General features: G+C 68.6%; 60 protein-coding genes and 1 tRNA gene (2 of these 61 cut by a window edge). 36 read left to right on the top strand and 25 right to left on the bottom strand.

Annotated elements, in window-relative coordinates:
• The 3 genes in view from BrevBR_RS03330 to BrevBR_RS03320 are tightly spaced (at most 37 nt apart) and all read right to left on the bottom strand, a layout consistent with a single transcriptional unit that may run on beyond the window.
• A protein-coding gene (locus tag BrevBR_RS03330) for a helix-turn-helix domain-containing protein (protein WP_332638511.1) crosses the window boundary here: on the bottom strand, positions 1-80 show its beginning. Its footprint begins 169 nt before the window's first position; 80 of the gene's 249 nt are visible here — the first part of the coding sequence; the start codon lies at positions 78-80; its stop codon lies off the left edge, out of view.
• Between the two features lie 37 nt (positions 81-117).
• Positions 118-969: an aldo/keto reductase gene (locus BrevBR_RS03325; RefSeq protein WP_339999922.1), complete on the bottom strand. Its 852-nt coding sequence runs from the start codon at positions 967-969 to the stop codon at positions 118-120.
• A 37-nt stretch (positions 970-1,006) separates the two neighbouring features.
• The gene (locus BrevBR_RS03320; RefSeq protein WP_339999921.1) at positions 1,007-1,885 is read right to left on the bottom strand and encodes an alpha/beta hydrolase family protein; all 879 of its coding nucleotides are present in this window, start codon (positions 1,883-1,885) and stop codon (positions 1,007-1,009) included.
• A gap of 126 nt (positions 1,886-2,011) precedes the next feature.
• On the opposite strand from BrevBR_RS03320, the gene BrevBR_RS03315 reads away from it, so the two are divergent.
• From BrevBR_RS03315 to BrevBR_RS03295, 5 genes are all read left to right on the top strand, one after another.
• Positions 2,012-2,254, top strand: coding sequence for a DUF3297 family protein (locus BrevBR_RS03315; RefSeq protein ID WP_055828666.1), 243 nt, complete (start codon positions 2,012-2,014; stop codon positions 2,252-2,254).
• A 144-nt stretch (positions 2,255-2,398) separates the two neighbouring features.
• A complete protein-coding gene (locus tag BrevBR_RS03310; RefSeq protein ID WP_339999920.1) occupies positions 2,399-3,823 on the top strand; it encodes a M20/M25/M40 family metallo-hydrolase in 1,425 nt (474 codons plus the stop codon).
• A gap of 72 nt (positions 3,824-3,895) precedes the next feature.
• Entirely contained in the window at positions 3,896-4,198 is a 303-nt protein-coding gene (locus BrevBR_RS03305) for a hypothetical protein (protein WP_332638515.1), read from the top strand.
• Between the two features lie 51 nt (positions 4,199-4,249).
• Positions 4,250-4,334, top strand: a tRNA-Leu gene (locus BrevBR_RS03300).
• A gap of 74 nt (positions 4,335-4,408) precedes the next feature.
• Entirely contained in the window at positions 4,409-4,759 is a 351-nt protein-coding gene (locus tag BrevBR_RS03295; protein ID WP_332638516.1) for a DUF1428 domain-containing protein, read from the top strand.
• Between the two features lie 4 nt (positions 4,760-4,763).
• On the opposite strand, the gene BrevBR_RS03290 is transcribed toward BrevBR_RS03295, so the two are convergent.
• Positions 4,764-4,946: a DUF3606 domain-containing protein gene (locus tag BrevBR_RS03290; RefSeq protein ID WP_332638517.1), complete on the bottom strand. Its 183-nt coding sequence runs from the start codon at positions 4,944-4,946 to the stop codon at positions 4,764-4,766.
• 152 nt (positions 4,947-5,098) lie between these two features.
• On the opposite strand from BrevBR_RS03290, the gene pyk reads away from it, so the two are divergent.
• From pyk to BrevBR_RS03275, 3 genes are read left to right on the top strand one after another with little or no spacing between them, the layout of a single operon-like run.
• A complete protein-coding gene (gene pyk / locus BrevBR_RS03285; protein WP_339999919.1) occupies positions 5,099-6,538 on the top strand; it encodes a pyruvate kinase in 1,440 nt (479 codons plus the stop codon).
• 15 nt (positions 6,539-6,553) lie between these two features.
• Entirely contained in the window at positions 6,554-7,594 is a 1,041-nt protein-coding gene (locus BrevBR_RS03280) for a DNA adenine methylase (RefSeq protein WP_339999918.1), read from the top strand.
• Between the two features lie 46 nt (positions 7,595-7,640).
• Positions 7,641-7,910: a hypothetical protein gene (locus BrevBR_RS03275; protein WP_332638521.1), complete on the top strand. Its 270-nt coding sequence runs from the start codon at positions 7,641-7,643 to the stop codon at positions 7,908-7,910.
• Here the strand turns inward: BrevBR_RS03275 and BrevBR_RS03270 are convergent.
• The 4 genes from BrevBR_RS03270 to BrevBR_RS03255 are packed head-to-tail and all read right to left on the bottom strand — an operon-like array spanning position 7,907 to position 10,928.
• Positions 7,907-8,518 carry a ribonuclease HII gene (locus BrevBR_RS03270; RefSeq protein WP_339999917.1) on the bottom strand — a complete coding sequence of 204 codons (612 nt, stop codon included), beginning with the start codon at positions 8,516-8,518 and terminating at the stop codon, positions 7,907-7,909. The genes BrevBR_RS03275 and BrevBR_RS03270 overlap by 4 nt on opposite strands.
• Before the next feature lie 59 nt (positions 8,519-8,577).
• Positions 8,578-9,165 carry a DNA-3-methyladenine glycosylase I gene (locus BrevBR_RS03265; RefSeq protein ID WP_339999916.1) on the bottom strand — a complete coding sequence of 196 codons (588 nt, stop codon included), beginning with the start codon at positions 9,163-9,165 and terminating at the stop codon, positions 8,578-8,580.
• A 27-nt stretch (positions 9,166-9,192) separates the two neighbouring features.
• The gene (locus BrevBR_RS03260; protein ID WP_332638525.1) at positions 9,193-9,843 is read right to left on the bottom strand and encodes a cyclase family protein; all 651 of its coding nucleotides are present in this window, start codon (positions 9,841-9,843) and stop codon (positions 9,193-9,195) included.
• Between the two features lie 59 nt (positions 9,844-9,902).
• Complete coding sequence (locus tag BrevBR_RS03255) at positions 9,903-10,928, bottom strand: DJ-1/PfpI family protein (RefSeq protein WP_339999915.1); 1,026 nt, start codon at positions 10,926-10,928, stop codon at positions 9,903-9,905.
• Between the two features lie 84 nt (positions 10,929-11,012).
• Between BrevBR_RS03255 and BrevBR_RS03250 the strand changes: the two genes are divergently transcribed.
• Positions 11,013-11,972, top strand: a complete 960-nt coding sequence (locus BrevBR_RS03250; protein WP_339999914.1) for a GlxA family transcriptional regulator — start codon at positions 11,013-11,015, stop codon at positions 11,970-11,972.
• Here BrevBR_RS03250 and ygfZ read toward each other — a convergent pair.
• Positions 11,969-12,757, bottom strand: a complete 789-nt coding sequence (gene ygfZ, locus BrevBR_RS03245; protein ID WP_339999913.1) for a CAF17-like 4Fe-4S cluster assembly/insertion protein YgfZ — start codon at positions 12,755-12,757, stop codon at positions 11,969-11,971. The two genes, BrevBR_RS03250 and ygfZ, sit on opposite strands and share 4 nt — an antisense overlap.
• Positions 12,758-12,841: 84 nt before the next feature.
• Between ygfZ and BrevBR_RS03240 the strand changes: the two genes are divergently transcribed.
• Together BrevBR_RS03240 and BrevBR_RS03235 are read left to right on the top strand one after the other, a co-directional pair.
• The gene (locus BrevBR_RS03240; protein WP_339999912.1) at positions 12,842-13,804 is read left to right on the top strand and encodes a glycosyltransferase family 9 protein; all 963 of its coding nucleotides are present in this window, start codon (positions 12,842-12,844) and stop codon (positions 13,802-13,804) included.
• Positions 13,805-13,832: 28 nt separating this feature from the next.
• On the top strand, positions 13,833-15,164 hold the full coding sequence (locus BrevBR_RS03235) for a dihydroorotase (RefSeq protein ID WP_332638530.1): 1,332 nt from the start codon (positions 13,833-13,835) through the stop codon (positions 15,162-15,164).
• On the opposite strand, the gene erpA is transcribed toward BrevBR_RS03235, so the two are convergent.
• The gene (gene erpA / locus BrevBR_RS03230) at positions 15,161-15,538 is read right to left on the bottom strand and encodes an iron-sulfur cluster insertion protein ErpA (protein ID WP_339999911.1); all 378 of its coding nucleotides are present in this window, start codon (positions 15,536-15,538) and stop codon (positions 15,161-15,163) included. The genes BrevBR_RS03235 and erpA overlap by 4 nt on opposite strands.
• Before the next feature lie 21 nt (positions 15,539-15,559).
• Between erpA and BrevBR_RS03225 the strand changes: the two genes are divergently transcribed.
• From BrevBR_RS03225 to lpxC, 14 genes are all read left to right on the top strand, one after another.
• Positions 15,560-16,777, top strand: coding sequence for a deoxyguanosinetriphosphate triphosphohydrolase (locus BrevBR_RS03225; protein WP_339999910.1), 1,218 nt, complete (start codon positions 15,560-15,562; stop codon positions 16,775-16,777).
• A 242-nt stretch (positions 16,778-17,019) separates the two neighbouring features.
• Positions 17,020-17,802 carry an SPOR domain-containing protein gene (locus BrevBR_RS03220; RefSeq protein ID WP_339999909.1) on the top strand — a complete coding sequence of 261 codons (783 nt, stop codon included), beginning with the start codon at positions 17,020-17,022 and terminating at the stop codon, positions 17,800-17,802.
• Positions 17,803-17,809: 7 nt separating this feature from the next.
• Positions 17,810-18,859 carry a beta-N-acetylhexosaminidase gene (nagZ, locus tag BrevBR_RS03215; protein ID WP_332638534.1) on the top strand — a complete coding sequence of 350 codons (1,050 nt, stop codon included), beginning with the start codon at positions 17,810-17,812 and terminating at the stop codon, positions 18,857-18,859.
• Positions 18,860-18,863: 4 nt separating this feature from the next.
• Positions 18,864-19,682, top strand: a complete 819-nt coding sequence (locus BrevBR_RS03210; RefSeq protein WP_332638535.1) for a segregation and condensation protein A — start codon at positions 18,864-18,866, stop codon at positions 19,680-19,682.
• Positions 19,679-20,338: an SMC-Scp complex subunit ScpB gene (gene scpB, locus BrevBR_RS03205; RefSeq protein WP_332638536.1), complete on the top strand. Its 660-nt coding sequence runs from the start codon at positions 19,679-19,681 to the stop codon at positions 20,336-20,338. Before BrevBR_RS03210 ends, scpB begins: the two co-directional genes overlap by 4 nt.
• A 48-nt stretch (positions 20,339-20,386) precedes the next feature.
• Positions 20,387-21,817, top strand: a complete 1,431-nt coding sequence (gene murC, locus BrevBR_RS03200) for a UDP-N-acetylmuramate--L-alanine ligase (RefSeq protein ID WP_339999908.1) — start codon at positions 20,387-20,389, stop codon at positions 21,815-21,817.
• Positions 21,817-22,302 (top strand): hypothetical protein, encoded by a 486-nt coding sequence (locus tag BrevBR_RS03195; protein WP_339999907.1) that lies wholly within the window; start codon positions 21,817-21,819, stop codon positions 22,300-22,302. Before murC ends, BrevBR_RS03195 begins: the two co-directional genes overlap by 1 nt.
• Entirely contained in the window at positions 22,299-23,204 is a 906-nt protein-coding gene (murB, locus tag BrevBR_RS03190) for a UDP-N-acetylmuramate dehydrogenase (protein ID WP_339999906.1), read from the top strand. Before BrevBR_RS03195 ends, murB begins: the two co-directional genes overlap by 4 nt.
• A gap of 12 nt (positions 23,205-23,216) precedes the next feature.
• Positions 23,217-24,152 (top strand): D-alanine--D-alanine ligase, encoded by a 936-nt coding sequence (locus tag BrevBR_RS03185; protein ID WP_339999905.1) that lies wholly within the window; start codon positions 23,217-23,219, stop codon positions 24,150-24,152.
• Positions 24,140-25,027: a cell division protein FtsQ/DivIB gene (locus BrevBR_RS03180; RefSeq protein WP_339999904.1), complete on the top strand. Its 888-nt coding sequence runs from the start codon at positions 24,140-24,142 to the stop codon at positions 25,025-25,027. The genes BrevBR_RS03185 and BrevBR_RS03180 overlap by 13 nt, the downstream gene beginning before the upstream one ends.
• A gap of 14 nt (positions 25,028-25,041) precedes the next feature.
• On the top strand, positions 25,042-26,370 hold the full coding sequence (gene ftsA, locus BrevBR_RS03175) for a cell division protein FtsA (protein WP_332638541.1): 1,329 nt from the start codon (positions 25,042-25,044) through the stop codon (positions 26,368-26,370).
• A 215-nt stretch (positions 26,371-26,585) separates the two neighbouring features.
• Positions 26,586-29,936, top strand: coding sequence for a TonB-dependent receptor domain-containing protein (locus BrevBR_RS03170; RefSeq protein ID WP_339999903.1), 3,351 nt, complete (start codon positions 26,586-26,588; stop codon positions 29,934-29,936).
• A 239-nt stretch (positions 29,937-30,175) separates the two neighbouring features.
• Positions 30,176-31,783 carry a cell division protein FtsZ gene (gene ftsZ / locus BrevBR_RS03165; RefSeq protein WP_332638543.1) on the top strand — a complete coding sequence of 536 codons (1,608 nt, stop codon included), beginning with the start codon at positions 30,176-30,178 and terminating at the stop codon, positions 31,781-31,783.
• A gap of 188 nt (positions 31,784-31,971) precedes the next feature.
• Positions 31,972-32,871: a UDP-3-O-acyl-N-acetylglucosamine deacetylase gene (lpxC, locus tag BrevBR_RS03160; protein ID WP_339999902.1), complete on the top strand. Its 900-nt coding sequence runs from the start codon at positions 31,972-31,974 to the stop codon at positions 32,869-32,871.
• 93 nt (positions 32,872-32,964) lie between these two features.
• Here lpxC and pgeF read toward each other — a convergent pair whose 3' ends face one another.
• From pgeF to lgt, 3 genes are read right to left on the bottom strand one after another with little or no spacing between them, the layout of a single operon-like run.
• Complete coding sequence (gene pgeF, locus BrevBR_RS03155; protein ID WP_339999901.1) at positions 32,965-33,735, bottom strand: peptidoglycan editing factor PgeF; 771 nt, start codon at positions 33,733-33,735, stop codon at positions 32,965-32,967.
• Positions 33,736-33,737: 2 nt separating this feature from the next.
• On the bottom strand, positions 33,738-34,811 hold the full coding sequence (locus tag BrevBR_RS03150; protein WP_339999900.1) for a class I SAM-dependent methyltransferase: 1,074 nt from the start codon (positions 34,809-34,811) through the stop codon (positions 33,738-33,740).
• The gene (gene lgt / locus BrevBR_RS03145; protein ID WP_339999899.1) at positions 34,811-35,680 is read right to left on the bottom strand and encodes a prolipoprotein diacylglyceryl transferase; all 870 of its coding nucleotides are present in this window, start codon (positions 35,678-35,680) and stop codon (positions 34,811-34,813) included. Before lgt ends, BrevBR_RS03150 begins: the two co-directional genes overlap by 1 nt.
• Before the next feature lie 191 nt (positions 35,681-35,871).
• On the opposite strand from lgt, the gene BrevBR_RS03140 reads away from it, so the two are divergent.
• From BrevBR_RS03140 to proC, 3 genes are all read left to right on the top strand, one after another.
• Positions 35,872-36,159: an accessory factor UbiK family protein gene (locus tag BrevBR_RS03140; RefSeq protein ID WP_339999898.1), complete on the top strand. Its 288-nt coding sequence runs from the start codon at positions 35,872-35,874 to the stop codon at positions 36,157-36,159.
• Between the two features lie 64 nt (positions 36,160-36,223).
• Positions 36,224-36,727: a YbjN domain-containing protein gene (locus BrevBR_RS03135; protein WP_332638549.1), complete on the top strand. Its 504-nt coding sequence runs from the start codon at positions 36,224-36,226 to the stop codon at positions 36,725-36,727.
• A gap of 5 nt (positions 36,728-36,732) precedes the next feature.
• Entirely contained in the window at positions 36,733-37,533 is an 801-nt protein-coding gene (gene proC, locus BrevBR_RS03130) for a pyrroline-5-carboxylate reductase (RefSeq protein ID WP_339999897.1), read from the top strand.
• On the opposite strand, the gene BrevBR_RS03125 is transcribed toward proC, so the two are convergent.
• From BrevBR_RS03125 to BrevBR_RS03115, 3 genes are all read right to left on the bottom strand, one after another.
• On the bottom strand, positions 37,530-38,024 hold the full coding sequence (locus BrevBR_RS03125; protein WP_332638551.1) for a hypothetical protein: 495 nt from the start codon (positions 38,022-38,024) through the stop codon (positions 37,530-37,532). The genes proC and BrevBR_RS03125 overlap by 4 nt on opposite strands.
• A gap of 79 nt (positions 38,025-38,103) precedes the next feature.
• The gene (locus BrevBR_RS03120) at positions 38,104-39,447 is read right to left on the bottom strand and encodes a sensor histidine kinase (RefSeq protein WP_339999896.1); all 1,344 of its coding nucleotides are present in this window, start codon (positions 39,445-39,447) and stop codon (positions 38,104-38,106) included.
• 7 nt (positions 39,448-39,454) lie between these two features.
• Positions 39,455-40,186, bottom strand: a complete 732-nt coding sequence (locus BrevBR_RS03115; RefSeq protein WP_332639089.1) for a response regulator transcription factor — start codon at positions 40,184-40,186, stop codon at positions 39,455-39,457.
• Positions 40,187-40,271: 85 nt separating this feature from the next.
• On the opposite strand from BrevBR_RS03115, the gene BrevBR_RS03110 reads away from it, so the two are divergent.
• The gene (locus BrevBR_RS03110; RefSeq protein ID WP_332639088.1) at positions 40,272-41,150 is read left to right on the top strand and encodes a branched-chain amino acid aminotransferase; all 879 of its coding nucleotides are present in this window, start codon (positions 40,272-40,274) and stop codon (positions 41,148-41,150) included.
• On the opposite strand, the gene BrevBR_RS03105 is transcribed toward BrevBR_RS03110, so the two are convergent.
• Positions 41,147-42,172 carry a DUF4349 domain-containing protein gene (locus BrevBR_RS03105; protein WP_339999895.1) on the bottom strand — a complete coding sequence of 342 codons (1,026 nt, stop codon included), beginning with the start codon at positions 42,170-42,172 and terminating at the stop codon, positions 41,147-41,149. The two genes, BrevBR_RS03110 and BrevBR_RS03105, sit on opposite strands and share 4 nt — an antisense overlap.
• A 219-nt stretch (positions 42,173-42,391) precedes the next feature.
• Here BrevBR_RS03105 and BrevBR_RS03100 point away from each other — a divergent pair, with 219 nt between their 5' ends.
• Positions 42,392-43,663, top strand: a complete 1,272-nt coding sequence (locus BrevBR_RS03100) for a NupC/NupG family nucleoside CNT transporter (RefSeq protein WP_332639086.1) — start codon at positions 42,392-42,394, stop codon at positions 43,661-43,663.
• Between the two features lie 28 nt (positions 43,664-43,691).
• On the top strand, positions 43,692-44,312 hold the full coding sequence (locus tag BrevBR_RS03095; RefSeq protein ID WP_339999894.1) for a glutathione S-transferase family protein: 621 nt from the start codon (positions 43,692-43,694) through the stop codon (positions 44,310-44,312).
• An 84-nt stretch (positions 44,313-44,396) separates the two neighbouring features.
• On the opposite strand, the gene BrevBR_RS03090 is transcribed toward BrevBR_RS03095, so the two are convergent.
• Positions 44,397-45,074: an NUDIX hydrolase gene (locus tag BrevBR_RS03090; protein WP_332639083.1), complete on the bottom strand. Its 678-nt coding sequence runs from the start codon at positions 45,072-45,074 to the stop codon at positions 44,397-44,399.
• A gap of 88 nt (positions 45,075-45,162) precedes the next feature.
• On the opposite strand from BrevBR_RS03090, the gene BrevBR_RS03085 reads away from it, so the two are divergent.
• The gene (locus BrevBR_RS03085; protein WP_339999893.1) at positions 45,163-45,534 is read left to right on the top strand and encodes a VOC family protein; all 372 of its coding nucleotides are present in this window, start codon (positions 45,163-45,165) and stop codon (positions 45,532-45,534) included.
• 140 nt (positions 45,535-45,674) lie between these two features.
• Here the strand turns inward: BrevBR_RS03085 and rnr are convergent, their stop codons facing one another.
• The gene (rnr, locus tag BrevBR_RS03080; RefSeq protein WP_339999892.1) at positions 45,675-47,990 is read right to left on the bottom strand and encodes a ribonuclease R; all 2,316 of its coding nucleotides are present in this window, start codon (positions 47,988-47,990) and stop codon (positions 45,675-45,677) included.
• A 109-nt stretch (positions 47,991-48,099) separates the two neighbouring features.
• Between rnr and BrevBR_RS03075 the strand changes: the two genes are divergently transcribed.
• From BrevBR_RS03075 to BrevBR_RS03060, 4 genes are read left to right on the top strand one after another with little or no spacing between them, the layout of a single operon-like run.
• Positions 48,100-49,503: a pyridoxal-phosphate dependent enzyme gene (locus BrevBR_RS03075; RefSeq protein WP_332639079.1), complete on the top strand. Its 1,404-nt coding sequence runs from the start codon at positions 48,100-48,102 to the stop codon at positions 49,501-49,503.
• Positions 49,500-50,303, top strand: coding sequence for a dienelactone hydrolase family protein (locus BrevBR_RS03070; RefSeq protein ID WP_339999891.1), 804 nt, complete (start codon positions 49,500-49,502; stop codon positions 50,301-50,303). The genes BrevBR_RS03075 and BrevBR_RS03070 overlap by 4 nt, the downstream gene beginning before the upstream one ends.
• Entirely contained in the window at positions 50,290-51,033 is a 744-nt protein-coding gene (locus BrevBR_RS03065) for an alpha/beta hydrolase family protein (protein ID WP_339999890.1), read from the top strand. Before BrevBR_RS03070 ends, BrevBR_RS03065 begins: the two co-directional genes overlap by 14 nt.
• Entirely contained in the window at positions 51,033-52,199 is a 1,167-nt protein-coding gene (locus BrevBR_RS03060) for a cystathionine gamma-synthase (protein ID WP_332639076.1), read from the top strand. Before BrevBR_RS03065 ends, BrevBR_RS03060 begins: the two co-directional genes overlap by 1 nt.
• Positions 52,200-52,397: 198 nt before the next feature.
• Here the strand turns inward: BrevBR_RS03060 and BrevBR_RS03055 are convergent, their stop codons facing one another.
• From BrevBR_RS03055 to BrevBR_RS03030, 6 genes are all read right to left on the bottom strand, one after another.
• Entirely contained in the window at positions 52,398-52,670 is a 273-nt protein-coding gene (locus BrevBR_RS03055; protein ID WP_339999889.1) for a hypothetical protein, read from the bottom strand.
• A gap of 96 nt (positions 52,671-52,766) precedes the next feature.
• The gene (locus tag BrevBR_RS03050) at positions 52,767-52,979 is read right to left on the bottom strand and encodes a cold-shock protein (RefSeq protein ID WP_332639074.1); all 213 of its coding nucleotides are present in this window, start codon (positions 52,977-52,979) and stop codon (positions 52,767-52,769) included.
• A 252-nt stretch (positions 52,980-53,231) separates the two neighbouring features.
• Positions 53,232-53,444, bottom strand: a complete 213-nt coding sequence (locus BrevBR_RS03045; RefSeq protein ID WP_055828888.1) for a cold-shock protein — start codon at positions 53,442-53,444, stop codon at positions 53,232-53,234.
• Positions 53,445-53,606: 162 nt separating this feature from the next.
• Positions 53,607-53,819 carry a hypothetical protein gene (locus tag BrevBR_RS03040; protein WP_332639071.1) on the bottom strand — a complete coding sequence of 71 codons (213 nt, stop codon included), beginning with the start codon at positions 53,817-53,819 and terminating at the stop codon, positions 53,607-53,609.
• Positions 53,820-53,857: 38 nt separating this feature from the next.
• A complete protein-coding gene (locus BrevBR_RS03035) occupies positions 53,858-54,565 on the bottom strand; it encodes a TorF family putative porin (RefSeq protein ID WP_339999888.1) in 708 nt (235 codons plus the stop codon).
• A 31-nt stretch (positions 54,566-54,596) separates the two neighbouring features.
• A protein-coding gene (locus BrevBR_RS03030) for an NAD(P)H-dependent flavin oxidoreductase (RefSeq protein WP_339999887.1) crosses the window boundary here: on the bottom strand, positions 54,597-54,607 show its 3' end. The gene runs 916 nt beyond the window's last position; the window shows 11 of its 927 coding nt (coding positions 917-927); its start codon lies off the right edge, out of view; the stop codon is at positions 54,597-54,599.

Genomic DNA, 54,607 nt, shown 5'->3' with positions numbered 1-54,607 from the left:
ATCTCGCGCCACCGCTTCAGCCTCGCGCCGACCGCTGCGTCGAGCGGATCGACGCCGGGAAAACCCAGCACCGAGCCCATCCGTTCGCTCCCTTGCGCGCCGACTACGCGCGGCGCTTCAGGCCCATTCTTCATCCCATTTGAACCGGGGATCAATCCAGTCGCCCAGACGGCCGTCGGGCCGGGCCAGGGCGTATATGCGGTCCATCTCTTCGGACGAGAGCTGGAAGTCGAAGATGTCGAAGTTTTCCGCGGCGCGGCTCTCGCGGGCGGTCCGCGGGATGGCGATGACGTTCTGCTGGATCAGCCAGCGCAGCGTGACCTGACCAGGCGACTTGCCGTGGGCCTTGCCGATCTCGACGAGGGTGGCGTCATCGGCGATCTGGCCCTGCGCCAGAGGCGACCAGGCGGTGATCGAGGAGCCGAGCTCCTTCGCCGCCGCCTTGAGCTTCGAGAGCTTGAGGTAGGGGTGGTATTCGACCTGGTTGGTGACGAGTTTCGCCTTCGACAGCGTCTGGGCCTCGCGGAACTCGCCCGAGGGGAAGTTGGACAGGCCGATGGTCCGGGTCAGACCCTGCGCCTTCGCCTCGTTCAGAGCGCCCAGGGTTTCGGCGAAGGCGGGCTCGTTCTTCGGCCAGTGCAGCAGCAGCAGGTCGGGAGTGAAGCCCAGGCTGGCGGCGGATTCCCCCGCCTGTTTCAGCAGGGCGTCGTGTTCGAAGTGGGCGACCCAGATCTTGGTGGTCAGCCAGATGTCCTCGCGGGCGACATGTCCGGCCTCGATGGCGTCGCGGATGCCGTCTCCGACCGCCGCCTCATTGTGATAGATCCAGGCCGTGTCGATGTGGCGATAGCCGATGCGCAGGGCCTCGGCGACCATGCGCCGGGCGTCCTCTGGCGTCAGGTTCCAGGTGCCGAAGCCGAGCAGAGGAATGGCGTGGCCGTCGACGGTGATCACGGGCTGGTCGGTCATGGGGGGCTCCAGGCCCGGAAGCGGGCGGCGACGCCGTCTAACTAGGGCGTGCGGCGTCGGGTTCAACCAGCCAGTCGAACATCTCGTCCCACAGAATCTCCATCCCCTTCCGGAACGCGCCCTCATGGCCGATGCGCCGGGCGCCGTAGTCGGCCGGCCGGCGGACGACGACCTCCTTCGGCGCATTCGGATAGACGGCCAGAAGGGCGGGGGAGGTGACCGGGGTCGCGATCGGGTCGTCGGTGAAGATCCATGAGCGGAGCGGGGCGGTCACGGCCTCGAAATGGTGCGGTTGCAGCCGATCCTTCAACTCGTCGCGGAAATACGGCGCCTTCAGGCACCAGCGCCGCCAGGTCGTGTAGACGCCGCGCGGCAGATCCGTTCCGGCCCACAGGCCGCCGCCCTTGATATATCCATGGCGCATCAGGCTCCACGGGCCGTAGAGCAGCCAGAAGGTCAGCTCCAGCGGGTTGTACGACCGGTGATGGCTGCCCCAGAAGCCGCTGCCGACCGAGACGAAGGCGTGCCGGGCGATACGGTGCTGATTGGGCATGAAGCCGAGAAAATGCCCGCCGACGCTGTGGCCCACATGGACGATGGGCAGGCCGGGCGCGGCGTCCGCCAGCGCCTCCAGGGCGGCGGGCATGTCGAGACGGCCCCAGTCCGGATAGTCCATGTCCATGGCGGCCAGATCGTCGGGCCGCGAGCCCGCTATGCCGCGGAAGTCATAGGTCAGGACCGCCGCGCCCCGGGCGGCCAGATGGCGCGCGAACCGGTCGTAGAAGCCCTTGGGAAAGCCCGTGCCCGAACTGACCATGACGGCGACCCTGGGCTCCGGCGCGGAGACCAGACGCATCGACAGGGGATAGCCGTCGGCGGCGGGGGCGATGAAATCGCGGATGACGAGGTCGCTCATTCTTGGTCCGTAGTTATTCGCAACGAACCTAGGCGGTTGACGCGGCGTCAGGTCAAGGGGACTTGGACAGCGCCCGCGCCGTCGGCTAAAGGCCGTCGCCACTGTTGCGCCTTTCGAGCGATCCCCATGACCGACGCCGCCCTTCCCGACCGCCTGTCCGTCGATCCCGACAGCCCCTTTCACGACGGCGAACTGCTGCAGAAGGGGATCGGCGTCCGCTTCAAGGGCGAGGACAAGACCAATGTCGAGGAATACTGCGTCTCGGAAGGATGGGTCCGTCTGGCCGTCGGCAACCGCGTCGATCGCCGCGGCAAGGCTCTGACCGTCAAGCTGCAGGGTCCGGTCGAGCCGTACATCAAGGGCGAGTAGCGGCTTCTTGCGCCCTTGTTGCAATGGTGTTGCCGGTTCCGGCTCCGCCTTATGGCAGCAGCGTGAAAACTCCGGACAGTCCATCTTGTCCGTTCCCTTCGCACGGTCCAGGTTCCGGCTCCCCGTCTGAGTCCCGGAGCCGTCATGCGTCTGTCCGTCCGCCTCCTCGCCGCCAGCGCCCTCGCGCTCAACCTCGCCGCGCCCGCCTTCGCGCAGGACGCCGCCACCATCCAGCGGGCGGCCGCGATCCGCGATGCGGCGATCAACCAGAACATCGCGCTCGACTATGTGACCCAGCTGACGACGCGCTTCGGCGCACGTCCGGCCGGATCGAAGGCCGAGCAGGACGCCGCCGCCTGGGCCGCCGACTACATGCGGGCGCAGGGCTTCCAGAACGTGCGCATCGAGCAGTTCCCGCTGGTTGGCTGGGAGCGCGGCGAGGAGAGCGCCTCGATCGTCGGCGACCACCCGCAGAACCTGGTCGTCGCCGCTCTTGGCCATTCGCCCGGCACCAACGGCGTGATCGAGGCCGAGGTCGTGCGTTTCGACAGCCTCGAGGCGCTGAACGCCGCCCCGGCCGGGTCGCTGGCGGGCAAGATCGCCTATGTCGACGCCGGCCAGATGGTGCGGATGCAGGACGGCGCGGGCTACGGCCCCCTGACGCGCATCCGCGGCGCCGGACCGGCCGCCGCCGCCGCCAAGGGCGCGGTCGCCTTCATCATGCGGTCGGTGGGTTCGGACGAACACCGGATGCCGCACACGGGCACGACCCGTTACGTCGAGGGCCGGGCGCCCCTGCCGGGCTTCGCGCTCAGCGCCCCGGACGCCAGCCAGGTGTCGCGCCTGATCGCCATGGGCCAGACGGTGCGTCTGCGCCTGTCCTCGACGGCCCATACCTATGAAACGGTGTCCCAGAACGTCATCGGCGACATTCCCGGGCGTTCGCGTCCGGACGAGGTCATCGTACTGGGTTCGCACATGGACAGCTGGGACCTGGGCACGGGCGCCATCGATGACGGCGCCGGCGGAGCCATCACCCTGGCGGCGGCCAAGGCTATCGCGGAGAGCGGACGCCGGCCCGCGCGGACGGTCCGCGTGGTCCTGTACGGCTCGGAGGAAGTGGCCCAGCCGACCGACACCGGCAACGGCGGCGGCGCCTATCTGCGCGGCATCGGCGCGGCGGTCGAGAAACACATTATCGCCGGCGAGAGCGACTTCGGCGCCGACCGGGTCTACGCCCTTGGCCTCCCGCCCGGCGCGCAGAATTCCGACTTCGCCCGGGCCGCGGCGCAGGTCCTGTATCCGATCGGCGTCCTGCCGTCGCCGCAGCCCGAGTTGCATGGGGGGGCCGACATCGGTCCTCTGGCCGGGGCGGGCGTGCCGGTGTTCGGCCTGAACCAGGACGGAACCCGCTATTTCGACCTGCACCACACCGCCGACGACACCCTCGACAAGATCGATCCGAAGCAGATGAGCCAGAACGTCGCCGCCTGGGCCGCGCTGGTGTGGCTGATCGCGGATTCTGACGTCGACTTCCGGGCGATGCGGCCGGCCGCCGCCGCCCACTGACGGTTTCCGGCTTGACCGTCGCGGGCCGCATGCGACGTTAGGTCGAATCCGGCTGGAACCGATGGGGGAACCATGAGCGACAACTATCAGGGCGGGCAGTATCCGCTGCAGCCGCAGGGCAACGGGCTGGGCGTCGCCTCGCTGGTGTTGGGCATACTGTCGATCGTGTTCGGGCTGATCCCGGTCATCGGCCTGATCTCGTGGATCCTGGCCCCCGTCGGCCTGGTTCTCGGCCTGGTCGCGCTCGGCAAACCGACGGGCCGGAACATGACGATCGGCGGCCTGGTGACCTCGGGCATTGGCCTGATGATCTGCATCCTGTGGGTGGTCGGCCTCGGCGCCCTGATGACCACCTCGGCCACCGTCGGCTACTGATCCGGCCGCATGGCCGAAGCCGCCGGGCGCTGCTAGATCACGCCGCAGCCCGCGAGCGTGGCGAAACTGGTAGACGCAAGGGACTTAAAATCCCTCGACTTCGGTCATGCGGGTTCGACCCCCGCCGCTCGCACCACGGCCTGACCGGCTGAGCCGTTTGACACCCAGGGGACATCGGGGCGTTCTGTCTCCCGACAGAGGAGACCCGTCATGAGCTACATCGATGGATACGTCGTCCCGGTCCCCGCCGGGAAGAAGGCCGCCTACAAGGCGATGGCCGAGAAGACCCTTGCCCTGTTCAAGGAGTATGGCGCGACCCGCGTGGTCGAATGCTGGGGCGACGATGTTCCGGACGGCAAGGTCACGGACTTCAAGGGCGCGGTGAAGGCGACCGGCGACGAGGTCGTGGTCTTCTCGTGGATCGAATGGCCCGACAAGGCGACCCGGGACGCCGGACAGAAGAAGATGATGGAAGACGAGCGCATGTCGAACATGACCGATGTGCCCTTCGACGGTAAGCGCATGATCTTCGGCGGGTTCGCGGTCATGCTGGACGGCTGAGGCCCTACCGCTTCTTGCCCAGTTCGGCGGCGATGTCCCTGACGTTGCGGCCGGCCTTGCGGTGGGCGGCGGTCAGCTGTTCGCGGGTCACGCCCCAGCGCTTCATCCAGTGTTCGACGGCCTGACGCTCGGACAGGTCCAGCCGGTCCTTGTCGATGAAGCCGCGCTTGTCCTTCAGGCCCGCCATGGTCCGCTCCGTTGCTGCCCCGAGGTAGCGCGAAACGGGGCTGAGCGCGACCGCCCGCCATAACTTCGTGTTTCTCGCAAGGATCGGCCCTTAACCCGGCGCGCTTTCATGGGCACAAGGACGAATCGCCCCTCAGGCCCTATGGATATTCGATGAAAAGAGCCCGGCGCGCCCGCATCGTCGCGACCCTGGGACCCGCCAGCCGGGCGCCCGGCATGGTCAAGGCCCTGGCCCAGGCCGGGGTGGATGTCTTCCGTCTGAACTTCAGCCACGGCTCGCACGAGGATCACGCGGCGGCGTTGAAGGCCGTGCGGGGGGCGGAACTGGCGCTGAAGCGGCCGCTGGGCGTGCTGGCCGACCTGCAGGGGCCCAAGCTGCGGCTGGGCCGGTTCAAGGACGTCGAGATCGACGTCAAGCCGGGCCACAGGATGCGCTTCGACCTGGATGCGACGCCCGGCGACGCGACGCGGGTGCAGATGCCGCATCCGGAAATCTTCAAGGCCCTGCGCACCGGCATGCTGCTGCTGCTCGACGACGGCCGGGTGCGGCTGCGGGTCGGCGAACGCACCGACGAATGGGCCGATGTGACGGTCGAGAGCGGCTCCAAACTGTCCGACCGCAAGGGCGTGGCCGTGCCCGAGGCGGTGGTGCCGGTCTCGGCCCTGACGCCCAAGGACCGTGAGGATCTGGCCTTCGCCCTGCGCATCGGCGTCGACTGGGTGGCGCTGAGCTTCGTCCAGAAGGCCGAGGACATGGCCGAGCTGAAGCAGCTGGTGAAGGGACGCGCCGCCTGCCTGGCCAAGATCGAGAAGCCGCAGGCGCTAAGCCAGCTGGAGAGCATCCTCGACTACTGCGACGGCGTGATGGTCGCCCGCGGCGATCTGGGCGTCGAGCTGGAGCCGGAAGAAGTGCCGGTCGCCCAGAAGCAGATCATCCGGGCCGCCCGCCAGCGCGGCGTGCCGGTGATCGTGGCGACCCAGATGCTGGAGTCGATGACCTCGTCGCCGGCCCCGACCCGGGCCGAGGCCTCGGACGTGGCCAACGCCGCCTATGAGGGGGCCGACGCCCTGATGCTGTCGGCCGAAACGGCCTCGGGCGACTATCCGCTGGAATCGGTCGGGGTGATGAGCCGGATCATCGAACGGGTCGAGCGCGATCCGATGTGGCCCAGCCTGATGGACGCCGAACACGCCGGCATGGACGACATCGACGCCGACGCCCTGGTGGCCGCGGCGCGCAAGGCGGCCGAGGCGCAGTCGACGGCCTGTATCGTGGTTTTCACCACCTTGGGCGGGACGGCGCGCCGGATGGCGCGCGAGCGGCCGCTGCAGCCCGTGCTGGCCCTGACGCCCAATCCCGACACGGCCCGGCGTCTGGCCCTGGTCTGGGGGCTGGAGACGCGGCTGGGCAAGGAGCCGGCCTCGCTGGAGGATGTGACCGAGGACGCCGTGAACAGCGCTGTCGAGTATGAACTGGCCCAGCCGGGCCAGCGCATCCTGATCCTGGCCGGAACGCCGTTCGGCGCGCCGGGGGCTGCGAATCTTCTGCGACTGGCCCATGCTCCGGCCAAGGGCGGCAAGTCGCGCGCCTGATCCCTCAGGGTCGGCATGATCAAATACATCGGCTCCAAACGGGCGTTGCTCACGCAGATCGCGACCGCGGTCCGCGCCGGCCTGCCCGACGGGGGGACGGTGTGCGACCTGTTTTCCGGCAGCGCCCGGGTCGGCCACGCCCTGAAGCGCGAGGGGTTTCAGGTCTGGTCGAACGACCACAACGCCTACGCCCACACCCTCGCCACGGCCTATGTGCAGGCGGATCGGGAGCGCTGGCTGGAAAGGGCCGAGGCGGTGCTGGCCGAGCTGAGGACCGTAACCCCCGAGGCGGGCTGGTTCACCAAGGCCTTCTGCGAGGACGCCCGCTTCTTCACGCCGCAGAACGGCGCGGTCATCGACGCCATGCGCGAGCGGATCGCGGCCATGGCGCTGGAGCCCGAGCTGGAGGCCATCGCCCTGGTCAGCCTGATGGAGGCCGCAGACCGGGTGGATTCCACGGCCGGCCTGCAGATGGCGTATATGAAGTCGTGGGCGGCGCGGGCGCTGAAGCCGCTGGAGCTGCGGATGCCCGACATCCTGCCCGGCGTGGCGGGCGGACCGTGCAAGGCGACCCGGCGGGACGCGGTCGAACTGGCCCCCGAGATCGAGGCGGACCTCGTCTATCTGGACCCGCCCTACAACCAGCATTCCTATCTCGGGAACTACCACTGCTGGGAGAGTCTGATCCTGTGGGACCGGCCCGAGACCTACGGGATCGCCAACAAGCGGATCGACGTCCGCACCCGCAAGAGCGCCTTCAACAGCAAGCCCGGCATCGCGCCCGCGCTGCAGGCGGTGATCGAGGGACTGAAGGCGCCGAACCTGATCGTTTCCTTCAACGACGAGGGCTACCTGGATCGGGACCAACTGGTCGGCATGCTGTCCGGCCGGGGCGAGGTGCAGGTGATCGAGATCGCCCGCCCGCGTTACGTCGGGGCCCGGATCGGCATCCACAATCCCAAGGGCGAGAAGGTCGGGGCGGTCGGGAGGCTGAGAAACGTCGAATATCTGTTCGTGGTCAGCGAACGGCCGGTCAGTCTGGCCGACGCGGCCTGAACGGGAGCGTACGGAACATCAGGGACTCCTGATCCGTTAGGGCGGCATGGAACAGCTGTCGATGACCCCCGCCCGCCGTCAGTATGCGCACCACGCCTATGGCCGATCCGCCGACGCCTTCGAGACCGTGGCCTGGCGTCCACCCGTGGCGCAGCGGTTCGATCCGCGCCCGGCCAATGACGGCTGCCGCCCGACTCCGGTCCAGCCGACCCTGAGGGAAGAGTTCGCCGGCCTTCCGGCCTGGCTTCATATCGTGGGCGGCGGCATGATCGCGGCCTTGCTGGGCGCCCTGCTGGGCGGCGCGCTTCAGGTCTAGGTTTCCAGCAGCGCCCGGATCGGGGCCCAGCCGCGCCTGTGAGCCGGGCAGGGCCCCAGCGTCTTCAGGGCCTCCTGATGCACCGGCGCATTGTAGCCCTTGTGGCCGGCGAAGCCGTAGCCCGGGTATTCCGCATCCAGTTCGATCATCAGCCGGTCCCGCGCCGTCTTGGCGAGGATCGAGGCCGCGGCGATCGACAGCGAAAGACCGTCGCCGCCGACCACCGTCTGGACGTCGCAGGGCAGTTTGAACCGGTAGTTGCCGTCCACCAGCGCCGCGACCGGTTCGATCGCCAGCGCCTCGATCGCCCGGCACATGGCCAGGCCGGTGGCGTGCAGGATGTTCAGTTCGGCGATCTCCTCGACCGAGGCGAAGCCGACGCCCCAGGCGACGGCGCGGGCCTTGATCTCGATCTCCAGCGCCTCGCGCCGGACGTGGGTCAGAGCCTTGGAGTCGTCGATGCCCTCGGGCAGGTCTTCGGGGTTCAGGATCACCGCGCCCGCCGACACCGGCCCGGCCCACGGTCCGCGTCCGGCCTCGTCGACGCCGCAGACCGGCCCGCCGCTGGACTGGATCAGCAGCAGTTCCAGACCCAGCGTCGGGAACACGCGCGCGACCCTGGGCTCGGTCTTGGGCCTTGCCTTTGCAGGGGTTTTCGACGGCGTCTTCACGTCTCCGCCATCGCACGAACCTGGCTGTGACGGAAGCATTCGACGCCGTGATCGTTGACCATGCCCACAGCCTGCATGAAGGCGTACACAATCACGGGCCCGCAGAAGGTGAAGCCGCCCTTCTTCAGCGCCTTGGCCATGGCCTCGGATTCCGGCGTGGCGACCGGCCGGGCGCCGCTGTCGGGCCAGTGGTTCTGGATCGGCGCGCCGTCGACGAACGACCACAGCCACTCGCTGAAGTCCTCGCCGTTCTCCTGCATTTCCAGCCAGATCCGCGCGCCCTTGATGGCGCTGTTGATCTTGGCCCGCGAGCGGATGATGCGGGCGTCGCCCAGCAGCCGTTCGATGTCGGCTTCGCCGTAGGCGGCGATCTTCTCGGGATCGAAGCCGTCGAAGGCGTCGCGCATCCCCTCGCGCTTCCTCAGAATGGTGATCCACGCCAGCCCGGCCTGGAAGCCGTCCAGCATCAGCTTCTCCCACAAGGCGCGGGGGTCGTATTCGGGCACGCCCCACTCCTCGTCGTGATAGGCGACGTACAGCGGATCGGTCCCGCACCATGCGCAGCGGTGGAGTGAGTCGGACATGGGGAGAGGGTAGCGGATCAGGCTTCTTCACCCCACCTCGGCGAACGCCCGCACCGGAAACGTTCCGAACGCCTTCACCTTCGGCGGGGCGGCGGTGAACCGGAAGCCGCCATCCGGCAGCAGCTCCAGCCCGCGCATGTGCTCGCAGATCGGAATGCCGGCTCCCAGCAGCAGGGTATGGGCCGGGCGGGCGCGGGTGCGGGTGTCGTCGATGTTGTGGGAATCGATGCCGACAAGCGCTGCGCCCGCCTGAACCAGCAGGGCGGCGGCGGCTTCGGTCAGGAAGGGATGGTCCTCGAAATAGGCGTCCGTGCGCCAGTGGCGGGCCCAGCCGGTGTGGACCAGCACAGCCTTGCCGCGCACGTCGAGCCCAGCGAACCGGTCGGCGTCGACCGCCCGAATGTCGGGGACGCGGACGACGAGGCCGGGGAGGGCGGCGACGCGGTCGAGGCCGACGTCGCTCAGGTCCTCGCCGTCGGCGTAGCGGTGGAAAGGCGTGTCCAGATAGGTGCCGGTGTTGCCGACCATCTCGATGCGGCCGATCTGGAATTCGGTCCCGGCGTCATAGTTGGCGCGCGACGCCTCGCGGCTCAGATGGTCGCAGATCAGCGGCGCGGGCAGGCCCTTGTAAGTGACCATGCCGTCTTCGATGGTGTGGCTGAGATCGATCAGCGGCATGGGCGGCTCCGGCTGGAAAGGCCGCGATGGTGATCGGTCCGCGGGTCGGGGTCAAAGCCTCACCATGCTGTGACGGCGCCCCACGGGTGTTCGAACTGCAGGGCCACGAACCGCGCCGTACGCTCGCCATAGGCGCTGCGGAGCCCGGCGAAGGTCGAGTCCATCACGTCGGGCGCCGGCAGGGAGGCCGTGCGATCGAACCGCTTCGGCACGGCATGGGCCCGATAGACCACCAGTCCGTGGCGCGAGGTCGTGGCGGGCGCGCCCGTGGCCCAGGCCGTCGAACGGTAGGTGCGGGACCAGGCGTCCAGGGCCGTGCCGAAGGCCAGCTCGTCGAAGCCTGGGGTCAGCGGCAAGGCCACGGTCTCGCGGTTCCAGAAGGCCAGTTTATTGCCGACGACGACGCCCATGCCGCGCAGGGTCAGGCGATAGTCGCCTCCGTCGTGGTGCGGATCCGGCAACGGCAGGCGCAGGCGCCGGGCCGTGTCGCGCATGACGGTCTCGCCGGCCAGCTGGCGCAGCAGATCGAGCGTGGCGGGCTCCGAGGCGCTGATCCCGGCGGTGGTGGTGATTGGACCATCGACGACCCAGCGCCGGTCATAGCGCCAGTTCACGTCCGGATATGTCTTCGCAACCTCGCCCTTGCTGTACCAGTGAACGGTGGCCTGACGGCCGTCGAGCAGTCCGGTCGACGCCAGCGCCTTTGCGCCGTTGCAGATCGACATGATCCGGGCGCCGCTGCGCAGCTGCCCGCGCAACCAGGCGGCGCGGGCCGGATCGTCGTCGTGGCTGAAGGCCGGAATGATCACCACGTCCGGGCCTTGCGGATGCTCCCGCGCCAGTCGGGCCAGGGTCATCTGCGGTCTGACCCACGCCATGCCGGGGGTCAGGCGGACCGGCCGGTCCGTGGCCGACACGACCTTGACCTCGACCGCGCCGCTCTCGGCAAGGATCGCATAGGGGGCCATCAGGTCGGTGGCCACGGTTCCCCGGGCGTCGGCGAGGATGACAACGAGGGGTTTGGCGGCGGCGCTGGTGGTCAGAAACAGCGCCACAGCGAGGCCGGCGACAAGACGGATGATCATGGGAGCCTCCTGATCTGATCTCTTGACGCGGATTTTACGCCGTCTCATTCTGTCCGAAATGACATAAATCGAGCAAATCCTGCCATGGCTCGCGCCGTCGCCATCGTGATCTTTCCGGGGTTCCAGCTGCTGGATGCGGCGGGACCCTCGGCGGCGTTCGAGGTGGCCGAGCGGTTCCGGCCGGGCAGCTACCACCTGACCCTGCTTGCGCCGGGCGGCGGGGAGGTCAGGAGTTCGTCCGGACTGAGCCTCTCGGCCGAACCACTGTGTGAGGGGCCGTTCGATACCATCGTGGTTTCGGGCGGGGACATCGATCGCGCCATGCCGGCGGCGCACGAGATCGTCGCCTGGCTGCGGCGGACGCGAGCGCGGCGCGTCGCCAGCGTCTGTTCGGGCGCCTTTCTGCTGGCCGAGGCCGGCCTGCTGGACGGACGCCGGGCCACGACCCACTGGGACAGCACGGACCGGTTCGCCCGGCGCTATCCGAAGGTGACGATGGACGCGGAGCGGATCTTCATCCGCGACGGCGACGTCTGGACCTCGGCGGGAATTTCCGCGGGCATCGACATGGCCCTGGACCTGATCGAGGACGATCTGGGCCCGGCGGTCGCGCGCCGGACGGCCCAGCAACTGGTCGTCCACCAGCGGCGGCCCGGCGGCCAGTCCCAGTTCTCGGCCCTGGTCGATCTGGGCGGAAAGACGGGGCGGTTCGCGGCCCTGACCGACTGGATGCGCGGGCGCCTCGCCGAACCGCTGACGGTCGAGCGTCTGGCCGACCAGGCGGCCATGAGCCCGCGCAATTTCGCCCGCGCCTTCACCGCCGAGACCGGCGTCACCCCGGCCAAGGCGGTGGAACGTCTGCGGCTGGAGCTGGCCCGCACCCAGGTCGAGACCAGCCGGGCGTCGCTGGATCGGATCGCAGAGACGGTCGGGTTCGGCGATCCGGGAACCATGCGCCGGGCGTTCCTGCGCGCCTTCGGCCTGCCGCCCCAGGCGCTGCGGCGGGCGGCGAACCCAGAGCGTCCGGCGCCGTTCTCGCGCTAGATCGGCAGCCAGTCCGGACGGCGTATCCGGACCGGGCGTCCGTCGACCGTCAGATCGCCGTCGATCCGATCCAGCCGCACCAGGGCCATGGCCGCGCCGTCGCGCCCGCTCAGCACCTCGCCCGCCCGCAGGTCGCCGTTCAGCACCTCGGCGCCGAAGGGCGGCGGCGGGCCGTCGAAGGCGATCGGCAGCATCCGGTTCCTGATCGCGCCCCGTCGCTTCATGCGCGAGGTGGTCTCCTGGCCGACGAAACAGCCCTTCTGGAAGTCGATGCCGTTCAGCAGGTCGAAATCGGCCTCGATCGGGTAGGTCTTGTCCGCCGGGGCGTCGGCTGACGGATCGGGGACGCCCACGGCGAGGCGGTGGGCCTGCCAGTCGTCCTCGGTCGCGCTGGTCTCGACGGCTCCGCCATAGCGCCGGCCGCCGAGCGCGGGGGTGCGCGGGTCGGGCGCGAAGCCCTCGGCCTCGCCGTCCCAGAGCGCGAAGACCGGGGTGTCGTCGGCCTCGACCGTCACCTGCGCCCGCAGCCGGTACATGGCCAGCCGTTGCAGCAGGGCGTCGCGGCGGTCGGCGGCGACATCCAGCAGGACGCCGTCCGGAAGGCCCAGCAGGAAGAGGTCGAACAGCAGCCGTCCCGGGGGCGACAGCAGGGCGCCGAAGCGAAGTTGTCCCGGCGCCAGGGTCTCGACGTCCTGGGTCAGCAGATTGTGCAGGAAGGGCCGGGCGTCGGGGCCGGTGACGCGGATCAGGGCGCGGCTGTCGAGTCGGGCGATGCGAGGGGCCATGACGTCTAGATAGGGGCCCCCGCGTCTGTGGACCACAGCTGTGACACGCCTGATACGGCGAGAGAATCCGTATACGGTCGATCCATGGCGAGCCGGTTTCCCATTCTGTACATCGCCGAGGCCGACGCGAGCGACGCGATCCTGTCATCCGGGGTGCTTGCGTATCTGGTCGAAGCCATGCCGCAGGCGACCTTTACAGTGGTCGGCTCGCCGAAAAGCGCGCCCCTGTTCGCCGATACGCCGCGGCTTGATCGCCTGATCGTGCTGGAGCGCGACAGCCGGCTGGACTGGCTGGGGCTATGGAACAAGGTGCGGGAAACGCGCTGGGGGCTGGTGGTCGACATGCGCGGCACCACCCTGTCAGCCAAGCTGAAGCGGCAGAAACGGGCTGTGCGCGGGGCGTGGGAGGCGGGGGTCCACGCAGTGGAGCAGGCCGCAAGGGTGCTGCAGCTCGAGGAAGTTCCGGCTCCGAAGCTGTTCGTGTCGGAGGCGACGCAGGCGAAGGCCGACGCCCTCATTCCTGGGGAAGGGGTTCCCATCCTCGCCATCGGTCCCGGCGCGGACTGGATGGGCAAGGTCTGGCCGTCGGAACGCTACGCCAAGGTCGCGGTCGCCCTGGTGGGCGACGGCGGCCCGCTGGAGGGCGGGCGGGTCATCGTCGTCGGGGACGACAACGCCCGCGAAGCCGCTCACGTCGTGCGGCTGTCGCTGCCGCGCAACCGGGTCACCGAGCTCCAGGGCCGGTTGAGCCGGCTGGAGACCGTCGCAGCCCTGTCCCGGGCGGCCCTCTATGTCGGGGCTGACACCATCTGGACGGATCTGGCCGTGGCCAGCGGCGCGCCCGTGGTCGCCGCGTTCGGGCCCTCGGACGAGATCGAGCACGGTCCATGGGGCGGCATCGCGGTACGGGGTCCGCGCTCCGTCGAGGAGTACCGCAAGATCGACCCCAATCTGAACCAGGCCATCCTGCACATGAACGACCTCCCGGCCGACAGGGTGCTGAAGGCGGCGACGAAGCTGCTGGCCGAGCGCGCCACGTCTGGATAGGCGCGCCGCGCGGGTTTAAGGGACGCCCATGACCCAGACATATGACCTGATCGTTCGCGGCGGCGAAGTGGCCAACCACGCCGGGCGCGGCATGGCCGACGTCGGCGTGACCGGCGGCCGGATCGTCTTCGTCGGCGATCTGTCGCAGGCCTCGGCGGGCGAAGTCGTCGACGCGACCGGCCTGACCGTCCTGCCGGGCGTCATCGACACCCAGGTCCATTTCCGCGAGCCCGGGCTGGAGTGGAAGGAGGATCTGGAGACCGGCAGCCGCGCCGCGGCTCTCGGCGGCGTCACCGCCGTGTTCGAAATGCCGAACACCGAGCCCAACACCACCGATCCGGATACCCTGGCCGACAAGCTGGCCCGCGCCCGTGACCGGATGTGGACCGACCACGCCTTCTACATCGGCGGCACCCATGAGAACGCCGGATACCTGGCCGAGCTGGAGCGGCTGCCCGGCTGCTGCGGGGTCAAGGTGTTCATGGGAGCCTCGACGGGAACGCTGCTGGTCGCCGACGACGAGGGCGTGCGCAAGGTGCTGCAGAATGTGAAGCGCCGCGCCACCTTCCATTCCGAGGACGAATACCGGCTGGTCGAGCGCCGCCCGCTGGCCCGCACCGGCGACTGGACCAGCCACCCCGAGGTGCGCGACGCCGAAAGCGCCATCATGTCGACCCGCCGTCTGGTCCGGCTGGCGCGCGAGGTGGGCGCGCGCATCCATGTTCTGCACGTCTCGACCGCCGAGGAAGTCCGCTTCCTGGCCGACCACAAGGACGTCGCCACCGCCGAGGTCACGCCCCAGCACCTGACCCTGGACGGCGACGAGGCCTATGCGCGGCTGAAAGGCTACGCCCAGATGAACCCGCCCATCCGCAACGCGCCGCATATCGCGGGCCTGTGGACCGGCATCGAGCAGGGTGTGTTCGACGTCCTGGGCTCGGACCATGCCCCGCACACGATCGAGGAGAAGGCCCGGCCCTATCCGGCCTCGCCCTCGGGCATGCCGGGGGTGCAGACCCTGGTGCCGGTGATGCTGACCCATGTGGCCAACGGGCGGTTGTCGCTGGACCGCTTCATCGACCTGACCTCCCACGGGGCCAACCGGGTGTTCGGCATCGCCGGCAAGGGCCGGATGGCCGAGGGCTATGACGCCGACCTGACCATCGTCGACCTGAAGGCGAAACACGTCATCCGTCACGAGGACATGGCCAGCCGCTGCGGCTGGACCCCCTTCGACGGCTTCGAGGCGACCGGTCAGGCCAAGGCCACCATCGTGCGCGGCCGTGTGGTGATGAAGGACGGAGAGTTGATCGGCGCGGCCCACGGGCGGCCGGTGCGTTTCCAGGAAACCCTGGGCTAGATCGAGAAGCTGACGCCGCAGCCGCAGCTGGAGGCCGCGTTCGGGTTGCGGACCACGAACTGCGCCCCCGCCAGATCGTCGACGAAGGCGATCTCGGACCCCTTGAGGAAGGGCAGGGAGACCGGGTCCACCAGCGCCGCCTGACCGTCAGCCTCGATGCGGATGTCGTCGGCCTCTCCGGCCTCCACCAGCTCGAACCGGTACTGGAAACCCGAGCAGCCGCCGCCGTCCACGGAGACGCGCAGCATGACCGGACGGCCCTCGTCCCGGCCGAGTTTCTCGAGCCGCCGGGCGGCGGTTTCGGACAGGGTCAGGCCGTGACCGCCGGCGGACGGCGATATCTGGAACGCGGGGGCGGATTGGACGGTGCTCACAGGGGCCTATATGAGGCGCGGGTGGCCGTTCGCAAAGGCCCGCAGCCGAATGAGCAGCCGACGTTGATCCCCGAGCGCGCCGCCTACGCCGAATACCCCGAGCACAGCCGCGGCCGGCTGACGCCCGAACCGCTCAGCCGGACGCGCAACGCCTACGCCCGCGACCGCGACCGGATCATCCACGCCACCGCCTTCCGCCGTCTGAAGGAGAAGACCCAGGTCTTCGTGGCGCACGAGGGCGACCACTACCGCACCCGCCTGACGCACAGCCTCGAGGTCGCCCAGATCGCGCGGTCCCTGGCCCACGCCCTGCGGCTGGACACCGACCTGGCCGAGACGGTGGCCCTGGCCCACGACCTCGGCCATCCGCCGTTCGGCCACGCCGGCGAGGACGAGCTGCAGGCTCAGATGGAGCCGTGGGGCGGGTTCGACCACAATGTCCAGACCTTCCGCGTCGTGACCCGGCTGGAGCACCGCTATCCCCAGTTCGAAGGGCTGAACCTCAGCTGGGAAACCGTCGAGGGGGTGGTCAAGCACAACGGCCCGGTGTCGCACCGGCTGGACGAGCCGGCGTGGAAGGCCATCGCCGACTATGCGCCGGACTGGGACCTGCGGCTGGGCACCTTCGCCTCGCTGGAGGCGCAGGCCGCCGCCATCGCCGACGACATCGCCTATAACAATCACGACGTGGACGACGGGGTGCAGGCGGGCCTGTTCACCCTCGACGACCTGTCGCAGGTGCCGCTGATCGGGCCGGTGCTGCACGGGGTGCGCAAGGACTGGCCGGATATCGACGAGCGGATGATCCGCATCGAGGCCGTGCGGCGCATGATCGGGGTCATGGTCGAGGACGTGCTGGCCGAGACCGAGCGCCGTCTCGAGGCGGCGGACATCCGTTCGTCCGAGGACGTCCGCATGGCCGACAGGATGCTTGTGGCCTTCTCGCCCGCCATGCTGGCCGACCTGGGCGTGCTGCGGCAGTTCCTGTTCGAGCGGATGTACCGCCACTACCGCGTCAATCGGACCCGCAGCCAGGCCCGGCGCATCCTGGCCGAGATGTTCCAGCTGTTCATGGCCGAGCCCGCGACCCTGCCGCCGGAATGGTCGGGCAAGGCGGCGACCACGGATCAAGCCAGGCGGGCGCGGGCGGTGTGCGACTACATCGCCGGCATGACCGACCGCTACGCCATCGAGGAACACAGGAAGCTGTTCAGCCTCGACCTCGCCCTGGACCTCTAGCCATCCTCGGCCGTCATCCTCGGGCTTGACCCGAGGACCAGAGGCGGCCGCGGACTATGCTTCGAGGCGGCCCTGAAACCTGGCCGAAATCTCCACGACCCCGCACCAGATGGTCTGATCCTCGGGTCAAGCCCGAGGATGACGGTGGAGGGATGGTGCAGGCGGCCTGAAAAAGGACTCGGACCGGGATAGAGTGTTTTTCGGCCGCGCCGATTCGCGCGGCCCGGCTGGAAGGCGCGGTCATGTCCCACGAAGATCCCTATCGTCCGAACCCGGGTCGCGATCCCGGCCACGACCGCGGCGCCTATACGCCGCCGACCGACGACGACCTGCCGTTCAACCGCGGCGGCTATGATCCTCGCCGGGGCGGCGGCGGAGGGGGCGGGGCCAAGGCGCCGCCGATGACGCTGATCATTTCCGCCGTGGTGCTGGTCCTGCTGATCATTGCGGTGGTGGTCTATTACCGCGCCGGTCCGCGCTCCTCGAACGACGCCCCGCCCGCCGTGGGCACGCCCGTCGGTGAAATGAAAGCCGAGGCCCCGCTGGAGGCCCAGCCGATCGATCCGGAGGCCGGCATCGACGTCTACTCCAACGCCGAGGCTCCGACGACAGCCCCGATCTTCACCCCGCCGCCCGAGGCTGTGCAGCCGCGTCCGACGACGCCGGCGCCCGCGCCGGTGCAGGGCGAACCCCTGCCAAGGCCCGTACGGATCCCGCCGGCCGTGGGCGGTCCGGCCGTCGTGCCCGCGCCGAAAGCTGATCCGGCGCCCGCGCCCGCCGCGGGCGGAACCTCGGGCGTCCAGATCGGAGCCTTCTCGACCCCCGGCCTGGCCGACCGTGAGTTCGCCGCCATCGTCGCCCGCTATCCGCAGTTCACCCGCGGCGCCGACAAACGGGTGCAGGAGGTGACGGCGTCCAATGGTTCGACCGTCTACCGCACCACCGTCACGGGCCTCAGCCGCGAACAGGCGACCGGTCTCTGCAATGCGATCAAGGCCGGCGGCGGCGACTGCTTCGTACGTTGACGCCAGCGTGACCTCCGCCGCGATCTACGGCTGCAGCGGCCACCGGCTGACCGAGTCGGAGAAGGCCTTCTTCGCCGACGTCCGGCCGTGGGGCTTCATCCTGTTCCGGCGCAATGTCGACAGCCCCGAGCAGATGCGGGCCCTGACCGACGAGTTGAGGGACTGTATCGGCGACTCCGCCTGTCCGGTCCTGATCGATCAGGAGGGCGGGCGGGTTCAGCGCATGGGTCCGCCGCACTGGCGAAAATATCCACCGGGCGAAGCCTATCTGAAGGCGACCAATGATCCGCACACCGCGCGCGAGCTGGCCCGGCTGGGCGCGCGCCTGATGGCGCATGATCTGCGGGCGGTCGGGGTCAATGTCGACTGCGCTCCGGTGCTGGACGTGCCGGTGCCGGGCGCCCACGACATCATCGGCGACCGCGCCTACGCCCATGACCCGGCCACGGTGGCGCGGATGGGCCGGGCGGCGGCGGAGGGCCTCCTGGCGGGCGGGGTGCTGCCGGTGATCAAACACATGCCGGGCCACGGCCGCGCCTTCGCCGACAGCCACCACGACCTGCCGGTAGTCCACGCCGATCTGGACACGCTGGATGGCTGGGACTTCGCGCCGTTCAAGGCCCTGTCGGACATGCCGCTGGCCATGACCGCCCATGTGGTGTTCGACGCCATCGATCCGAAACGGCCGGCGACGACCTCGAGGAAGGCTGTGGGCCTGATGCGGGATCAGCTGGGCTTCGGCGGTCTGATCATGACCGACGACCTGTCGATGAAGGCCCTGTCCGGAAGTTTGCGCGAACGGGCCGAGGCCTCGCTGAAGGCCGGCTGCGACGTGGTCCTGCACTGCAACGGCGATCTGGACGAGATGCGTCTGGTCGCCGAGGGGGCCGGCAAGCTGAAGGGGCAGGCCGCGAAACGCGCCGCCGCCGCCATGGCGCGCATCGTGCACACCCCTGAACCGCTGGACGAGCCCGAGGCGCGGACCCGGTTCGCGGCCCTGCTGGAGGGACGGCTTGAAGCCGCGCGCGGCCCGGATGTCGGCGAGGCGCAGGCCTGATCCCATGACCGACGCCTTCCAGCCCAATCTGGACTTCGCCGCCGCCGAACAGGTCGACGATCACGAGGCGTTCGTGGTCGATCTTGAGGGGTACGAAGGCCCGCTGCACGTGCTGCTGGCGCTGGCCCGGACGCAGAAGGTCGATCTGCTGAAGCTGTCGATCACCAGGCTGGCGGAACAGTATCTGGCGTTTGTCCACGAGGCGCGGCGGCGGAATTTCTCGCTGGCGGCGGACTATCTCGTGATGGCGTCGTGGCTGGCCTATCTGAAGTCGCGCCTGCTGCTGCCCCGCACCGACAAGAAGGGCGACGAGCCGCCGGCCGAGGAGATGGCCGCCGCCCTGGCCTTCCGGCTGCAGAAGCTGGAGGCCATGCGCAAGGCGGTCGAAGCCATCACCGCCCGGCCCCGGCTGAAGCGCGACGTCTTCACCCGCGGCGATCCCGAGGCGCTGGTCATCGTGCCCTCTGACCGGATCGACGCCAGCCTGTACGAGCTGATGGCCGCCTATGTGACCCAGCGCCGCCGCGAAGGGCAGCGGCAGTACAATCCCGGCCAGCGCGTCGAGGCCTTCGGACTTGAGGCGGCGCGGGACTGGCTGCGCGACGTCCTGCCCCGGCTCGAGCAGTGGACGCCGCTGGAACAGGTCGCGCCCGCCCGCAGCGGAACCGACGGCCCGACCCAGGCCAGCTTTACCGCCTCGACCCTGTCGGCCAGTCTGGAGCTGGTGAAGGAGGGGGCGATGGATGTGAAACAGGCCGAGGCCTTCGCCGATCTGTATCTGAAGCGGCGCGGGCGCGGTCAGCCGCTGGAGTTGATCCCGTGATCCAGTTCGCCCCTGATCACGGAGAGATCGAACGCCGCGTCGAGGCCCTGCTGTTCGCCGCGGCCGGCCCGCTGTCGGCGGCCGAGATCGCGCGCCGCCTGCCTGAGGGCGCGGATGTCGGCGGGGCGATATCCGCCCTGCGCGAACGGTATCAGGGCCGGGGCGTCGAGCTGGAATGCGTCGCCGACCGCTGGCGCTTCCGCACCGCCGCCGATCTCGGCTTCCTGATGACCGAGGAGCGCGAGGAGCCGCGCCGTCTGTCGAAGGCCGCGCTCGAGACCCTGGCCATCATCGCCTACCACCAGCCCTGCACCCGCGCCGAGATCGAAAGCGTGCGGGGCGTCTCCCTGTCCAAGGGGACGTTGGACCTGCTGCTGGAGATGGGGTTCGTGAAGCTGAAGGGCCGCCGCCGTACGCCGGGCCGCCCCGTCACCTACGCTACGGCCGACAAATTCCTTGAGCATTTCAGCCTCGCCAGCCTGTACGACCTGCCGGGGGTGCAGGAGATGAAGGCTGCAGGCCTGCTGGACCTGTCCATCCCGGTCGGCTTCGAGGTTCCGGACCCGTCGCGGCCTGTGGACGATGACGACGCGCCTCTCCTTCCCGGGGACGAGGACGCGCCGGAGTTCGCCCAGGATTTCGTCGCTGAGGACTGATCGCAGCGGGGTGGTGCAATCCCTCCGAACCCTTGCTAATCCGCTCGGATGATCGCTCGCCTTCGCCCCGTCCCGTTCGACCTCGGCCCGGTCCATTTCGTCGGCATAGGCGGCATCGGGATGAGCGGGATCGCCGAGATCATGCTCAAGATCGGCTATTCGGTTCAGGGCTCGGACGCCAGGGCCAGCGCCAACACCGAGCGGCTGGAGCGACTGGGCGCGCGCATCTTCATCGGCCATGACGCCGCCCACATCGGCGACGGCGTCTCGGCGGTGGTCTATTCGACGGCGGTCAAGGCGACCAATCCCGAGATGGTCGCGGCCCGCGAGCGCCGCATTCCGCTGGTGCGCCGGGCCGAGATGCTGGCCGAACTGATGCGGCTGCAGTTCTCGATTGCGGTAGGGGGCACCCACGGCAAGACCACGACCACCTCCATGGTCGCGGCCATCCTCGACGCCGGCGGGCTGGATCCGACGGTGGTCAACGGCGGCATCATCAACGCCTACGGCACCAACGCCAAGGTCGGCGACGGCGACTGGATCGTGGTCGAGGCCGACGAGAGCGACGGCAGCTTCCTGCGCCTGAAGTCGACGGTGGCCATCGTCACAAACATCGACCCCGAGCACCTCGACCACTACGGCGACTTCGACGGGGTGCGGAAAGCGTTCGTGGACTTCGTCGAGAACATCCCCTTTTACGGCTTCGCCGCCGTCTGCCTCGACCATCCCGAGGTGCAGCGGCTGGTGGCCTCGATCGATAACCGGCGGCTGGTCACCTATGGCATCAATCCCCAGGCCATGGTGCGAGCCGACAACTGCCAGATGATGCCCGACGGCTGCCGGTTCGACGTGGTGATCCAGAAGCAGGGGCTGGCGGCGCTGGACGAACCGATCCGGATCGAGGGCCTGCATCTGCCCATGGCGGGCTGGCACAATGTCGCCAACGCCCTGGCGGCCATCGCCGTGGCGCGCGAACTGGACGTGTCGGACGAGGCGATCAAGGCGGGCCTCGCCGGCTTCGGCGGCGTCCGCCGGCGTTTCACCACCACGGGCGTCGTGGGTGGCGTGCGGATCGTCGACGACTACGGCCACCATCCGGTCGAGATCGCCGCCGTGTTGAAGGCCGCGCGTCAGGTCGCCGAGGGCCGCGTCATCGCCGTGGTCCAGCCGCACCGCTTCACCCGGCTGGAATCCCTGATGGAAGAATTCTCCACCTGTTTCTCGGATGCAGACGCGGTCTTCGTCGCCGACGTCTATGCCGCCGGGGAGACGCCGATCGAGGGGGTGGACAAGAACGCCCTCGTCGAGGGCATCCGCCGCTTCGGCCACCGGTCGGTCCAGCCGCTGCAGAGCGTGGAGGCGTTGCCGGGGGTGATCGCGGCGGAGGCCAAGGGGGGCGATCTCGTCGTCTTGCTGGGCGCGGGCGACATCACGGCCTGGGCCTACGCCCTGCCGGGGCAGCTGGAGGCGCTGGCTTGATGGATGCTCCACCATTGCAGGCGTTCTGCGCCGAGATGGAGAGACTCGGCGCAGCCATTCAGGCCCCCCGCGAGATGCTGCCGCACTGCGGAGCCACGACAGACGCGGGTTACCATGTCCTGATCGCCGCCGACGGCCGCTATTCGCTCGTCTATTCCGAGCGGGGCGTTCCCGGGGTCGTCGCCTCAAGCTCCAGCCCGGAGGTGCTCATGGAGCGGGTGTTTGTGGAGGTCACGACCAATATGGCGTCGACAGCGGTGGCCAACGAGCAGCCGCCTCTTGATACGGCGGAAGTGCTTCGCATGGATCAGCTTTCGGAAGAGCAACTCCGGGATGCGGCCGTCGACTATCATCTTAGAACCTCCCGCATTCAGGAGGCGCTTCTCGGCAAGCTGAACCCGGAATGGCGTGAGCGGCAATCCGACTGGAACGCAGGACGGCTGCGCGAAACGAAGCAATTCTTCTCTGAAGGATCAAAGGATTGATCGATTCCTTTCCCGACGTCCGCGGCAAGCTGCTGCTCAACGAGCCGCTGGGGCCCTTCACCTGGTTCCGGGTGGGCGGGAACGCCGACGCCCTGTTCATCCCGGCCGACGCCGACGATCTCGCCGACTTTCTGAAGGCGCTCGACCCGGCCGTGCCCGTGACCGTGCTCGGCGTCGGGTCCAACATCATCGTCCGCGACGGCGGGGTCGAGGGGGTGGTCATCCGGCTGGCCGGGCGGCCGTTCGCCGGGATCACGACCGAGGGCGACACGATCACTGCGGGCGCGGGCGCGCTGGACTCCATGGTGGCGAAGGCGTCTGCGAAAGCCGGGCTGGCGGGGCTGGAGTTCTACGCCGGCATCCCCGGCACCATCGGCGGGGCCCTGACCATGAACGCGGGCTGCTATGGCGCGGAGACGAAGGACATCCTCGTCTCGGCGCGCGGCGTGACGCGGGCAGGGGAGAGGGTCGAATATGCGCTGGCCGACTTCGGCTACACCTATCGCCACTCGGAGGCGCCGGCCGACATTATATGGATCGAGGCGACCTATCGGGGGACGCCCGACGATCCGGAAGTCGTCGCCGCGCGGATCGCCGAGATCACCTCGCGCCGCGAACAGACCCAGCCGATCCGCGAGAAGACCGGCGGCTCGACCTTCAAGAACCCGCCCGGCCATTCATCGTGGAAACTGGTCGACGAGGCCGGCTGGCGCGGCAAGCTGTTCAGGGCCACGGGAGGCGGGGCGATGTTCAGCGAACTGCACAGCAACTTCATGATCAACCCCGGCGAGGCGACCGCCGCCGACATCGAGGGTCTGGGCGACGCCGTGCGCGCCGACGTTCAAAGTAAACTGAACGTAAACCTCGAATGGGAGATCAAGAGGATCGGCCGCCCGCTTTGAGTTGATCCCCTGATGACCCGCCCGTTCGCAGACCTGCACGTCGCCGTCCTGATGGGCGGACTGTCGTCCGAACGGGAGGTGTCCCTGAGCTCGGGCAGGATGTGCGCCGACGCCCTGGAAGGGCAGGTGGCCAGGGTCACCCGCGTCGACGCCGGTCGCGACCTGGCCCAGGTGCTGGCGGATTTGAAACCCGACGTCGTCTTCAACGCCCTGCACGGCGAATGGGGCGAGGACGGCTGCGTCCAGGGCGTGCTGGAGACCCTGGCCATTCCCTATACCCACTCGGGCGTTCTGGCCTCGGCCCTCGCCATGGACAAGGAAAAGTCCAAGGCCGTGCTGCGCGCCGCCGGCGTCGTCGTGCCCGGCGGCGGCCTGTTCGACCGCCACGAGGTCGCGCGCCGCCATGTGATCGACCCGCCCTATGTCATCAAGCCGAACGCCGAGGGATCCTCGGTCGGCGTCTATCTGGTGCGCGAGGGCGACGCGCCGTGCGCCGCTCCCGGCGAGGCCGCCTGGACCTATGGCGAACAGGTCATGGTCGAGCCCTTCATTGCGGGCAAGGAATTGGCGGTCACGGTTCTCGGGGAAAAGTCAGGTCCCCGCGCCCTGACGGTCACCGACATCACGCCCCACAAGGGCTTCTACGACTACGAGGCCAAATACGCGCCCGGCGGCTCCAGCCACATCCTGCCCGCGGTCCTGCCGCCGCATGTGTTCGAGAAGGCGCTGCGGGAATCCGAGCTGGCGCACACCGCCATGGGTTGTCGCGGCGTGTCGCGATCGGACTTTCGTTATGACGATATTAAGGACGATCTGGTCCTTCTGGAGGTCAATACCCAGCCCGGCATGACGCCAACCTCGCTCAGTCCCGAGCAGGCCGCGTTCGTCGGGATGGACTATAAAGCCTTGGTACGGTGGATGGTGGAGGACGCCTCATGCCCGCGGTAGTTCGCGGCGGTCGGCGACAGAGTTCGAACCAGCCTGCAAAACGCGGCGCGGCTCCTGGATCACAGGGACGCGGGCGTTCGCCCCGCAACGCCCCGGCCACCCCGGGCAAGATGGCGGCGCTGGGCCGTCTCGACCTGTCTCCCCGCGCGGTCATCATTTCCATCGTCGCCGGCGTCGCCGTTCTGGCGGGCGTTCTGGCCACCGGAGCGCGCGCCGAGCGCATCGGCGCCTCGATCAGCCATGGCGTCGACGGCGCAGCGGCCGGCATGGGCCTGAAACTCGAGAAGGTCTTCATCGAGGGGGAGTCGCCCGAGGCGACCGCCACCATTCAGCGCGCCGTGCAGCTGTACGCCGACCAGCCGATGACCTCGATCGACCTCGACGCCGTGCGCAAGCGCGTCGAGGCGGTGGGCTGGGTCAAGGGCGCGCGCGTGGTGCGCCTGCTGCCCAACACCCTGATCGTCCATGTCACAGAGCATGACCGTCTGGCCGTCTGGCAGGCCGGCGGCCGCAACATGGTCATCGACAGCCATGGCGTGGTCATCGCCGGCGCGGACGCCGGCCGCTATCCCAACCTTCCGCTGGTTGTCGGCAAGGGCGCCGAACAGGCCGCCTCCGAAGTCCTGCCGCTGATCGCCCAGCGGCCCGGCTTGCGGGCGCGGGTCGAGGCTCTTGTGCGCGTCGACGAACGCCGCTGGGACCTGAGACTGAAGGACGGCAGCCTGATCCAGCTACCCGCCACCGACCAGGACGCCGCCCTGATCCAGCTGGATGCGCTGGACCAGCGCGAACGCCTGCTGGAGCTGGGCTTCGACCGCATTGATCTGAGAACGCCGGGAGAGGTCGCCGTCCGGCCCTCCGCCGGCGCCGCGTAGGGTAGGGGACGTTTATGGCTGGACGGTCTGTGGATAAAGCTGTGGACGGCGCCAAGAGCGGCGCCGGACGCGCGCCCGTGGTGGCGGCGCTGGATCTCGGCCAGTCCAAGGTCGCCTGCTTCATCATGAAGCCCGAGGGCGTGCGCCACGCCGACCGAACCATCCGCGTCGCCGGGGCCGGCCACGTCCAGTCGCGCGGCGTGCGGGGCGGCGGCATCGTCAACATGGACGAGGCGGCCCAGGCCATCGGCCACGCCGTCGAGCGCGCCGAACGCGCCGCCGGCTCGCCGGTCTCGGGCGTCGTCGTCACCACGGCCATCGGCCAGATGGCGAGCCATCGCGTTCAGGCCCGCGTCTCGCTGGGCGCCACCCCCGTCGGCGACGCCGATCTGGCCCGCGCCATCGCCATGGCCCTGGCCCAGATCCGCCTGCCGAACCGTCGTCCGATCCACGTCCTGCCGATCGCCTGGTCGGTCGACGGCGCGCGCGGCGTGCACGATCCCCGCTCCATGAAAGGCCATTCGCTGGGTCTCGACCTGCTGGTCGTCTCCATGGCCGAGGGCGCCTTCAACGGCCTGAGCCACTGCCTCGAACTGGCTCACCTGGATTTGCAGGGCGTGGCGGCGGCGCCGGTGGTGTCGTCGCTGGCGGCGCTGGAAGACGACGAGATGGATCTGGGCTGCGTGTGCATCGACATGGGCGGGGGCTCGACCTCGGCGGCGGTCTGGGGCGGGCGCTCCCTGCTGCATATCGAATCGCTGAACGTCGGCGGCGATCATGTCACCGCCGACATCGCCCGAGGCCTGTCGACCTCCAAGGCCGGGGCGGAGCGGCTCAAGACGCTGCACGGCTCGGCCATGGCCAGCGCCAACGAGGATCGCGAGATGCTGGAGGCCCCGCCGCGGGGCGAGGACCCGTCGGCGGGCCCCATCTTCGTCCAGCGCGCCATGCTGAAGACCGTCATCGCCCCGCGCGTCGAGGAGACCCTGGAACTGCTGCGCGATCGCCTGCGCAACGCCGGCGTGGGCCTTGAGCCGGGCGCGGGCCTGGTTCTGACCGGCGGCGCCAGCCAGCTGAACGGCGTGCGTGAACTGGCGGTGCGCGTGTTCGACCGCCCCGTGCGTCTGGGCAAACCCCAGCGCGCTCCCCACCTGGCCGACGCCGCATCCGGACCGGCCTTCTGCTCGGCTGCGGGGGTCCTGCTGCGGGCCGCCTATGGCCCCCGGGAGGCGGTGTCGGCCCGCAAGCTGATGTCCAGACAACTTTCAGCTGCAGACGCCCCTCGCATCCATCAGGGCGGGATTGTGGCGCGTGCCGCCGGCTGGCTGCGGGAAAACCTCTAAAAGCCCCTATGTCCGTGCTCCGACGGCGAAATTCGCACGTCGGTCTCGTGGCGACAGTGTGTCCAGATTGTAACAACGGTATGCTGGATTAGCCTCCGTGCCGCCACAATGCTTGCCGGGACGGTCCTAGATGTTAGCGTGACGGTCCGAAGCAGAATCCGTCGCCACGGCGGAGGCTGCTTGTTGCATCCATTATTGGTTGGGGCCCAAACACCATGCTTCTCAAGCGCAAGTACCTCTTTGGCTCGACGATCCTCGCGGGCGTCATGGCTGTCACCGCTCCGGCCTTGGCCCAGAGCCAGCTGCCGCCCGTGAACGTTCAGGGTCAGGCCGACCAGGACGCCACCGAGATCGACGAAGTCGTGGTCACCGGTTCGCGCATCCGTCGCGACCCCACCAACGCCCCGACCCCGCTGATCCAGGTCAACCGCGAAGCCCTTCTGACCACCGGTCAGTCGACGGTCATCGACTATCTGGCCACCATCCCGGCCCTGTCGAACTCGGTGGTTCCGTCGGACACGACCGGTTCCGGCCTTGGCGACGGCGGTCTGTCGCTGGCGAACCTGCGTTCGCTGGGCTCGAACCGCACGCTGACGCTTGTTGACGGCCGTCGCCATGTCGGTTCGAACGGCGGCTCGCTGGCGGTTGACGTCGACACCATCCCCCGCCTGCTGATTGAAAACATCGAAATCGTCACCGGCGGCGCCTCTTCCGTCTACGGCGCGGACGCCGTTTCCGGCGTGCTGAACTTCGTGCTGCGGAAGGATTTCGAAGGCCTCGAGATCGACGCCAACTACGGCATGATCAACCAGGATGGCCAGGCTGCGAAGCGCATCTCGGCCCTGATCGGCCACAACTTCTTCGACGACCGCCTGAACGTCTACGCCCACGCCGAGTACGAGCATCAGGACCCGGTCACCTCGTTCGACATCGACTGGATCCGGGACGGCAACTATCTGCTGGGCGTTGACGCCGACCCGACCAACGCGGCCCTCGGGCCCGCATCCGACGGCTTCGTCGACAGCATGCTGTTCAACAGCCCCAACCGGATGGACCGCCCGCTGTGGGGTCAGACGACCCTCGCTCACCGGACGGCGGTCAGCGCGGGCAACGACCCCGATGTCGCCAACTTCTCCGGCAGCTCCTGCAACTTCACCTACGCCGCCTCCTGCTATGCGGTGGCTCCCGGATATACCTACTGGTATGACGGCACGACGGCGCGTCCCGCGAACTTCGGTCAGCGCATCGGTCAAACCGGTGTCAGCCGCCCGTACAACTACGGCGGCGACGGCATCAACCCGGCGGCCTTCTCGACGCTGTCGCGGGTGCCGGATTCGGAATCGCAGCGCTATCAGGTCGGCGCCAACCTTCGGGTGACCGACAACATCGACGCCTTCTTCGAGGTCAAGCACATCATCGAAGACACCTTCGATGTCAGCCAGCCGACCTTCTTCGACTTCGACCTCGACAACACCTCCTATTCCAACACACAGCTGAACTCGCTGTGGGGCGTGCAGGCCATGGACCTGCGCTGGGACGACAACGCCTTCCTGCCGACCCTGGTCCGTAACGCCATCGCCACCAACACGGTTGGGACCTGCACCGCGCCGACGGCGACCACTGACGGCGTCTGCACCGCCGGCGGCCCCCTGGTTCAACTGGCTCGCCACACCATGTTCGGTCCGGACCGGAGCCAGGACAACAGCCGCGAGCTGACCCGCTTCGTGGTCGGCCTGCGTGGTTCGTTCGATCAGCTGCTGTTCGTCGACAACATCAACTGGGACATCGGCTACACCTACGGTGAAGCCACGATGCGGAACAGCGAGCGGGGCGTCGACTCCCTGCGCGTCGGTCTCGCCGCCGACTCGGTCTTCGACGTCGCCGGTATCGTCAACGGCACCCCGGGCGAGATCGTCTGCCGCGTGCAGCTGCTGGACGCCCAGGGCCTGCCGCTTGAGTATAGCAACTTCGGCAACGTCTTCGGCGGTGAAGACCTCCGCAACCTGCAAGGCTACGGCCAGGCCGACATCGACAACTGCGCCCCGCTGAACATCTTCGGCGACGGCAACCAGAGCCAGGCGGCCCTGGACTATATCGACGCCGCCATCGCCGTGACCGAGCTCAACGAGCAGGAGCAGTTCATCGCTTCGATCGCCGGCGAGCTGTGGGACTTCTGGGGCGCCGGCCCGATCGGCATGGCCCTGGGCGTCGAATACCGTCGTGAATACACCGAGGGCGTCGGCCGCGACGCCGACACCAACGGCCGCTTCCTGTTCATGAACACGGGTCCCGACTTCGTGGGCGCCCAGTACGAGAGCGAGGAAGCCTTCGCCGAACTCTCGCTGCCGCTGTTCCGTGACAGCTGGCTGGGCGAGTATGCCGAACTGAGCGGCTCCTACCGCTACGCCGACTACACGACCGTGGGCAATCTCGACGTCTATGGCGTGAACCTGGTCTACCGGCCGGTCCGGGACATCACCTTCAAGACCAGCTTCAACAGCTCGGTCCGGGTGCCGGATCTGAACGAGAACTTCTCGCCCTTCAGCCAGACCTTCGCCAACGGCTTCGTGGATCCTTGCGCCACGAACAATATTGCGGCCTTGGGCGACGCCCAGACCCGTACCAACCGGATCAACAACTGCTCCGCCCTCGCCGCGGCCCAGGGCCTGTCGTTCGACTTCGGCAGCACCACCGCGACGACGACCGACGACTTCCAGCCCGTCTACACCTCGGGTATCGCCGGCGTGCTCGGCGGCAACCCGTTCCTGCAGCCGGAAGAGTCGGAATCCTTCACCTTCTCGACGGTCATCCAGCCTCGCTGGTTCCCGAACCTCAGCCTGGTTCTGGACTACTACGAGATCGAGATCGAGAACGTGATCGCCAGCGTCTCGGCGCAGACCGCAGCCAACAACTGCGTCAATGGCGACGTTCTCAACACGGCCGCCTGCGCCACCATCTTCCGCAACCGTCCCGGCGACCCCTTCTATGTCGGCGGACCGGTCGGCGATCCGATCGGCGGCTTCATCCAGGGGTCGATCAACTACGCCGCCCTGACCACCCGTGGTCTGGACTTCACGGCGCGGTACTCGGTCGACATGGAAGAGGTCTTCGGCCGTAACTGGGGTCGTCTCGACTACTCGGTCGGCGGCCTGTGGCTGATCGAGCAGGAGCAGTTCCTGAACTCGTCGGATCCCAACGACGGCACCGAGCTCGGCAGCACCCTGTTCTACCCGCGGGTGCGTCTCACCTCGTCGCTGACCTACACGCCCAACGACACCTGGAGCGTGAACTGGACGGTTGACTGGCAGACCGCGCAGGACATCGTCTCGCCGCGCAACTTCGTGTCGAACTCGGATAGCCGGCCTGTGGAATCCCTCAGCACGGGCGACTTCGCCCGCCACGACTTCACGGTGCGCTTCAACGTCGACGACAATCTGTCGATGCGCGCCGGCGTCGTGAACGCCTTCGACAACGAACAGAACCCGTACCTGGGCACGACGCTGTACTCGAACTTCGATCCGTACGGCACGCGCTTCTTCATCGGCCTGAACTACCGCCCCTGGTAAGACCCTCGGCGATCAAGACGGAAAGGGCGGCTCGCAAGGGCCGCCCTTTTTTCTTTGGCCCCGGGCAAACTGCGGTGAAGGTTAATGAAATCCGTGGCTCCGGGCCCGACTCAGCCTATCGGGTAACACTCCCTTAAGCAGTTCGGGTGTTTCCTTAACGCGCTCATAACCAATGCGAATCGGCGGGGAATCGCATCGGGGCAAGGCTAGGGCAGGGTCGGATAAGGTCGGATAAGAATATGTCTCTCTCGCTGGTGCGTCCGCAACACACGGAACTGAAGCCCCGTATCGTCGTCTTCGGCGTCGGCGGCGCCGGCGGCAACGCCGTCAACAACATGATCGATGCGGGTCTTGAGGGCGTCGAGTTCGTCGTCGCCAACACCGACGCGCAGCATCTGTCGTTCGCCAAGACCGACCGCCGCGTCCAGCTGGGCGAGACCATCACGCAAGGCCTGGGCGCCGGCGCCCACCCCGAGGTCGGCATGAACGCCGCCGAGGAGTCGGCCGAGGAAATCTACGGGCACCTGGACGGCGCCCACATGGTATTCATCACGGCCGGTATGGGCGGCGGCACCGGCACCGGCGCGGCCCCCGTCATCGCCAAATGCGCCCGCGACCGCGGCATCCTGACCGTCGGCGTCGTGACCAAGCCCTTCACCTTCGAAGGCCGCCACCGCATGCGTCTGGCGGATGCGGGCATCGCCGAGCTGCAGCGCTACGTCGACACCCTGATCGTCATCCCGAACCAGAACCTGTTCCGCGTCGCCAATGAACGCACCACCTTCGCCGACGCCTTCGGCATGGCCGACCAGGTGCTGCATTCGGGCGTGCGTTCGATCACCGACCTGATGATCCTGCCGGGCCTGATCAACCTCGACTTCGCCGACGTCCGCGCCGTCATGTCCGAAATGGGCAAGGCGATGATGGGCACGGGCGAGGCCTCGGGCGACGACCGCGCCCTGATGGCGGCCCAGAACGCCATCGCCAACCCGCTGCTGGACGAGACCTCGCTGAAGGGCGCCAAGGCCGTGCTGGTGAACATCACCGGCGGCATGGACATGACCCTGCTGGAAGTCGACGAGGCCGCCAACGCCATCGCCGGCGAAGTGGACGCCGACGCCAACATCATCTTCGGCGCCGCCTTCGACCCGGCCCTGGACGGCAAGATCCGGGTCTCGGTCGTGGCCACCGGCATGGAAGACCTGGCCGCCGCCAAGGGCGCGTCCTCGGCTGCAACCTCGACCTTCGACAGCCGCCGCCCGGCCGCGCCCTACGCCGCCTCGCGCGCCGAGCCTGTGCGTCAGGACCCGGTTCGCGAACCGGTTCGCGCCGAGGCCCCGCGCCAGCCCGAGCCGGCCCCGGTCGTCCCGACCTTTCAGTCCGCCCAGCCGACCTTCGGAACTGCGGCCCGCGCTCCCGAGCCGCGTCCGGAACCCGTGATCCACGTCGCCGAGGACCGCACCCTGGAGCCGATCGTCGATCCGTGGGTCGAGGAGTACGAGTCCTCGCCGCGCGCCCGCACGGCCGCCGAAACGACGGCTCCGGTGGCCCAGGGCGACCTGTACATGGACCGTTCGGCAGACCGCGCTCCGCAGCCGGAAACACGCCGCGAAGAGCCGGCCTATGATGAGTATGACGACCGCGATCACCGTAAGTCGGGCTGGAGCCTGTTCGGCCGCGGCAAGCGCCAGCCGGTCCAGCCCACCTATCCGCAGTCGCGTCAGACCGAGTCCCGCATGACCGAGATGCGGCCGACCACCCAGGCCCAGCCTTCGCCGGAACCCGAGCTGGGCCAGGCGGAAGACGATCTGGAAATCCCATCGTTCCTGCGCCGCCTCGCCAACTGAGGCCGTTCGACTGAGCCGATGAAGGCCCCGGAGCCGTCGCTCCGGGGCTTTTTCGTGGGCGGGACGGTTACCAAAAGCGAAACAATCGGAAACCCGACTTTCATTTCGCTGTTGCGAGGCGACCGCTAGACGGTTGCTGGGGCGTATTCCGCATACGTGCGGTCGCTGTAATTGTTGAGAGTTCGAGTTTGCCGGTCAGCTACGACCATCGCCAGAAGACCACCGTCGCTCCCGCGATCATCGCGGGGGTGGGCGTGCACACGGGCGACCGCGTGCGTCTGGCCGTGCGTCCGGCGCCGGTCGGCACGGGCATCGTCTTCGTGCGCACCGACATCAAGGACCGCGACAACCGAATTCCGGTCTCGGGCGAGGCCGTCGTCGACGCACGGCTGAACACCATGATCGAGAACGCCGCCGGCGTTCGCCTGTCGACCATCGAACATCTGATGGCCGCCTTCGCCGCCCTGGGCGTGTCAAACGCCGTGGTCGAGGTGGACGGGCCCGAACTGCCGATCCTCGACGGTTCGGCGCTGCAGTTCGTACAGCTGCTGGACCGCGCCGGCTTCCGCCGTCAGGAAGCGGCTGTCCGCTACATCGAGATCCTGGAGCCGATCCGCGTGCAGGAAGGCGACAAGACCGCCGCCCTGCTGCCTTGCGACCGCTACGAGATGCGGTTCGAGATCGACTTCGACACGCCGGTGATCGGCAACCAGGTGGTGGATTTCGTCGTCGACGAGGAAACCTTCCGCACCGAGATCATGGCCGCCCGCACCTTCGGCTTCGCCCATGAGGTCGAGGCTCTGCGCCGCGCCGGTCTGGCCCGCGGCGGCTCGCTGGAGAACGCCGTGGTCATCGACGGCGACCAGATCCTGAACCCGGGCGGCCTGCGGATGGAGCGCGAGTTCGTCAAGCACAAGGCGCTGGACGCCATCGGCGACCTGTATGTGCTCGGCGCGCCCCTGTTGGGCCGCTACGAGGGCGTCAAGGCGGGCCACGCGATCAACAACCTGCTGGTCCGCGAACTGCTGGCCAATCCGCAGTCGTGGCGCGAGGTGACCGGCGCGCCCGAACTGGCGATGGCGGGCTAGACCGGCCCTCCGGACGCCGAGGAATTCGGATACGGATTCCGCAGGATTTCGAACACGGATTTCGGGATTGAGAGACGACGGCCATAGCCCTCGTCAGCGCAGGCTGATCGCGCTCATCATTCGGCCGAAGTCCGGCTCTCCATTCAGGTAGGCTCGGCGGTTCGAATAGAACCGCCCCTCGTCCGCGCGCGTGTCGTGGCCGGTCCAGGCCGCCTCGCCGACACCGGCCTGCTCCAGCCGCCACAAGACGAAGCCGGGCAGGTCGAACAGGCGTTTGTCCGGCGTGGCGCCCGGGGCGAAGAAGCGGCCGCCGCCCGGATCGTGGTGGTCGAACCGTTCCTGGAAGTCCGCGCCGACCTCATAGCTGGCCTGGGCGATGCAGGGGCCGATGACGGCGACCATGCGGCGCGGCTCGGCGCCCAGGGCCTGCATGGCGGCGACGGTGGAGTGGGTGACGCCCTCCAGGGCGCCCTTCCAGCCCGCATGCGCGGCCCCGACGATACCGGCCTCGGCGTCAGCCAGCAGGATCGGCGCGCAGTCGGCGGTCAGAACGGCGCAGATGACGCCGGGCGCGGCGGTGACGGTGGCGTCGCCCTCGGGCCGGTCGCCCTTCCAGCCGGCCACGGCCACGCGGGCGAGGCTGGAATGGATCTGATAGCAGGCGGCGAGGTCATCAGGGCGTCCGCCCATGTGCGCGGCGACGCGTTGCCGGTTCCGGGCGACCGCTGCGGGATCGTCGGTCGAGCCGAGGCCGGTGTTCAGGCTGTCGTAGATGCCGGTGGAAACGCCGCCCTGGCGGGTGAAGAAGCCGTGGCGGACGCCGGCCATGTCCAGCAGGGGATGGGTGATCGGTTGCAGCGTCATGCTCAGTCCTCGAAGCCGGGGACGACGAGGGTGCGGGGCGAGAAGACCGCGCAGGCCTTGAACAGGGTCCCCATCTGGTCGTCCGCGGTCAGGCGGGCCAGCTGGCGCTCGATGACGGGCGCCGCATCCGGCCGTCCCGACTTCAACCGGTCGGCGCGGGCTTCGATCCCGAGCAGCCGCAGGAATTCGCCCTGGCCCACGGCGCCCGTCACATCGGCGCCGGCCCGGATGGCGGCCTCCTGCACGGTCGGGAAGTCGGCCCACTGGGTCAGGTCGGCCTCTCCGGGCGTTTCCAATGGATCGACCTTCTGATGCCGACGCAGGGCCTGAAGGGTGTCACCAGGCCCGGGTTTGGCGCGCCCATAGTCGATCAGCAGGGCCGCCCCCGAGCCCGCCTTGATCAGGGCCGCGACGTCACGGCCGAAGGCGGCCTGCTGCTCCGAAATCTCGACGGTCTGGCCGGGCTCGACCTCGAAGGCGGGGCGGGTGAAGCCGCCGGTGATGCGCAACAGGCCGAAGGTCAGGCCGCCCTCGTCAGTGACGCCGATGCGCCGCTCGGTCCAGCCCTCGTCCGTCTTCACGAACTGGCGCGCGGGCAGGCAGTCCAGCACCTCATTGGCGATCAGGATGACGGGGGCGTCGGTCTCGACGCTGTTCAGGTCCCGGGCCCAGCGCGGATGGACGTCGCTGTCGTTCAGCATCCGCGCCTGGGCGGCGCGCAGGGGCGGGCTGGGTTCGATCAGGACCAGATCGACGGCGGCCAGGAAGTCCGGGGCCAGCCGCGCCGCGCGCAGGGCGTCGGCCATCAGGGTGCCGTCGCCCGGGCCGACCTCGACCAGCCGGACGCGCTCGGGCGCGCCCAGCCTCTGCCACAGCTCGACCGCCCACAGGCCGATCAGTTCGCCGAACATCTGGCTGATCATCGGCGCGGTGACGAAGTCGCCGGTCGCGCCGATGGCGGGCCGGGTGGCGTAGTAGCCGCCTTCGGGATCGTGCAGGCAGCGGGCGACGTAGTCGGCGACCGTCATCGGCCCGGTCAGGGCGATTTCGCGCGCCAGTCTGTCCGCCAGCGACATCAGACGACGGTGGGCGGCCGGCTCCAGGCGCGCCAGATCAGCACGGCCCCGGCGATCATCATCGGGATCGACAGGATCATGCCCATGGTCAGACCCAGCGGCAGATTCTCCAGACCGGCGTCAGGCTGGCGCACGTTTTCCAGAAGCGCCCGCGACAGACCGTAGCCGAACAGGAAGATGCCCGTGATGTAACCGGGCTTGGCCAGCAGCTTCGCCTTGTGCACGGCGAACCACAGGACGCCGAACAGCACCAGGCCTTCCAGCCCGGCCTCATATAGCTGGCTGGGGTGACGCGGCACGTCTCCGGCCGGGCAGCCGTTGTAGAGGCGGTAGATGCGGTCGTTGCAGAAGCGGACGGCCCAGGGGACGGTCGTTTCGCGGCCCCACAGCTCGCCGTTGATGAAGTTGGCCAAGCGGCCGAAGAACAGGCCGATCGGCGCAGCGGGCGCCACCACATCGCCCAGGCTGAGCAGACGGACCTTGTGTCGCCATGCGAACCACACGATCGCGATCGAAACTCCGATAAGCCCGCCGTGGAAGGACATGCCGCCGTCCCACAGCCTCAACAGGGACAGCCGCTCGCCCCAGTCGGCGCCGGTGAACAGCCGCCCGTACAGCTCCGGCTGGTAGAAGAGGGCGTATCCGAGGCGGCCGCCCAGGATGATGCCGAGGGTGATGTAGAGGACGAGGTCGTCCAGCTGCAGGGGCGTGACCGGCGGCTTGGCGGGCTGCCAGAGGGCGTTGGCCTTCACCAGCCGCGAGGCGTACCACCAGCCCAGCACGATGCCGGCGACATAGGCCAACGCATACCAGCGGATATCCAGCGGGCCGATGCTGAACAGCACCGGATCGAACTCGGGAAATTGCACGGGCGCTCCTGTCGAGGGGTCTACCTGTGCGGTTTAGCAAGCGCCGCCGGGCGCGTCCCTGAAATTTCGCCGCCACCCCATCGCCCTGCGCCCAAATCAGGCCATAGAACCCCTCGAAAGCAAGGTTTCGTTCACCATATCGGCGGAACCTCTGTTAACCACGCTCGCCGATGCGGGCCGGAGTGCATGTGATGCAGACGCGCAACCCCATCCTCGACGAGTTCGCCAAACTCACGACCGGCGCCATGGGTCTGGCCCAGGCCGCGGGGGAGGAGGCCAGGACCGCCTTCCGCGCCCAGACCGATCGCATGGTCGCGGAAATGGATCTGGTCCGCCGCGACGAGTTCGACGCCCTGAAGGCCGAGATCGCCGCCCTGCGCGCCGAGGTCGCGGCGCTGAAAGCCTCTGCAAAGGCTGGAAAAAAGCCTGCCACGGGAACGTCCACAGCGGCGGTTCCCCCTCAGGACGCAGCCGGTTGAGCCGAATCTGCGAACCCGCCTACCGTCATGTGAGAGGGCGTGAGTCGCGCCCGGAGAGTGCCTGATGGACGCTGCACGGCCCGAAGAAGTCGATGTTCCCTACGATCCGCTGGATGTCGTGGAACACGTCCTGGTGGCCGAAAACCTGCCGTTCGACCGCACCGACGAAGGCGACCTGGCCTTCGCCCTGGCCGGCGACTGGAAGGACTATGAGCTGTGGTTCGCCTGGCGCCCGGAAGGCGACTGCCTGCAACTGTGCTGCGCCCTCGACCTGCAGGCGTCCAGGACGCGCCGCGCCGCCGCCTATGAACTGGTCGGCCTGATCAACCAGCGCACCTGGATGGGCCATTTCGAGGTCTGGGCCGAGGACGGCGAGATCGTCTTCCGCCATTCGCTGGCCCTTCCGATGGGCGAGCGGCCGACCCTGGCCCAGGCGGCCTCCATGATCGACGCCGCGGTCGAGGCCGCTGATCGCTACTACCCGGCCTTCGACTTCATGATCCGCGGATCGAAGAAGCCGCAGGAGGCGATCGACGCCTGCCTGTTCGAGACCGTCGGCACGGCCTGACGGCCATGACCCCTCCCGCACCTTCCGGCCCCGTCGTCCTTCTGGGCTGCGGACGGCTGGGTTCGGCCATCGTCGAGGGCTGGCTGAAGACCGGCGCGGTGGCGCCTTCCGATCTCATCATCCTCACGCCGTCGGAAAAGCCCGCCGCCGAGGCTGCGCGGGCCCGTGGCGCGCGGATCAACCCGCCCTGGAGCGAGCTGGGGGCCGCTGGTGTGCTGGTGCTGGCGGTGAAGCCCGCCAAATGGCGCGCGGCCTTCGCACCGCTGGCCGGTACTCTGGGGGCGCAGACGCGACTGGTCTCCGTCATGGCGGGGGTTCCGGCGGCCGATATCGCACGGGCCGGCGCCCGGCCCGTCGCGAGGGTCATGCCGACGACGGCGGTAGCGCAGGGGCGGGGCGTCGCGGCCCTGTGGTCGGCCGATCCCGAGGCGCGCGAGACCGCCCGGGCGCTGTTCTCGCCCATGGCCGATGTCGTGGATCTGGAGGCGGAAGCACAGATCGACGCTGCCACCGCGGTCGCCGGTTCGGCTCCCGCCTTCATCTACGCCTTCGTTCAGGCGTTGGCCGACGCGGGGCGGGCGGAAGGGCTGTCGGATGAGGCGGCCCGGCGGCTGGCCCGGGGCGCCCTGCGTTCTGCAGGGGCCGGGGTCGAGACGGACGAAACGCTGGAGGCGCTGACCGCCCGCATCGCCTCGCCAGGCGGAACCACGCGCGCCGGCCTGGACGCCATGGCGGCCGGCGGCGACCTGGACCGTGCGGCGGCCTCTGCGGTCGCCGCTGCCGTTCAGAGGGCGCGGTCGCTCTAGCGGGTCTGGTAGCGGCCGTCGGCCAGGTTGTTCGCCAGACGGGCATAGGCGCGGTCCGCGTCCTGCCAGGCGCCGAATCCGCGCACGTCGGCGATGCTCGTCGAATACCAGTCGTAGGCGACCGGATGAATCAGGCCGTCGGCCGTGGTCACGTGACCGGTGATGGTCGCGCCGCCGATCGAAATGCTGCGTATGCCGTCCAGTCCCGGCGTGTCGGCCATCTGTTGCATCGTCGGCCGGTTGGGCTTCAGATCCGTCAGGGTCAGGTTGATCTCGGCGCCGTCGAGGGCGCCGCGCCGGGCGAGGGTGCGACGCACGACGTCGGCGAGGCGCGAGGCCTGCTCCCGGACTTCGCGCTGGCCGAGTTCGTCGGCGTCTTCCAGCACGTCGGGACCGACGGTGACGTTGATGGCGGCGGGATCCGCCAGAGCGGGCGCGGCCCAAAGGGCGAGGCCGGCGGCGATCGGTGCAAGGAGAGCGAGCTTGGTCATGTTGATCCTCACTGACCCCCCGGTCGTGCGAAAGATGATCCCTAAGGCCACGCTTGGCCAGCACCGCAGTGAAATTTGATCAGCCGGGCAGCCGGATCAGGGCCCGAAGCCCGCCCATGTCGCTGCGCTCAAGCGTGATGTCGCCGCCGTGGCCGCGCGCGACATCGCGCGCGATGGCCAGCCCCAGCCCGACCCCCTTGTGGTTCTGGTTTCGCGAGGCGTCGAGGCGCGAGAAGGGGCGGAACGCCTCCTCGTGCATGTCCTCGGGGATTCCGGGGCCGTCATCCTCGACCGCGATCTCCAGCCCGCCTGACGGCAGGGCGCGGGCGCTGAGCCTGACATGTTCGCCGTGGGCGGCCGCATTGCCCGCCAGATTGGTCAGGGCCCGTTTGAAACCGAGGGGACGAAGCGACGCCGTCAGCCCCTCGGGCGCGACGACCTCGACCTCGGCCCCGGCGCGCCGGGCGTCCTCTCCGGCGGCGGTCAGGAGCTCGGACAGGGAAACCGGCTGGGCGGCCTCGCCGGCCTCGCCGCGGGCGAAGGCGAGGTATTCGTCGATCATATGCTCCATCTCGTCCAGGTCGCCCTGCATGGCGCCGGCGCGTTTGAACGGGGGAGCCAGGGCCAGTTCGAGGCGCAGACGGGTCAGGGGCGTTCGCAGATCGTGGCTGACGGAGGCCAGCAAGGCGGTCCGCTGGTCGATGTGGCGTTGGATCCGCTCGCGCATGGCCAGGAAGGCGACGGCGGCGGCGCGGACCTCGCGGGCGCCGTGCGGCTTGAACCGTTCCTGGGTCTCGCCACGGCCAAAGGCTTCCGCCGCCTCGGCCAGCCGCTCGATGGCGCGGACCTGGTTGCGGATGAACAGGATGGCGACGCCCATCAACAGAACGGTGGCGATCAGCAGCCACAGGACGAAGATGTGAGCCTGGGTGGCGACCGCCCGCTCGCGCGGGGCGATGACGCGCAGCACGCCCTGCGGCTGCTGCACCCGGATGTCGACATAGGCGGGGTAGCGGGTGGTGTCGAACCAGAAGGGCTGATCGAGCCGCGCCGCCAGCGCCTTCTCCAGCGTGCGGTCGACCACGCCGACCGGCCCCCGCCGGTTCTCGTCGGGCAGGGTCGCGCCGTCCTGCAGGGCGATGGACAGGGACATCGAGCGCTGGGCGCGCTCGGAGATGACGGTCATGTTCCGCTGGGTCGGATCGTCGCGCCAGCTTTCGGCCGCCCAGGCGATGTCGCCGGCCAGGCCGTCGGACAGGCGGGCGGTCACCGTCTGCCAGTGCATGTCGAAGAAGGCCCAGGTGACGGCCACCTGCATGACCAGCACCGGCAGGACGATGATCAGCAGCGACCGGCCCCACAGCGAGGTCGGCAGACGCCGCTTCAGGAACCGCGGCCAGAGGCTGGCGGGAAGCAGCCTCATCGCCGGATCAGTCCGGGGCCAGCATATAGCCGACGCCGCGCACGGTCTGGAGGTAGCGCGGGTTCTTGGGGTCGGCCTCCAGCTTGCGGCGCAGGCGGGTGACCTGGACGTCCACGGCGCGGCCGGTGATGTCGGCCGTGTCTGGCGACAGGCTCATGCGCTCCACGGCGGAGTGGGCGTGGATGGCGAGAGTCTTCAGAAGCTGGGCCTCGGCCTCGGTCAGGCGCTGGGGCTTGCCGTCCCTCGACAGCTCCAGCCGCTCCATGTCGAACACCGCCGGCCCCAGCTTGATCTCGCGCGGGGTCAGCGGCTTGCCGCCCGTGCGGCGCAGGATGGCGTCGACGCGCAGCGCCAGCTCGCGCGGGTCGAACGGCTTGGACATATAGTCGTCGGCGCCGCGCGACAGGCCCTCGATACGGTCGTCGGGATCGCCGCGCGCGGTCAGCAGCAGGACGGGCGTCTTGGACGTCTCGGCCTTGGACCGCACCCAGGTCGTCAGATCGAAACCGCTCTCGCCCGGCATCATCACGTCCAGAACGACCAGATCGAACTCGATCAGCTCCATCATCCGTTTCGCGGCGGCCGCGTGGGCGGCGCCCGTGACGCGATAGCCTTCGCGGGCGAGGAATTCCTTCAGCAGCTCGCGGATGCGGTCGTCGTCATCGACGACCAGCAGGTGTCGACCGGCGCCGGGCCCCGCGATCGGGCCGGACCGTCCATAGGGACGCGCGTCGCTCATGAGGATGTGATCCGACTGTTCCGGGCGTTGACCTGAGCGGTTCGGGGGGCTCTAACCCGGGTGACTTCGCGGGAGACGTTATTCAATGGCCTTCGTTCCTTTCGACGATCGTGACGGCTGGATCTGGATGGACGGCGATTTCGTACCCTGGCGGGAGGCGAAAACGCACGTTCTGACCCATGCCCTCCACTACGGCTCGTCGGTGTTCGAGGGTGAGCGTATGTACGGCGGCGAAATCTTCAAGCTGACCCCGCATAGCGAACGCCTGAAGCGTTCTGCAAACCTGCTTGATTTCGACCTTCCCTATAGCGTGGCCGAGATCGACGCGGCCTGCAAGGAAACCTGCGAAAAGATGGGCCTTTCCGACTGCTATGTGCGGCCCGTGGCCTACCGTGGTCCGGAACAGGTCAGCGTCTCGGCGGCCAACAACAAGACCCATGTGGCGATCGCCGTGTGGGAATGGCCCAGCTATTTCGACGCCGAGACCAAGGCGAAGGGCATCCGCATGGAATGGGCCAAATGGCGCCGGCCGGACCCGATGACCGCCCCGTCGGCGGCCAAGGCGGCGGGCCTGTACATGATCTGCACCATGTCGAAGACGGCCGCCGAGAAGCGCGGCTACGCCGACGCCATGATGCTGGACTGGCGCGGCTATGTGGCCGAGGCGACCGGAGCCAATGTCTTCTTCGTGCAGGACGGCGTTCTGCACACCCCGCCGGTCGATGCGATCCTGGACGGCATCACCCGCCAGACGATCATCGAGATGGCCGCCGCCAAGGGCATAGAGGTGGTCGTGCGCCACATCCGGCCCGAGGAGCTGGCGACATTCAGCGAATGCTTCGTCACCGGCACGGCCGCCGAGGTGACGCCGGTGAGCGAGATCGGCGAATACCGATTCACCCCCGGCGCCCTCAGCCTGGGTCTGATGGAAGACTACGGCCGGCTGGTCCGCGGCCAGATCTAGGCCGCGGCCTCGGCCGATTTCCGGCGACGGCGCACCGTGGCCCACCACACCGCGCCGCCGATGACGGCCACCGGCAGCATGATCGAACCGGCGGTGATCAGCGCCGCCAGCATGCCCATGGAAATGCCGAAGGCGTTCTGAAGCGCCTTGGCCACCGGACGGGTCGGGCTGTCGGCAGCCATGACGCCGGCTTCGCGGTAGTCGATCGTCAGCCGGGCAGACTGCACACGGGCGTTCAGTTCGCGCAGCTCGATCTGCTGGGCGTCGTACTGACGCTGCAGGTCGGCCAGTTGCCGTTCGATGTCGAGCTTCTGGGCCAGGGATCCGCCCTGCTGCCGCTGCAGGACGCGGATCCGTTCGGCGATGGTCTCGGTGGTCTTCGAGCCAGTGGCGGCCTCGTCGATGCCGCGCGTGACGTCCTCGCCTTCTGTCACGGCTTCTTCCAGCCGGCCGCCGGCGTTCTGGGCGTCGAGCGCGAGGCCGGCGCGGAACCGGTTGATCCATTCGGGCTGGCCGCGCAGCTCCAGCCGGCCCCCGGGGTTGCGGGAGGTCCAGTCGGCGTTGGCCGAGACGACCTGACAGAGGCCCGCTCCGGCGGTGACGCAGGCGAACTCGTGCCGGCTCATCAGTTCCGCCCCGCGATCCTTGGGGGCCGACATCACATAGCTGAAGGCGTAGGCGATGCTGGCGACCGGGGCGAGCGGTTCGGGACGAGGCGGAGGCGCCGTCCGGAGAGGGGAAGGGTCCACAGCGGCGGAGGAGGCGGCTTCCGTCCGCGGGGCGGGCGCGAAGCTTTGGGTCCCGGGCGACGCGGGCCGAACCTGAAGCTTCGGCGGCGGCAGCGTTTCCGCGCGCTGCTCCGCAGCCGGCGCGACCGCTCTGGGCAGGGGCGTCGGCTCGATGATGTTGACCTCCCGCACCTCCGGCGCCGCGGCGTCGGTTGAAGCATTTTCCTGCCTCTCGGCCTGGCAGGCGGACAGAACCATTGCGCTGGCGGCGGCCAGCATCAGAGCCTTGCGCATCATCTTTCTCCCTGTCGCCGTGGTGATCACGGTGACGTGATGGCGCGCCGGGATACGGGCGAAGTGTGGGCTCGGGCGCAGCGGAACCTTGGCCGTGCGGCGTTCAAATCGCGGCATGGTTTCCCGGCAGTGATCACGGCCAGTCGGCGGCTTGCCACACGGCCTTGTCTGGCGTTCAACGGGACGGGACCGGCGGGGAGCCGGTCGGGGAATGCGTCCATGTTCAGCCTGCTGAATCTCCAGAGCCTGCTCGGGCTCGTCGTCATCGTCGCGGCCTGCTGGGCCCTGTCCGAGAACCGGCGCGCCTTTCCGTGGCGGCTGACGCTGGGCGCCCTCGCGGTGCAGGCGGCGCTGGTGCTGGCCCTGTTCGCCATCCCGGGTTCGCAGAACGTGCTGGCGGCGATCACCGGCGCGGTGGATGGTCTGGCTGTCGCGACCAACCGGGGGACCCGGTTCGTGTTCGGCTATCTGGCCGGGGGCGACCAGCCCTATCCGGTGGCCAACCAGCCGGCTCTGTTCACCTTCGCCTTCCAGGTACTGCCGCTGATCCTGGTGATCTCGGCCCTGTCGGCCCTGCTGTGGCACTGGAAGATCCTGAAGTGGATCACCCACGGATTCGGCATCCTGTTCCAGCGCACCATGGGGCTGGGCGGGGCTTCCGCGCTGGCGGTGGCGGCCAACATCTTCCTGGGCATGATCGAGAGCCCGATCGTGATCCGCGCCTACCTCGACAAGCTGACCCGGTCCGAGCTGTTCCTGATGATGGTGGTCGGCCTGGCCACGGTCGCCGGCTCGACGATGGTGGCCTATGCCTCGATCCTTGCCCCGGTGATGTCGAACGCCGCGGGTCATGTGCTCGTGGCTTCGATCGTCTCGGCGCCGGCGGGCGTGCTGCTGGCCCGCATCATCATTCCGGAGACTCCCGGAGAGGGCGGGGCGCACGCCGACTACGATTCCGCGCTGAAGTACGACAGCGCCATCGACGCCATCGTCAAGGGCACGGCCGACGGCCTGATGGTGGTGCTGAACATCTCTGCGGTGCTCATCGTCTTCGTGGCCCTGGTGGCCCTGGTCAATGTCATGCTGGGCGGCTTCTGGCTGTTCGGTGACCATGTGACGGTCGAGCGGCTGCTGGGTTGGCTGTTCATGCCGGTGGCGTGGCTGACCGGGGTGGAGTGGTCCGAGGCGGGCAAGGCTGGCTGGCTGCTGGGGGTCAAGCTGACCCTGACCGAGTTCGTCGCCTTCATCGAACTGGGCAAGGTCCCCGCGGGCGAGATGAGCGAGCGGACGCGAATGCTGATGACCTACGCCCTGTGCGGCTTCGCCAATATCGGCTCGGTCGGCATCACCGTGACGGGCCTCAGCGTGCTGATGCCCGAGCGGCGCGAGGAGGTGCTGGGTCTGGTGTGGAAGGGGCTGTTCGCCGGTTTTCTGGCCACCCTGATGACGGCGGCCATTGTGGGCGCGATGCCGGCGGCCATATTCCGCTAAGGCCAAGCTCTCTCCCCAGGATCGCCCGATGAAGCTCTACACCTCGAACCGCGCCCCCAATCCCCGCCGGGTGCGCTGGGTCATGGCCGAGAAGGGCATCGAGGACGTCGAGCTGGTCGAGATCGACATCATGGTCGGCGAGCACAAGACGGCCGAATACCGGACCCGCGTCGGGGTGCCGCATGTGCCGGCGCTGGAGCTGGACGACGGGACGACGATCTCGGAATCCATCGCCATCGGCCGCTATCTGGAGGCCCTGTATCCGGAGCCCAACCTGTTCGGCGCCGACGCCCGCGAGCAGGCGGTGATCGAGATGTGGACGCGGCGCTGCGAATTTTACCTCGCCAATCCGATCATGCTCAGCGTGCGCCATTCCCACCCGGCGCTGGCCGCGCTGGAGGCGGCTCAGATGCCCCAGCTGGCCGACTACAACCGGGTCGCGGCCGAGAAATTCATGAAGACCCTGGACCGCCGTCTGGCCGAGCACGAATTCCTGGCCGAGGACCGGTTCAGCATCGCCGACATCGTCGCGGTCGTCGGCCTGGATTTCGCGCGGCTGATCAAATACCGGCCGCCCGAGGAGCTGGCCCATCTGGCGCGGTGGCTGGAGACCTGCCGGGCCCGGCCGGCGGCGAAGGCCGGCGCCTAGGCCGAAAAACAGGGTGCGAAGCGTGCGAAGAGTGCAATGGGTGCACGTCGGGCCCGAGGATGACCGGGAGGGGGCTCCTCCAGCCTAGTCCTGATGCTCTACCACATGCCGCCCGCGCACCATGCGGACGAAGGGCAGGGGACGGGCGGGATGCGCCAGCCGCTCTGACACCTCGCCCAGCACGAAGCGGGTGATGGCCGGCAGATCGACGGCGCGGGCCTCTTCGAGCGGGAGCCATGCGATCTCGTCGAGCTCGCCCGAACCGGCGGTCGGCTCGGGATGCAGCAGGGCCCTAGCGTCGGCCATGAAGAAGCGGGCGTCGAAGCGACGCGTGCGGCCGGGCGGGGTGATGGCGCGGGCGACATAGGACAGGGCGGCCAGATCGGGCAGGGCGCCGACGGCCCGGAACTCGCGCCAGGGCCCCGCGATCGAGACGACGGGCGCGGGCTCGGCCAGCAGCAGGCCGGTTTCCTCGAAGGTCTCGCGCACGGCGGTCAGGGCGAGGGCGCGGGCGCGGCGGACGGGCATTTCGCGGGTCAGGCGGGCCATGTCCGCGTGAGGCAGGTCGTTGGCTGACGCCGCGGCGAAATCCGAGCGGTCGATGCGGCCGCCGGGGAAGACCCATTTGGCCGCCATGAAGACGTGGCCCGGCGCGCGCCGGCCCATCAGCACCTCGGGCGCGCCCTTGCGGACCCGTGTGAGGATCAGGGTGGCGGCGTCCTTCGGCCGCTGGACGCCTCCGACGCGCGGGGCGTCGCGCACGTCCTGATCGCCATCAAAGATTTCTGGTGTTCGCACGGGGGCGGCATAGCATGAGGATCGGACCCGGTCGTCACCAGGGAAGCGGACGATGAAGCTCACCGCAGAACCCCAGCTGTTCGTCACCGACATGCAGGCGGCGCTTCAGCACTATACCGACAGCCTCGGCTTCACCGTGGCCCTCGTCTGGGGCGAGCCGGCCTTCTATGCGCAGGTGGTCAGGGACGGCGCAAAGCTGAACCTGCGCCATGTCGACGGGCCCGTGTTTTCCGAGGCTCTGCGGCAGGCGGAAGGCGAGGTTCTTTCGGCCACCGTGACCACTGACGACATCGAGGGCCTGTACGCCGAGATCGCCGATATGGGCGTGACCTTCCATCAGACGCTGCGGACAGAGCCGTGGGGCGCGCGGACCTTCATCGTCGCCGATCCGAGTGGAAACCTGATCCTGTTCGCGGGCGCCTGACCGCCTTGTCATCCCGGACTGCGCGCAGCGCTGGTCCGAGACGCAGACGTTGATGATCCTGTCCTCCCGGGGCGGGCCCGTCAGGGTCGGACCGGGAGACACGCGGCGGCCTTCGCGCGGCTTCCGGGATGACAAAGCGCCTACCGCCGCTTGCCCTTGCGCACGCCCTTCAGCCCGCCCGAGGGCCGGCCGCCCTTGGGCGGCTTGGGTCCGCCGGGACGGCCGCCGCCGCGTTTGGGGAAATCGCCGCCGCCGCGTCCGCGCGCGCCCAGCCGGGGCGCGGGCGCATTGGGGTCGCGCGGCGCCGGCTCGGACAGCATCTCGAAGACCAGGCCGCCGGTGATGGGGGTCGCTTCCTTCAGCCTGACCTCGACCGTGCGGCCAAGCGTCCAGCGCTGACCCGAACGTTCGCCGATCAGGGCATGCTGCTTCTCGTCATGGCTGAAGTATTCGCCGCCCAGCGACGAGACGGGCACCAGACCGTCGGCGCCGGTTTCCTCCAGCCGCACGAACAGGCCGAAGCGCGTGACGCCGGTGATCCGGCCGCCGAAGGCGGCGCCGACGCGCTCCTGCAGGAAGGCGGCCATGTAGCGGTCCATGGCGGCCCGCTCGGCGGCCATGGAGCGGCGCTCGGTCATGGTCACCTGTTCGGCGATGGCCGGCAGCTCCGTGACCTCGCGGTCGGTCAGCCCGTCCTTGCCGAGGCCCAGCGCCCGGATCAGGCCACGGTGGACGATCAGGTCGGAATAGCGCCGGATCGGCGAGGTGAAGTGGGCGTAGCGGTCCAGGTTCAGGCCGAAATGGCCGACGTTCTCGGCAGAATAGATCGCCTGCATCTGGGTGCGCAGGACCACCTCGTTGACGACCTCGGCGTGGTCGCCGCCGCGCGTCTCGTCCAGCAGCTTGTTGAAGCGCTTGGTCGTGGCCGGTTCGCCCTTGGTCCACGGCTTGCCGATGGTCTGCAGGAAGTCGCCGAGGTTGAACAGCTTCTCCTGACTGGGCGCGTCGTGGACGCGGTACAGCAGGGGCGTCTTCTTCTGCTCCAGCGTCTCGGCGGCGCAGACGTTCGCCTGGATCATCATTTCCTCGATCAGCCGGTGGGCCTCGAGGCTGACGCGGGGCTCGATCGAGATGATCTGGCCCTGGTCGTTCATGCGGATGCGGCGTTCCGGGCTCTCGATGGCCAGCGGGCTGCGCTTCAGCCGGCCCTTGAGCATGGTCCGGTAGGCGTTCCACAGCGGATAGAGGATGGCCTCCATGATCGGGCCGGTCGCATCGTCGGTCTGGCCGTCGATGGCCGCCTGGGCCTGTTCGTAGCTGAGCTTGGCCTGGGATCGCATCAGGCCGCGGACGAATTTGTGCCCGGTCTTGCGGCCGTCCTTGTCGAAGACCATGCGCACGGCCATGCAGGCGCGGTTCTCGCCCTCCTTGAGGCTGCACAGGCCGTTCGACAGCCGCTCGGGCAGCATCGGCTCGACCCGGTCGGGGAAGTAGGTGGAATTGCCCTTCTCGCGCGCCTCGCGGTCGAGATTGGTGTTCGGCCGGACGTAGGCGGCGACGTCGGCGATGGCGACCCAGACGACCCAGCCGTCGGCGTTTTTCGGGTCCTCGTCGCGCATGGCGTAGACGGCGTCGTCGTGGTCGCGGGCGTCGGCGGGGTCGATGGTGATCAGCGGCAGGTCGCGCAGGTCCTCGCGGCCCTTCAGCGAGGGCAGTTCCTGGTTCTCCGCCTCCTTCTCGACGGCTTCCGAGAAGCCCATCGGCACATTGTGGGCGGCGATGGCGATCAGGGAGGCGGCGCGTGCGTCGCCCTCATGGCCGATCTTCTCGAGGATCTTGCCGCGTTTGGGCCCGTAGCGCTGGTCGCCCTTTTCGATGGCGGCCAGAACCAGATCGCCGTCGCGCAGGCCCTCGGCCTGGACGTGGGGGACGATCAGTACGTCCTTCGACTTGCGGTCGACGGGTTCGACCCGGACCTCCTTGTTGGACTTGCGGATGACGCCCAGCACCTTGTTGGCGCCGGCGTCTAGCCTCTTGATCAGCCGGGCTTCCCAGCCGTCTTCGGTGCGGGTGAATTTCGCCAGGACGCGGTCGCCCATGCCGGGCGCGGGGCCGGTCTTGCCATTGTCCGGGACCAGCAGGGCGCGTGGGGCGTCGGCCGAGGCCTCGACCAGGCGGACGTAGAGTTCGCCGTCCATGTCGCGCTCGACCACGTCGGCGACGCCGACGGCGGGCATGGCGCCGACCTCGGCGAAGCCCTTGCGGCCGCGCCTGCCCAACTTTCCGGCTTCCTCAAGGGCGCGGATCATTTCGCGCAGGGCGCGGCGCTCGCCGCCCTTGAGGCCGAAATGGCGGGCGATATCGGTTTTCTCGGCCGATCCGGCATCGCGGAGGAAGGCGATCAGGGTTTCTTCGTCGGGGAGTCCGGCGACGGGCCGGCGGGGTGATTTGCTCATTTGTATCCTTGATAACGCACGACTGGCCTCTTCGGAGGCGAAATCTTGCGCGGCTTGTGATGGGGAGAGGGCGCGCCTAGCTTCCGGCGCGAACCTCTGGAGTGATTGAATGTCGTTGGCCGCCACGCCTGTCCTGTCCGGTCCGACCGGCTCGTTGCTGGACCTGATCGGCAAGACGCCGATGGTGGAGGTGACGAAGATCGACACCGGCCCCTGCCGTCTCTTCCTGAAGCTGGAGGCGCAGAACCCGGGTGGGTCGATCAAGGACCGCATCGCCCTGTCGATGATCGCAGCGGCGGAAGCGGAGGGGTTTCTGAAGCCCGGCGGCACCATCGTCGAGGCGACGGCCGGAAATACGGGGTTGGCGCTCACGCTCGTGGGCCAAGCCAAGGGCTATAAGGTGCTTCTGGTCATCCCGGACAAGATGTCCAAGGAAAAAATTCAGCATTTGAGGGCGATGGGCGCCGATGTTCGCCTGACGCGTTCGGATGTGCCGCACGGGCATCCGGAATACTACACCGACATGGCCGAGCGGCTGGCGCAGCAGATCCCGGGCGGCTTCTACGTCAACCAGTTCGCCAACGACGCCAACTCCCTGGCCCACTTCAGGACCACGGGACCGGAAATCTGGGAACAGATGGGCGGCGACATCGACGCCTTCGTCGCCGGCATTGGCTCGGGCGGCACCATCACCGGCATCGCCCGGTATCTGAAGAGCGTCGGCTCGGATGCGAAGGTCATCCTCGCCGATCCGGTCGGCTCGACCCTGGCGGGGATCGTCAACGACGGCGTGCCGGGTCCGGAGGGCAGCTATACGGTCGAGGGCATCGGCCAGAATTTTGTGCCCGACACCGCAGACATGAGCCTGATCGACAAGGCCTATTCCATCCCCGACGCCGAGGCGATCGCCACGGTGCGTGAGCTGCTGCTGAAGGAAGGCGTGCTGGCCGGCTCCTCGTCCGGCACCCTGATCGCGGCCGCGCTGCGCTGGTGCCGGGAGCAGACGGAGCCGAAGCGGGTGGTGACCTTCGTCTGCGACACCGGGGCCAAATATCTGTCCAAGGTCTACAACGACGCCTGGCTGGCCGATCAGGGACTGGGCGACCAGCCGCTGCACGGCGACCTGTCGGACCTGATCTCGCGCAAATACGAGAAGGGCGACGTGGTCGTGGCGGGGCCGGAAGACACCCTGGACACGGCCTTCAAGCGGATGCGCGGGGCCGACGTCTCGCAGCTGCCGATCATCCAGGACGGCCGGCTGGTCGGGATTCTGGACGAGAGCGACATCGTCCATGTGATGAATACCGACGAGATCACACGTCAGGAACGGTTCAAGAAGCCGGTCGGCACGGTGATGACGCGGGATCTCGACACGGTCCAGGTCGGCGAGAGCCTCGACGCCCTCATCCCGCTGTTCGACCGCGACCGGGTGGCGATCGTGCTGGACGGCGAGAAATTCGTGGGTCTGATTACGCGGACGGACCTGATCAACCACCTGAGCCTCAATCGATGAGACACCGCGCCCGGCGTCCGCTGGCGGGCATGGCGCTGATCGGCCTGGCGGCCGCTCTGGCGGTCGGCCCCGGCGCGGCGAGGGCGCAGGTCGTCACAGGCGTGCCGGGATGCGCCGACGACGTGGCGGTGCGGGCCTCCCGCGAACTGGTGACCTTTGACAGCCGGGGCCGGCAGATCCGGGCGTATCTCTATACGCCTCGGGGCGAGGTGAACGGCGCGGGCCTCGTCATGCTGCATGGCGGCACGGGGTTCGAGATGAACGCCATTCTGTTCGACGCCCATGCGATCCAGCTGGCTTCGCGTGGCTATCACGTCATCCTGCCCGCCTATTTCGACGCGGGCGCGCCGGATCAGAGCCGGCGAACGGTGACCGGGCGGGCTTGGCGTCAGGCGGCGCTGGACGCCGCGGGCGCCTTGGCGGCCGAGCCCGGCCTGTCCGCCGGCCGGGTGGCGCTTTGGGGCTATTCGCGGGGCGCGGGCGTCGCCGTCGACGCGGCCACGGCCCCCGGCAGTCCGGTGCGCTCGGCCGTTCTCGTGGCGGGCGGGGGCGGGGTCGACGACAGCCTCGCCGGCCGCGACCTGTCGGTCCTGCTGCTGCACGCCCGGCGCGACGAGGCGGTTCCGGTCCGCGCCACCCGGGCACTGGCGCAGGACCTGCGAGAGGCCGGCGCCGCGGTCGAGGTCCAGGCGCTGGACTTCGACGGACACCAGTATGATCTTCCCACATGGTGCGCGGTGATGAGCCGGACCCGCGCCTTTCTGGAAAGCCGCGGGGACGGGGAAGATGCACCGACGTAGCCTGCTGGCCGTCGCCGTCGCGGCCGTCAGCCTGCCGGGCCGGGCGTGGGCGCAGGAATCCGCCGAACCGGCCTACGAAGGTCTGACCTTCGAGAGTCACGGCAAGCCGATCCGCGCCATCCACTACCGCCCTGCCGGCGAGGGACGGCGCGCCGCCATCGTGATGATGCATGGCTCGGGCGGTCGCATTACCAACCGGGGGCCGTGGCACGAACTGGCCATGCGTTTCGCGGGCGACGGCTATCAGGTGCTGACGCCGCTGTTCACCGACGCCTTTCCCGACGACGGGATCCGTCCGGAACGCATGATGGAAGCCTGGCGCGACGTGGGCGAGCACGCCATAGACTGGTTCATCGACCGGGGCGTGGACCGGCGGCGCACCGCCATGTTCGGCTATTCGCTTGGATCCTATGTCGCGGTCGACGGCGCCCTGGGCAACAGCCGGGCGGCGGCGGCGATCGGCCTGGCCGGCGGGGTCGACGTCTATACGCCCCGCGTCCCCCGGCGGCGCATCCCGGTGCTGATGATCCGGGCGGAGAACGACACCCACGTCTTGCCGCGAAACACGGCGGCCTGGGTCGCCTTCCTGCGCGAACACGACATCAATGCACGGGTTGAAGTGATCGAAGGGGCCGGCCATCTGTTCAGACCGCCGGAGTGGGCGGAAATCTTCACCCGCGCCTCTGCCTTCTACGCCGGCAACATCGGCCGCCTCGACCAGGACAATTGATGACCAAGCTGAAGAACAGCCAGGGTTTCTCGACCCGCGCCATCCACGCCGGTCAGCGGCCCGATCCGACGACGGGGGCGGTGATGACCCCGATTTACGCCACCTCGACCTATGCCCAGGAAAGCCCGGGCGTGAACAAGGGCTATGAATACGCCCGCGGCAAGAACCCGACGCGCGAGGCCTTCGAGGCCTGCCTGGCCGATCTGGAGGGCGGGACCCACGGCTTCGGCTTCGCCAGCGGCATGGCGGCCACCTCGACGGCGCTGGAGCTGCTGGACGCCGGTTCGCACATCGTGACGGGCGACGACCTGTACGGCGGCTCGTGGCGGCTGTTCGAGCGGGTGCGGCGCCGGTCGATGGGGCTGGACTTCGCCTACGTCGATCTCAGCGACCTCGAGAAGGTCGAGGCGGCGATCACGCCGAAGACGAAGCTGATCTGGGCCGAGACCCCGACCAATCCGCTGATGAAGCTGGCCGACATCGAGGGCCTGTCGCGGATCGCCAGGAGGCACGGCCTGCTGCTGATCGTCGACAACACCTTCGCCACCCCGTGGAGCCAGCAGCCGCTGAAGCTGGGCGCCGACGTGGTCATGCATTCGGCGACCAAATATCTGAACGGCCACTCCGACATCATCGGCGGGGCTCTGGTGACGGCGAACCCTGACCTCGCGAAGGAGATCAAATTCCTCCAGAATTCGGTCGGCGGGGTGATGGGGCCGTTCGACGCCTTCCTGGCCAACCGCGGCCTGAAGACCCTGGGCCTGCGCATGAAGGCGCACAATGAGAACGCCCTGGCCGTGGCCCGCTGGCTGGAAGATCGGAAGACCGGGGTGGCCCGCGTCATCTACCCGGGCCTGATCAGCCACCCGCAGCATGAGCTGGCGTCACGCCAGATGAACGGCCAGTACGGCGGCATGGTCACGGTCCTGATCGACGGCGATCTGGAGCGGACGAAACGGGTTCTGGAGCGGGTTCAGGTCTTTACCCTCGCGGAGTCGCTGGGCGGCGTCGAAAGCCTGGTCAATCACCCGGCCATCATGACCCACGCCAGTGTGCCGAAAGAGGTCCGCGAGGCGGGCGGCGTGACCGACAACCTGATCCGGCTGTCGGTCGGCGTGGAGGAGGTCGAGGACCTGATCGCGGATCTGGATCAGGCGCTGGGGTGATCAGGGCGCGAGCGACGCTAACGTCGCCCGATGCGCACTTCCAACGCCGTCATCCTCGGGCTTGACCCGAGGATCGGACCATCCGGCGCTCGGGGGGTGGGGTGCGGCCCGTCTCGCGGGGCCGTCTTCGGGCGCAGAGCCCGGCCCAACGTCTGATCCTCGGGTCAAGCCCGAGGATGACGGTGAGGGTGGTATTGCCTAGGCGGCCTTGCTGTCCGGCAGGGCGGTCTGGTGGCCGGTGGCGGGGACGACCTTCTTCTTCGCCGGGGCGCGGGGCTTCTTGACGGCGGTGGCCGTCTTGTCGGCGGAGCGACGGGCGATCTCTTCGTCGATCAGCGGGATGACGTCGGTGGCCGAGGCGATCTGCGTCAGGGAGGCGGTGGTCGAGGCGGACAGGCGCAGGGCGTTGAGGCGCAGGGCCTTCAGGTCCGGATCGCTCATGGTGGGGATCATGTCGGCAAGCGGGGTCATCGGCGTCTCCTGAGGTTGAAAAACAGTCGGGCCGGCGCCTGTTCGGCAGCCGGCCCTCCCATCAGCCGGAGCATCAGCCCCGGCAGGCATCGAAAACTATTCGGCGGCCTTCAGGCGGCCGGCCGATTCCTTGCCCGAACGCGAGTCGCGTTCGACTTCGTAGGAGATCTTCTGGTTTTCGTTGAGCGTGCCGAGGTCCGAGACCTCGACGGCCGAGGCGTGGACGAAGACGTCCTTGCCGCCGTCATCGGGAGCGATGAAGCCGTAGCCCTTGGTGGAATTGTACCATTTAACAGTGCCGGTAGCCATTTTGAGACCTCCGTTAGGCGTTGACCGCCGGAAGAGGTTCCGGGTCGGCCTGTCGGGTCTGGATGGGATCGGCTTTGGACCTCGGTGCGCGATGCAAAGGGGCAGCAGCGTTTCGCAAGAGATCGACGGAGCCCCAAGTGGGCGCTTTGTCGTCGAATAGCAAGCCTTGTGATTCCTGACAGCAAAACGGCGGCGAAGGCTTTCGCCCTCGCCGCCGTCGAAATCATGCGTCGGCAAGGCCGACGCGTGAACTCAGCCTTCGGTCTTCAGCTGACCAGCCGATTCCTTGCCCGAACGCTTGTCGCGCTCGATTTCGTAGGAAACCTTCTGGTTTTCATCCAGGCCGCGCAGGCCCGCCTGCTCGACGGCCGAGATGTGGACGAAAACGTCCTTGCCGCCGTCGTCAGGCTGGATGAAGCCGTAGCCCTTGGTGGAGTTGAACCATTTAACAGTGCCGGTAGCCATTTTCAGGACCTCCGTTAGCGTTGGCCTCAGGGAAGAGCCCCTGGAGCCTGTCGGGTCTGAATGGAGCGGCTAGACCTCAGTGCGAAAGCAGAGGGTGGCGTTTCGCAGAGAGATCGACATTTCGCTTTTGACCTGTCGTTGCGGCGAAATCAAGCCGCAAGGCTATTCTGCTTCCTCGCCCTCGGGCGTGGCGATGTAGTGGTCCTGACACAGTTTGCGAAGGGCGGCCGTCAGCGTGGGGCCATACAGCGAGTCCTGGATGCGTTCGAAGCCTTCGGCCTGCAGCGCGGTCTTGATGTCGCCGACGGTGCGGCAGCCCCCGGCGCGCGCCAGCTCATAGGCGCGTTCGAGGGTCGTGGGACGATGGTTGCTCATCGCTCCTAGATAGGAGCTTCGCCGGAAATAGCGAGGTTTTAGAAAGCGATGCTGAGCCCGACCACCAGGGCGTCCGCATATTGCTCGCCCGGGACCTCCGCGTCCGTCGCGTGATAGCGGACGTCAGCTTCCAGCTTGTCGGTCAGGGCGTAGGTGAAGCCGGCGTTCCAGCCGGTGTAGTCGATGCTGTTGTCCTGTTCGCGGCGGCCGATGGAGGCGGTGGCTTCCAGCTTGTTGGTGAAGTCCCAGCCGATGCGGGCCTCGTACCAGGTCCAGGCCTCGGTCGACCCCGTGCCGTCGGGCGAGTGCTGCAGGCGGATGCGGCCGCTGGCGGGCCCGATGGACCGTTTGACGTCGGCGGTGAACTCCCAGGCGTCAGCATCCGTACCCGGATTCGCCTCGAACTGGTGTTTGAAGGTGGCGTTCAGGTCGAGGTCGAAGCCGGCGATGTCCGGGGTGAAGCCGGCGCCGATCTCCCCTTCCAGTTCGGAGCCCGTGGAGCTCTTGATGGTCTCGAGTCCGGTCCCGGCGTAAAACAGGCCCGAGGCGCTCTCCCACTCAGCCGCGCCCCAGACATAGGCCTCGCCGTTCGACTTGGAAGCGTCCTTGGAGCGGTTGTCGGTCGCGGCGCCGACGGCGAAGGACCACGATCCGGCGGCGGGCGCGGCGTCCTGGGCCGAGGCCGCACCGGCGAATGCGAGGAGGGCGGTCGCCGCGGCGGCGGCGGTCGTCAGGGTGCGGATCATGGGATTCGGCCTCGTGGGAACGGGCCGGGGTCTAGAGGCGCT

The organism is Brevundimonas sp. BR2-1 (genome assembly GCF_037626195.1).
In the GTDB taxonomy this organism is placed as follows: domain Bacteria; phylum Pseudomonadota; class Alphaproteobacteria; order Caulobacterales; family Caulobacteraceae; genus Brevundimonas.
The sequence above is the reverse complement of the archived record's forward strand: the minus strand, read 5'-3'. Positions and strand labels throughout refer to the sequence as shown.

Coding starts and splice junctions, on each gene's coding strand:
- BrevBR_RS03075 (WP_332639079.1), top strand. CDS start 48,100: ATGTCGTTGGCCGCCACGCCTGTCCTGTCCGGTCCGACCGGCTCGTTG.
- BrevBR_RS03035 (WP_339999888.1), bottom strand. CDS start 54,565: ATGATCCGCACCCTGACGACCGCCGCCGCCGCGGCGACCGCCCTCCTC.
- BrevBR_RS03140 (WP_339999898.1), top strand. CDS start 35,872: ATGCAGACGCGCAACCCCATCCTCGACGAGTTCGCCAAACTCACGACC.
- rnr (WP_339999892.1), bottom strand. CDS start 47,990: ATGAGCAAATCACCCCGCCGGCCCGTCGCCGGACTCCCCGACGAAGAA.
- BrevBR_RS03290 (WP_332638517.1), bottom strand. CDS start 4,946: ATGGCGGGCCTGAAGGACAAGCGCGGCTTCATCGACAAGGACCGGCTG.
- BrevBR_RS03100 (WP_332639086.1), top strand. CDS start 42,392: ATGTTCAGCCTGCTGAATCTCCAGAGCCTGCTCGGGCTCGTCGTCATC.
- BrevBR_RS03150 (WP_339999900.1), bottom strand. CDS start 34,811: ATGTCGCTGGCGGACAGACTGGCGCGCGAAATCGCCCTGACCGGGCCG.
- BrevBR_RS03295 (WP_332638516.1), top strand. CDS start 4,409: ATGAGCTACATCGATGGATACGTCGTCCCGGTCCCCGCCGGGAAGAAG.
- BrevBR_RS03095 (WP_339999894.1), top strand. CDS start 43,692: ATGAAGCTCTACACCTCGAACCGCGCCCCCAATCCCCGCCGGGTGCGC.
- BrevBR_RS03220 (WP_339999909.1), top strand. CDS start 17,020: ATGTCCCACGAAGATCCCTATCGTCCGAACCCGGGTCGCGATCCCGGC.
- BrevBR_RS03070 (WP_339999891.1), top strand. CDS start 49,500: ATGAGACACCGCGCCCGGCGTCCGCTGGCGGGCATGGCGCTGATCGGC.
- BrevBR_RS03170 (WP_339999903.1), top strand. CDS start 26,586: ATGCTTCTCAAGCGCAAGTACCTCTTTGGCTCGACGATCCTCGCGGGC.
- ftsA (WP_332638541.1), top strand. CDS start 25,042: ATGGCTGGACGGTCTGTGGATAAAGCTGTGGACGGCGCCAAGAGCGGC.
- BrevBR_RS03050 (WP_332639074.1), bottom strand. CDS start 52,979: ATGGCTACCGGCACTGTTAAATGGTACAATTCCACCAAGGGCTACGGC.
- BrevBR_RS03315 (WP_055828666.1), top strand. CDS start 2,012: ATGACCGACGCCGCCCTTCCCGACCGCCTGTCCGTCGATCCCGACAGC.
- BrevBR_RS03275 (WP_332638521.1), top strand. CDS start 7,641: ATGGAACAGCTGTCGATGACCCCCGCCCGCCGTCAGTATGCGCACCAC.
- BrevBR_RS03115 (WP_332639089.1), bottom strand. CDS start 40,186: ATGAGCGACGCGCGTCCCTATGGACGGTCCGGCCCGATCGCGGGGCCC.
- pyk (WP_339999919.1), top strand. CDS start 5,099: ATGAAAAGAGCCCGGCGCGCCCGCATCGTCGCGACCCTGGGACCCGCC.
- BrevBR_RS03125 (WP_332638551.1), bottom strand. CDS start 38,024: ATGACCAAGCTCGCTCTCCTTGCACCGATCGCCGCCGGCCTCGCCCTT.
- BrevBR_RS03055 (WP_339999889.1), bottom strand. CDS start 52,670: ATGACCCCGCTTGCCGACATGATCCCCACCATGAGCGATCCGGACCTG.
- BrevBR_RS03260 (WP_332638525.1), bottom strand. CDS start 9,843: ATGCCGCTGATCGATCTCAGCCACACCATCGAAGACGGCATGGTCACT.
- murC (WP_339999908.1), top strand. CDS start 20,387: ATGATCGCTCGCCTTCGCCCCGTCCCGTTCGACCTCGGCCCGGTCCAT.
- BrevBR_RS03120 (WP_339999896.1), bottom strand. CDS start 39,447: ATGAGGCTGCTTCCCGCCAGCCTCTGGCCGCGGTTCCTGAAGCGGCGT.
- BrevBR_RS03310 (WP_339999920.1), top strand. CDS start 2,399: ATGCGTCTGTCCGTCCGCCTCCTCGCCGCCAGCGCCCTCGCGCTCAAC.
- BrevBR_RS03240 (WP_339999912.1), top strand. CDS start 12,842: ATGGCGAGCCGGTTTCCCATTCTGTACATCGCCGAGGCCGACGCGAGC.
- BrevBR_RS03265 (WP_339999916.1), bottom strand. CDS start 9,165: ATGTCCGACTCACTCCACCGCTGCGCATGGTGCGGGACCGATCCGCTG.
- ftsZ (WP_332638543.1), top strand. CDS start 30,176: ATGTCTCTCTCGCTGGTGCGTCCGCAACACACGGAACTGAAGCCCCGT.
- BrevBR_RS03180 (WP_339999904.1), top strand. CDS start 24,140: ATGCCCGCGGTAGTTCGCGGCGGTCGGCGACAGAGTTCGAACCAGCCT.
- BrevBR_RS03305 (WP_332638515.1), top strand. CDS start 3,896: ATGAGCGACAACTATCAGGGCGGGCAGTATCCGCTGCAGCCGCAGGGC.
- BrevBR_RS03105 (WP_339999895.1), bottom strand. CDS start 42,172: ATGCGCAAGGCTCTGATGCTGGCCGCCGCCAGCGCAATGGTTCTGTCC.
- BrevBR_RS03195 (WP_339999907.1), top strand. CDS start 21,817: ATGGATGCTCCACCATTGCAGGCGTTCTGCGCCGAGATGGAGAGACTC.
- BrevBR_RS03065 (WP_339999890.1), top strand. CDS start 50,290: ATGCACCGACGTAGCCTGCTGGCCGTCGCCGTCGCGGCCGTCAGCCTG.
- BrevBR_RS03280 (WP_339999918.1), top strand. CDS start 6,554: ATGATCAAATACATCGGCTCCAAACGGGCGTTGCTCACGCAGATCGCG.
- BrevBR_RS03135 (WP_332638549.1), top strand. CDS start 36,224: ATGGACGCTGCACGGCCCGAAGAAGTCGATGTTCCCTACGATCCGCTG.
- BrevBR_RS03210 (WP_332638535.1), top strand. CDS start 18,864: ATGACCGACGCCTTCCAGCCCAATCTGGACTTCGCCGCCGCCGAACAG.
- BrevBR_RS03235 (WP_332638530.1), top strand. CDS start 13,833: ATGACCCAGACATATGACCTGATCGTTCGCGGCGGCGAAGTGGCCAAC.
- BrevBR_RS03060 (WP_332639076.1), top strand. CDS start 51,033: ATGACCAAGCTGAAGAACAGCCAGGGTTTCTCGACCCGCGCCATCCAC.
- BrevBR_RS03085 (WP_339999893.1), top strand. CDS start 45,163: ATGAAGCTCACCGCAGAACCCCAGCTGTTCGTCACCGACATGCAGGCG.
- proC (WP_339999897.1), top strand. CDS start 36,733: ATGACCCCTCCCGCACCTTCCGGCCCCGTCGTCCTTCTGGGCTGCGGA.
- BrevBR_RS03250 (WP_339999914.1), top strand. CDS start 11,013: ATGGCTCGCGCCGTCGCCATCGTGATCTTTCCGGGGTTCCAGCTGCTG.
- BrevBR_RS03320 (WP_339999921.1), bottom strand. CDS start 1,885: ATGAGCGACCTCGTCATCCGCGATTTCATCGCCCCCGCCGCCGACGGC.
- BrevBR_RS03110 (WP_332639088.1), top strand. CDS start 40,272: ATGGCCTTCGTTCCTTTCGACGATCGTGACGGCTGGATCTGGATGGAC.
- BrevBR_RS03255 (WP_339999915.1), bottom strand. CDS start 10,928: ATGATCATCCGTCTTGTCGCCGGCCTCGCTGTGGCGCTGTTTCTGACC.
- BrevBR_RS03040 (WP_332639071.1), bottom strand. CDS start 53,819: ATGAGCAACCATCGTCCCACGACCCTCGAACGCGCCTATGAGCTGGCG.
- BrevBR_RS03185 (WP_339999905.1), top strand. CDS start 23,217: ATGACCCGCCCGTTCGCAGACCTGCACGTCGCCGTCCTGATGGGCGGA.
- pgeF (WP_339999901.1), bottom strand. CDS start 33,735: ATGACGCTGCAACCGATCACCCATCCCCTGCTGGACATGGCCGGCGTC.
- BrevBR_RS03325 (WP_339999922.1), bottom strand. CDS start 969: ATGACCGACCAGCCCGTGATCACCGTCGACGGCCACGCCATTCCTCTG.
- ygfZ (WP_339999913.1), bottom strand. CDS start 12,757: ATGGCCCCTCGCATCGCCCGACTCGACAGCCGCGCCCTGATCCGCGTC.
- BrevBR_RS03045 (WP_055828888.1), bottom strand. CDS start 53,444: ATGGCTACCGGCACTGTTAAATGGTTCAACTCCACCAAGGGCTACGGC.